This is a genomic window from Micromonospora sp. DT47 (assembly GCF_049844475.1).
Lineage (GTDB): Bacteria > Actinomycetota > Actinomycetes > Mycobacteriales > Micromonosporaceae > Micromonospora.
Window position 1 is genome coordinate 1 of sequence record NZ_JBNCLC010000024.1, and the last position, 53827, is coordinate 53827.

Annotated in this window: 56 protein-coding genes, 2 pseudogenes and 1 riboswitch; of the genes and pseudogenes, 18 read left to right on the forward strand and 40 right to left on the reverse strand. The window is 73.4% G+C overall.

Features of this window, described 5'->3' with window-relative positions:
• Positions 1-6: 6 nt before the first annotated feature.
• The 4 genes from ACLQ2U_RS26630 (at position 7) to ACLQ2U_RS26645 (ending at position 3673) form a co-directional block, all read left to right on the forward strand.
• Positions 7-435: a zinc ribbon domain-containing protein gene (locus ACLQ2U_RS26630; RefSeq protein ID WP_425753741.1), complete on the forward strand. Its 429-nt coding sequence runs from the start codon at positions 7-9 to the stop codon at positions 433-435.
• Between the two features lie 382 nt (positions 436-817).
• Positions 818-1327: an MmpS family transport accessory protein gene (locus tag ACLQ2U_RS26635; protein ID WP_425753667.1), complete on the forward strand. Its 510-nt coding sequence runs from the start codon at positions 818-820 to the stop codon at positions 1325-1327.
• A 40-nt stretch (positions 1328-1367) separates the two neighbouring features.
• Positions 1368-2564: a pyridoxal phosphate-dependent aminotransferase gene (locus ACLQ2U_RS26640; RefSeq protein ID WP_425753668.1), complete on the forward strand. Its 1197-nt coding sequence runs from the start codon at positions 1368-1370 to the stop codon at positions 2562-2564.
• Positions 2561-3673, forward strand: coding sequence for a threonine aldolase family protein (locus ACLQ2U_RS26645; RefSeq protein WP_425753669.1), 1113 nt, complete (start codon positions 2561-2563; stop codon positions 3671-3673). The genes ACLQ2U_RS26640 and ACLQ2U_RS26645 overlap by 4 nt, the downstream gene beginning before the upstream one ends.
• Before the next feature lie 28 nt (positions 3674-3701).
• Here ACLQ2U_RS26645 and ACLQ2U_RS26650 read toward each other — a convergent pair whose 3' ends face one another.
• Positions 3702-4166 (reverse strand): hypothetical protein, encoded by a 465-nt coding sequence (locus ACLQ2U_RS26650; RefSeq protein ID WP_425753670.1) that lies wholly within the window; start codon positions 4164-4166, stop codon positions 3702-3704.
• 14 nt (positions 4167-4180) lie between these two features.
• Here ACLQ2U_RS26650 and ACLQ2U_RS26655 point away from each other — a divergent pair, with 14 nt between their 5' ends.
• Together ACLQ2U_RS26655 and ACLQ2U_RS26660 are read left to right on the forward strand one after the other, a co-directional pair.
• On the forward strand, positions 4181-4516 hold the full coding sequence (locus ACLQ2U_RS26655) for an FtsX-like permease family protein (RefSeq protein ID WP_425753742.1): 336 nt from the start codon (positions 4181-4183) through the stop codon (positions 4514-4516).
• 2 nt (positions 4517-4518) lie between these two features.
• A pseudogene (locus ACLQ2U_RS26660) lies at positions 4519-5265 on the forward strand (ABC transporter ATP-binding protein).
• Here ACLQ2U_RS26660 and ACLQ2U_RS26665 read toward each other — a convergent pair.
• The 3 genes and pseudogenes from ACLQ2U_RS26665 to map (ACLQ2U_RS26675) all read right to left on the reverse strand — a co-directional run bounded on the left by ACLQ2U_RS26665 (position 5262) and on the right by map (ACLQ2U_RS26675) (position 6522).
• A complete protein-coding gene (locus ACLQ2U_RS26665; protein ID WP_425753743.1) occupies positions 5262-5426 on the reverse strand; it encodes an integrase core domain-containing protein in 165 nt (54 codons plus the stop codon). The pseudogene ACLQ2U_RS26660 and the gene ACLQ2U_RS26665 overlap by 4 nt on opposite strands.
• A 2-nt stretch (positions 5427-5428) precedes the next feature.
• Positions 5429-5695 (reverse strand): annotated as a pseudogene (locus ACLQ2U_RS26670) (helix-turn-helix domain-containing protein); the annotation flags it as partial.
• Positions 5696-5739: 44 nt separating this feature from the next.
• Positions 5740-6522 (reverse strand): type I methionyl aminopeptidase, encoded by a 783-nt coding sequence (gene map / locus ACLQ2U_RS26675; RefSeq protein ID WP_425753671.1) that lies wholly within the window; start codon positions 6520-6522, stop codon positions 5740-5742.
• Positions 6523-6588: 66 nt separating this feature from the next.
• Here map (ACLQ2U_RS26675) and ACLQ2U_RS26680 point away from each other — a divergent pair, with 66 nt between their 5' ends.
• The gene (locus tag ACLQ2U_RS26680; RefSeq protein ID WP_425753672.1) at positions 6589-6891 is read left to right on the forward strand and encodes a helix-turn-helix transcriptional regulator; all 303 of its coding nucleotides are present in this window, start codon (positions 6589-6591) and stop codon (positions 6889-6891) included.
• Between the two features lie 210 nt (positions 6892-7101).
• On the opposite strand, the gene glmM is transcribed toward ACLQ2U_RS26680, so the two are convergent.
• From glmM to ACLQ2U_RS26715, 7 genes are all read right to left on the reverse strand, one after another.
• A complete protein-coding gene (gene glmM, locus ACLQ2U_RS26685; RefSeq protein WP_425753673.1) occupies positions 7102-8457 on the reverse strand; it encodes a phosphoglucosamine mutase in 1356 nt (451 codons plus the stop codon).
• A 109-nt stretch (positions 8458-8566) separates the two neighbouring features.
• On the reverse strand, positions 8567-9031 hold the full coding sequence (gene rpsI / locus ACLQ2U_RS26690; RefSeq protein ID WP_425753674.1) for a 30S ribosomal protein S9: 465 nt from the start codon (positions 9029-9031) through the stop codon (positions 8567-8569).
• A 20-nt stretch (positions 9032-9051) separates the two neighbouring features.
• The gene (rplM, locus tag ACLQ2U_RS26695) at positions 9052-9495 is read right to left on the reverse strand and encodes a 50S ribosomal protein L13 (protein ID WP_425753675.1); all 444 of its coding nucleotides are present in this window, start codon (positions 9493-9495) and stop codon (positions 9052-9054) included.
• 191 nt (positions 9496-9686) lie between these two features.
• Positions 9687-11066 carry an MFS transporter gene (locus ACLQ2U_RS26700; RefSeq protein ID WP_425753676.1) on the reverse strand — a complete coding sequence of 460 codons (1380 nt, stop codon included), beginning with the start codon at positions 11064-11066 and terminating at the stop codon, positions 9687-9689.
• A gap of 126 nt (positions 11067-11192) precedes the next feature.
• Positions 11193-11498, reverse strand: a complete 306-nt coding sequence (locus tag ACLQ2U_RS26705) for a type II toxin-antitoxin system PemK/MazF family toxin (protein ID WP_425753677.1) — start codon at positions 11496-11498, stop codon at positions 11193-11195.
• The gene (locus ACLQ2U_RS26710) at positions 11476-11733 is read right to left on the reverse strand and encodes a DUF6364 family protein (protein ID WP_425753678.1); all 258 of its coding nucleotides are present in this window, start codon (positions 11731-11733) and stop codon (positions 11476-11478) included. Before ACLQ2U_RS26710 ends, ACLQ2U_RS26705 begins: the two co-directional genes overlap by 23 nt.
• A gap of 207 nt (positions 11734-11940) precedes the next feature.
• Complete coding sequence (locus tag ACLQ2U_RS26715) at positions 11941-12642, reverse strand: class I SAM-dependent methyltransferase (RefSeq protein WP_425753679.1); 702 nt, start codon at positions 12640-12642, stop codon at positions 11941-11943.
• Between the two features lie 147 nt (positions 12643-12789).
• Here ACLQ2U_RS26715 and ACLQ2U_RS26720 point away from each other — a divergent pair, with 147 nt between their 5' ends.
• From ACLQ2U_RS26720 to ACLQ2U_RS26740, 5 genes are read left to right on the forward strand one after another with little or no spacing between them, the layout of a single operon-like run.
• On the forward strand, positions 12790-15042 hold the full coding sequence (locus ACLQ2U_RS26720) for a molybdopterin oxidoreductase family protein (RefSeq protein ID WP_425753680.1): 2253 nt from the start codon (positions 12790-12792) through the stop codon (positions 15040-15042).
• The gene (locus ACLQ2U_RS26725) at positions 15039-16469 is read left to right on the forward strand and encodes an FAD-dependent oxidoreductase (RefSeq protein ID WP_425753681.1); all 1431 of its coding nucleotides are present in this window, start codon (positions 15039-15041) and stop codon (positions 16467-16469) included. Before ACLQ2U_RS26720 ends, ACLQ2U_RS26725 begins: the two co-directional genes overlap by 4 nt.
• 25 nt (positions 16470-16494) lie before the next feature.
• Positions 16495-19065, forward strand: a complete 2571-nt coding sequence (gene nirB / locus ACLQ2U_RS26730; protein WP_425753682.1) for a nitrite reductase large subunit NirB — start codon at positions 16495-16497, stop codon at positions 19063-19065.
• Positions 19062-19409, forward strand: coding sequence for a nitrite reductase small subunit NirD (nirD, locus tag ACLQ2U_RS26735; protein ID WP_425753683.1), 348 nt, complete (start codon positions 19062-19064; stop codon positions 19407-19409). The genes nirB and nirD overlap by 4 nt, the downstream gene beginning before the upstream one ends.
• Positions 19409-20497: a uroporphyrinogen-III synthase gene (locus ACLQ2U_RS26740; RefSeq protein WP_425753684.1), complete on the forward strand. Its 1089-nt coding sequence runs from the start codon at positions 19409-19411 to the stop codon at positions 20495-20497. The genes nirD and ACLQ2U_RS26740 overlap by 1 nt, the downstream gene beginning before the upstream one ends.
• Before the next feature lie 31 nt (positions 20498-20528).
• Here the strand turns inward: ACLQ2U_RS26740 and ACLQ2U_RS26745 are convergent, their stop codons facing one another.
• The 4 genes from ACLQ2U_RS26745 to ACLQ2U_RS26760 all read right to left on the reverse strand — a co-directional run bounded on the left by ACLQ2U_RS26745 (position 20529) and on the right by ACLQ2U_RS26760 (position 25231).
• Positions 20529-21152: a GTP-binding protein gene (locus ACLQ2U_RS26745; RefSeq protein ID WP_425753685.1), complete on the reverse strand. Its 624-nt coding sequence runs from the start codon at positions 21150-21152 to the stop codon at positions 20529-20531.
• Positions 21133-21495, reverse strand: a complete 363-nt coding sequence (locus ACLQ2U_RS26750; protein ID WP_425753686.1) for a DUF742 domain-containing protein — start codon at positions 21493-21495, stop codon at positions 21133-21135. Before ACLQ2U_RS26750 ends, ACLQ2U_RS26745 begins: the two co-directional genes overlap by 20 nt.
• Before the next feature lie 92 nt (positions 21496-21587).
• Positions 21588-21995 (reverse strand): roadblock/LC7 domain-containing protein, encoded by a 408-nt coding sequence (locus ACLQ2U_RS26755; protein ID WP_067313320.1) that lies wholly within the window; start codon positions 21993-21995, stop codon positions 21588-21590.
• Complete coding sequence (locus ACLQ2U_RS26760; protein WP_425753687.1) at positions 21992-25231, reverse strand: nitrate- and nitrite sensing domain-containing protein; 3240 nt, start codon at positions 25229-25231, stop codon at positions 21992-21994. The genes ACLQ2U_RS26755 and ACLQ2U_RS26760 overlap by 4 nt, the downstream gene beginning before the upstream one ends.
• Before the next feature lie 439 nt (positions 25232-25670).
• On the opposite strand from ACLQ2U_RS26760, the gene ACLQ2U_RS26765 reads away from it, so the two are divergent.
• Positions 25671-26852 carry an ABC transporter substrate-binding protein gene (locus ACLQ2U_RS26765; RefSeq protein ID WP_425753688.1) on the forward strand — a complete coding sequence of 394 codons (1182 nt, stop codon included), beginning with the start codon at positions 25671-25673 and terminating at the stop codon, positions 26850-26852.
• Between the two features lie 122 nt (positions 26853-26974).
• Here ACLQ2U_RS26765 and ACLQ2U_RS26770 read toward each other — a convergent pair whose 3' ends face one another.
• Together ACLQ2U_RS26770 and ACLQ2U_RS26775 are read right to left on the reverse strand one after the other, a co-directional pair.
• On the reverse strand, positions 26975-27865 hold the full coding sequence (locus ACLQ2U_RS26770; protein WP_425753689.1) for an ABC transporter permease: 891 nt from the start codon (positions 27863-27865) through the stop codon (positions 26975-26977).
• Between the two features lie 101 nt (positions 27866-27966).
• Positions 27967-28998, reverse strand: coding sequence for an ABC transporter substrate-binding protein (locus ACLQ2U_RS26775; protein ID WP_425753690.1), 1032 nt, complete (start codon positions 28996-28998; stop codon positions 27967-27969).
• A 266-nt stretch (positions 28999-29264) separates the two neighbouring features.
• On the opposite strand from ACLQ2U_RS26775, the gene ACLQ2U_RS26780 reads away from it, so the two are divergent.
• From ACLQ2U_RS26780 to ACLQ2U_RS26795, 4 genes are all read left to right on the forward strand, one after another.
• Complete coding sequence (locus tag ACLQ2U_RS26780) at positions 29265-30050, forward strand: ABC transporter ATP-binding protein (protein WP_425753691.1); 786 nt, start codon at positions 29265-29267, stop codon at positions 30048-30050.
• A gap of 2 nt (positions 30051-30052) precedes the next feature.
• On the forward strand, positions 30053-31003 hold the full coding sequence (locus tag ACLQ2U_RS26785) for an LLM class F420-dependent oxidoreductase (protein ID WP_425753744.1): 951 nt from the start codon (positions 30053-30055) through the stop codon (positions 31001-31003).
• Positions 31000-31308 carry a cupin gene (locus tag ACLQ2U_RS26790; RefSeq protein ID WP_425753692.1) on the forward strand — a complete coding sequence of 103 codons (309 nt, stop codon included), beginning with the start codon at positions 31000-31002 and terminating at the stop codon, positions 31306-31308. The genes ACLQ2U_RS26785 and ACLQ2U_RS26790 overlap by 4 nt, the downstream gene beginning before the upstream one ends.
• Before the next feature lie 65 nt (positions 31309-31373).
• Positions 31374-33677, forward strand: a complete 2304-nt coding sequence (locus ACLQ2U_RS26795; RefSeq protein WP_425753693.1) for a hypothetical protein — start codon at positions 31374-31376, stop codon at positions 33675-33677.
• A gap of 95 nt (positions 33678-33772) precedes the next feature.
• Here the strand turns inward: ACLQ2U_RS26795 and thiC are convergent, their stop codons facing one another.
• The 11 genes from thiC to ACLQ2U_RS26850 form a co-directional block, all read right to left on the reverse strand.
• On the reverse strand, positions 33773-35365 hold the full coding sequence (gene thiC / locus ACLQ2U_RS26800) for a phosphomethylpyrimidine synthase ThiC (RefSeq protein ID WP_425753694.1): 1593 nt from the start codon (positions 35363-35365) through the stop codon (positions 33773-33775).
• A 17-nt stretch (positions 35366-35382) separates the two neighbouring features.
• Positions 35383-36171, reverse strand: coding sequence for a bifunctional hydroxymethylpyrimidine kinase/phosphomethylpyrimidine kinase (gene thiD, locus ACLQ2U_RS26805; protein WP_425753695.1), 789 nt, complete (start codon positions 36169-36171; stop codon positions 35383-35385).
• On the reverse strand, positions 36168-36776 hold the full coding sequence (locus ACLQ2U_RS26810) for a thiamine phosphate synthase (protein WP_425753745.1): 609 nt from the start codon (positions 36774-36776) through the stop codon (positions 36168-36170). The genes thiD and ACLQ2U_RS26810 overlap by 4 nt, the downstream gene beginning before the upstream one ends.
• A gap of 83 nt (positions 36777-36859) precedes the next feature.
• Positions 36860-37639 (reverse strand): thiazole synthase, encoded by a 780-nt coding sequence (locus tag ACLQ2U_RS26815; RefSeq protein ID WP_425753696.1) that lies wholly within the window; start codon positions 37637-37639, stop codon positions 36860-36862.
• Positions 37636-37836, reverse strand: coding sequence for a sulfur carrier protein ThiS (thiS, locus tag ACLQ2U_RS26820; RefSeq protein WP_425753697.1), 201 nt, complete (start codon positions 37834-37836; stop codon positions 37636-37638). Before thiS ends, ACLQ2U_RS26815 begins: the two co-directional genes overlap by 4 nt.
• Positions 37827-38921 (reverse strand): glycine oxidase ThiO, encoded by a 1095-nt coding sequence (thiO, locus tag ACLQ2U_RS26825; RefSeq protein WP_425753698.1) that lies wholly within the window; start codon positions 38919-38921, stop codon positions 37827-37829. The genes thiS and thiO overlap by 10 nt, the downstream gene beginning before the upstream one ends.
• Positions 38915-39541, reverse strand: coding sequence for a thiamine phosphate synthase (gene thiE / locus ACLQ2U_RS26830; protein WP_425753699.1), 627 nt, complete (start codon positions 39539-39541; stop codon positions 38915-38917). The genes thiO and thiE overlap by 7 nt, the downstream gene beginning before the upstream one ends.
• A riboswitch (TPP riboswitch) is annotated at positions 39536-39644 on the reverse strand. Its footprint overlaps the gene before it by 6 nt.
• 154 nt (positions 39645-39798) lie before the next feature.
• The gene (locus tag ACLQ2U_RS26835) at positions 39799-40761 is read right to left on the reverse strand and encodes an aldo/keto reductase (protein WP_425753700.1); all 963 of its coding nucleotides are present in this window, start codon (positions 40759-40761) and stop codon (positions 39799-39801) included.
• Between the two features lie 29 nt (positions 40762-40790).
• Positions 40791-40949 carry a hypothetical protein gene (locus ACLQ2U_RS26840; protein ID WP_425753701.1) on the reverse strand — a complete coding sequence of 53 codons (159 nt, stop codon included), beginning with the start codon at positions 40947-40949 and terminating at the stop codon, positions 40791-40793.
• Positions 40931-42613 carry an ATP-binding cassette domain-containing protein gene (locus ACLQ2U_RS26845; protein WP_425753702.1) on the reverse strand — a complete coding sequence of 561 codons (1683 nt, stop codon included), beginning with the start codon at positions 42611-42613 and terminating at the stop codon, positions 40931-40933. The genes ACLQ2U_RS26840 and ACLQ2U_RS26845 overlap by 19 nt, the downstream gene beginning before the upstream one ends.
• A 41-nt stretch (positions 42614-42654) precedes the next feature.
• Positions 42655-43260 (reverse strand): class I SAM-dependent methyltransferase, encoded by a 606-nt coding sequence (locus tag ACLQ2U_RS26850; RefSeq protein ID WP_425753746.1) that lies wholly within the window; start codon positions 43258-43260, stop codon positions 42655-42657.
• A 125-nt stretch (positions 43261-43385) separates the two neighbouring features.
• Between ACLQ2U_RS26850 and ACLQ2U_RS26855 the strand changes: the two genes are divergently transcribed.
• Positions 43386-44504, forward strand: coding sequence for a hypothetical protein (locus ACLQ2U_RS26855; protein WP_425753703.1), 1119 nt, complete (start codon positions 43386-43388; stop codon positions 44502-44504).
• Between the two features lie 62 nt (positions 44505-44566).
• Here ACLQ2U_RS26855 and truA read toward each other — a convergent pair whose 3' ends face one another.
• The 12 genes from truA to secY form a co-directional block, all read right to left on the reverse strand.
• The gene (gene truA / locus ACLQ2U_RS26860) at positions 44567-45397 is read right to left on the reverse strand and encodes a tRNA pseudouridine(38-40) synthase TruA (protein WP_425753704.1); all 831 of its coding nucleotides are present in this window, start codon (positions 45395-45397) and stop codon (positions 44567-44569) included.
• 74 nt (positions 45398-45471) lie between these two features.
• Positions 45472-46029, reverse strand: a complete 558-nt coding sequence (gene rplQ / locus ACLQ2U_RS26865) for a 50S ribosomal protein L17 (protein WP_425753705.1) — start codon at positions 46027-46029, stop codon at positions 45472-45474.
• 34 nt (positions 46030-46063) lie between these two features.
• Positions 46064-47086, reverse strand: a complete 1023-nt coding sequence (locus tag ACLQ2U_RS26870; RefSeq protein WP_117665116.1) for a DNA-directed RNA polymerase subunit alpha — start codon at positions 47084-47086, stop codon at positions 46064-46066.
• A gap of 96 nt (positions 47087-47182) precedes the next feature.
• On the reverse strand, positions 47183-47809 hold the full coding sequence (gene rpsD / locus ACLQ2U_RS26875; protein WP_425753706.1) for a 30S ribosomal protein S4: 627 nt from the start codon (positions 47807-47809) through the stop codon (positions 47183-47185).
• A gap of 13 nt (positions 47810-47822) precedes the next feature.
• Positions 47823-48230, reverse strand: coding sequence for a 30S ribosomal protein S11 (rpsK, locus tag ACLQ2U_RS26880; protein WP_030329919.1), 408 nt, complete (start codon positions 48228-48230; stop codon positions 47823-47825).
• Positions 48231-48248: 18 nt separating this feature from the next.
• Positions 48249-48629 (reverse strand): 30S ribosomal protein S13, encoded by a 381-nt coding sequence (gene rpsM, locus ACLQ2U_RS26885; protein WP_425753707.1) that lies wholly within the window; start codon positions 48627-48629, stop codon positions 48249-48251.
• 263 nt (positions 48630-48892) lie between these two features.
• Positions 48893-49006 carry a 50S ribosomal protein L36 gene (rpmJ, locus tag ACLQ2U_RS26890; RefSeq protein ID WP_334488266.1) on the reverse strand — a complete coding sequence of 38 codons (114 nt, stop codon included), beginning with the start codon at positions 49004-49006 and terminating at the stop codon, positions 48893-48895.
• A 94-nt stretch (positions 49007-49100) separates the two neighbouring features.
• Positions 49101-49322 carry a translation initiation factor IF-1 gene (infA, locus tag ACLQ2U_RS26895; RefSeq protein WP_007073013.1) on the reverse strand — a complete coding sequence of 74 codons (222 nt, stop codon included), beginning with the start codon at positions 49320-49322 and terminating at the stop codon, positions 49101-49103.
• 442 nt (positions 49323-49764) lie between these two features.
• The gene (locus ACLQ2U_RS26900) at positions 49765-50355 is read right to left on the reverse strand and encodes a DUF1707 SHOCT-like domain-containing protein (protein WP_425753708.1); all 591 of its coding nucleotides are present in this window, start codon (positions 50353-50355) and stop codon (positions 49765-49767) included.
• Between the two features lie 358 nt (positions 50356-50713).
• Entirely contained in the window at positions 50714-51565 is an 852-nt protein-coding gene (map, locus tag ACLQ2U_RS26905; RefSeq protein ID WP_425753709.1) for a type I methionyl aminopeptidase, read from the reverse strand.
• Positions 51566-51660: 95 nt separating this feature from the next.
• Complete coding sequence (locus tag ACLQ2U_RS26910) at positions 51661-52314, reverse strand: adenylate kinase (protein ID WP_200206271.1); 654 nt, start codon at positions 52312-52314, stop codon at positions 51661-51663.
• On the reverse strand, positions 52315-53643 hold the full coding sequence (secY, locus tag ACLQ2U_RS26915; protein ID WP_425753710.1) for a preprotein translocase subunit SecY: 1329 nt from the start codon (positions 53641-53643) through the stop codon (positions 52315-52317).
• Positions 53644-53827 lie beyond the last annotated feature (184 nt).

The following is a 53827-nucleotide window of genomic DNA, read 5'->3' on the forward strand; positions in this document are numbered from 1 at the left end:
CGACTCATCCAGGTCCTCACCGACAAGGCCACCCTCGCCGGTATCGGCGTGCGGTTGGTCGACGAACGCGGCACCTCGTCCACCTGCCCCGCCTGCTACCGGCGGGTGCCGAAACCCCGTGGGCGGGCCCTGTCCTGCCCGCACTGTCGGTTCTCCGGTCACCGCGACCTGGTCGCGGCGGCCATCATCGCCACCCGCACACCGGGCGGCGGACCCACCACCGGGACAGCCGCTGTGCTGCCCACGGTGGTCACGCACCGTCGAGCCGGCCGGCACCTACCTGGTGCTGGCCGGTCCCGACGTGACCCCCGCCGCCCACCCCGGACGGCGCGAGGGTCGGTTGGCCCGCGGTGGCCCGCCCCACCACCCGGAGGGGAGTCGCTCGCCCACACGGCGAGGATCCACAACACCCACCGGAAACCCGGTGAACGTTAGTGGACACCGCACTAGGTTCGTCACGCTCCGGGCCTCCCGGGCGCGCCCCCGTCCCCTCCACGCCCGGAGCAGCGCGATGTCCGACCACCCGCCGCCAGCCGCTCCCACCCCACCGGCGGGGCCGCCCGAGGACCCGGCCGGACCGGCCGTGGCGGGGGCCGGGCCGTACCCGGCGTGGACACCGATGGACCCGCTCCCGGGGCCGCAGCCCCCGGTCACGCCCGGCGGGTGGGCCGCGCCCGACACCGCCACCGTGCCCTACCCGGTCGCGACGGGGCCCGGCATGCCCCCGCCCGGAGCGGGTACACCTTTCGGCTGGCCGGCACCCGTCGCCCCACCGAAGCGCCCGACGGGCTCCGGGCGCGGGCTGGGCGATCGCGCCGTGGCCGCCGCCGCCGCGGTGATGGTGCTCGTCCTCTGCGGCGTCATCGGCGCCGTCAGCGTCCTCTACCGGCTACCCGGCGGGTCGGACCGCGCCGACCCCGTGGCGGAGGAGCCGTACGGCCCCGAGCCGGGATCCAGCCCGGGGGTGGTCGACTTCCCCGCGCCGACCTGGACCGCCGTACCCGAGCCGGAGCCGACCCCCACCCGGCACACGGCCGCGCCGACCGCCACCCGGCCCGGGCGGAGCATCGTGGTGTACGAGGTGACCGGCCGAGGATCGGCCGACATCCAGTTCCACGACGAGAACGGTGAGCTGGTCCGTTTCGACGCGGCTCCACTGCCCTGGCGCTCGAGGTTCCGCACCGACCACCCGGAACTCGCCTACGTGCAGGCCACCCGGCGGGAGCAGACGGTGGGCATGCTCAGCTGCTCGCTGACGGTCGACGGCGGGCGGCCGGTCCGGGAGTCGATCGACGGCGGAGGACTGCGGACCAGTTGCGGGGGTTGACCGTGGGCCAACCTCCGACCCGGCCCGTAGGCTGGCTCCCGTGACGACCGCCCCCGATGTCGACCCGCTGGTGGCCCGAATGCGACCGTTCGGGACGACCGTCTTCGCCGAGATGTCCGCGCTCGCCGTCCGGACCGGCGCGGTCAACCTCGGGCAGGGCTTCCCGGACACCGACGGCCCGCCGGAGATGCTGGCTGCGGCGGCCGAGGCGCTGCGCAGCGGGCAGAACCAGTACCCGCCGGGGCCGGGGATCCCCGCGCTCCGCCGGGCCGTCGCCGACCACCAGCGCCGCTTCCACGGTCTGGAGTACGACCCGAACGGCGAGATCGTGGTCACCGCCGGCGCCACCGAGGCGATCGCCGCCAGCATCCTCGCGCTCTGCGAGCCGGGCGACGAGGTGATCTGCTTCGAGCCGTACTACGACTCGTACGCCGCCTCGATCGCGCTGGCCGGCGCGGTCCGGCGGCCGGTGACGCTGCGTCCCGGCGCCGACGGCCGGTACGCCTTCGACCCGGCGGAGCTACGCGCCGCGTTCGGGCCGCGGACCCGGCTGGTGCTGCTCAACTCCCCGCACAACCCGACCGGCAAGGTCTTCACCGCCGACGAGCTGGCCCTGGTCGCCGAGCTCTGCCGGGAGCACGACGCGTACGCGGTCACCGACGAGGTCTACGAGCACCTGGTCTTCACCGACGCCGCCGCGCCGCACGTGCCGTTGGCGACGCTGCCCGGGATGCGGGAGCGGACGCTGCGCATCTCGTCGGCCGGGAAGACCTTCTCCTGCACCGGCTGGAAGGTGGGCTGGGTGAGCGGCCCGGCGGCGCTGGTCTCGGCGGTGCTGCGGGTCAAGCAGTTCCTCACCTTCGTCAACGCGGCCCCGCTGCAACCGGCGGTGGCGGTGGCGCTGGCCCTGCCGGACGCGTACTTCACCGGGTTCCGCGACGACCTGCAGCAGCGTCGTGACCAGCTGGTCGCCGGCCTGACCGACGCCGGGTTCGAGGTGCTGACACCGGAGGGGACGTACTTCGTGACGGCCGACGTGACCGCGCTGGGCGGGCGGGACGGGGTGGAGTTCTGCCGCTCGCTGCCCGAGCGCTGCGGGGTGGTCGCGGTGCCCACCCAGGTCTTCTACGACGACCCGGAGGCCGGCCGGCGGCTGATCCGGTTCGCCTTCTGCAAGCGACCCGAGGTGCTCACCGAGGCGGTCACCCGGTTGCGCCGGATGGCGGCGGTCCGATGACCGACGGGTACGCGGAACGGGCCCGGCAGATCGCGGCGCTGCGCGGCTGCGACCGGATCCTGTCCCGCGCCCGGCCCACCTCGGTCGACGAGCAGCTCGCGGTCATGCGGGCCACCGCCGAGCCGGACGTCCTGCCGGACTTCTACGGTGAGGGTGGCGCGGTCGAGGCGCTGGAGCGTCGGGTGGCCGAGCTGCTCGGCACGCCGGCCGTGGCGTTCTTCCCCACCGGCACGATGGCCCAGCAGGTCGCCATGCGGTACGGCGCGGAGGTGACCGGCCGGACCGCGGTCGGCCTGCACCCGCTGAGCCACCCGCTGATGTACGAGCGGGACGCGTACGCGGTGCTCGGCGGGCTGCGCGCGGTGCTCACCACACAGGCCCCGCGCAACACGGACGCCGAGGAGGTGGCTGCCCTCGCCGAGCCGATCGGCACCCTGCTGCTCGAACTGCCGCTGCGCGACGCCGGTTTCGTGCTGCCGACCTGGGACGAGCTGACCGCCACCGTGGCGGCGGCCCGCGCCCGGGGCGCCCGGGTGCACGTCGACGGGGCCCGGCTGTGGGAGTCCACCAGCTGGCTCGGGCGCTCGCTGCCCGAGATCGTGGGGCTGGTGGACAGCGTCTACGTCTCGTTCTACAAGTCCCTCGACGGCATCTCCGGGGCGGCGCTGGCCGGCGACGAGGAGCTGGTCCGGTACGCCCGGACGTGGCGGCACCGCTACGGCGGCCAGATCTTCCAGCAGTGGCCGGCCGCCCTCTCCGCGCTCGCCGGGCTGACGCACGAGCTGCCCCGGCTCGCCGGCTACGTGGCGCACGCCCGTACGGTCGCCGCCGCGCTGGCGGAGCTGCCCGGCGCCCGGGTGTTCCCCGCGCCCCCGCACACCCACCAGTTCCGGCTCTGGCTGCCGCACCCGGCCCGGGCACTCGACGACGCCAACCTCGCCCTCGCCGAGGAGGAGAAGGCGTGGTTCGTCGGCGGCTGGCGGGACAGCGAGGTGCCGGGGCTGGCCATGGCCGAGGTGACGGCGGCCGGCCCGGCGCTGGAGTTCGACGCCGCCCAGGTCGTGGAGCTGGGCGAACGCTTTCTCCGCCGAGTCTCCGCGGCGACCTGAGCCACTGCCGGCCAATGGCCCGGCCCGGTCAGCCCGCGGCGCGCGCCGCTCCACCGCTCCGGGTCGGCGGCCCGGCCTCGTCCCGGTCGGCGGCCGGCGGGGCGGTCCCGGGCCCGTCGGCGGTGGTCGGGGCGGCCGGCGACCGGTCGGCGGCGAGCGTGGCGAGCAGCGCGCCGCCGTCGGCGAGCAGCACCGACTCGGCGTCGTCGACGAAGGCGAGGTCCGCCTCGACATGCCGGCCGGCGGCGGCGGCGAGCAGGCCGACCACCGGGTCCTCGGCACGGCGCCGCAGCCCGTCGAGGTTGCGCAGCTCGCGCATCAGGTGCCCGCGCTGGTTGCCGAGCACCGTCCGCACCGTCACCGCCTCCCCTGAGCGGGCCGCGGCGGTGACCTTGAGGAAGAAGTCGTCCCGGAAGCCGCCGCTGCGCGGGCTGGGCTCGCCGAGCCAGCGGTCCAGCTCGGCCCGGCCGTCGGCGGTGATCTCGTAGACCACCCGGTCGGGCTTGACTGCTCGGCGCCGCCGCGGTCGCCGATGTGCTCTACCTGAACATCCGGGACCGGGCCGCCGAGCTGGCCACGCTGCGCGCGGTCGGTTGGACCGACGCCGCGCTGGGCCGCCTCGTCGGGTACGAGGGCCTGCTCCTCGGTCTGCTCGGTGCCCTCACCGGAGCGGGACTGGGCCTCGGCGGGGCGGCCTGGCTGGTGGGCGACCTGCCGAGGCAGCTGGTCCTCGTCGCCGCCACGGTAGCGCTGGCCGGGGTGCTGCTCACCTGCCTGGCCGCGCTCGTCCCCGCCGCGCTGCTGCGCCGCCTCCCGACCGCACGACTACTCGCAGAGGAGTGACCATGGACGCGACCACGGGGAGCACGGTCCGGACGGCCGGGCTGGTCCGGCAGTTCCGCACCGGCACCGAGCGGCTCACCGCGATCGACGACGTGTCGCTGGAGATCACCGCGGGCTCGGTGGTGGCGTTGACCGGTCCGAGTGGATCCGGCAAGTCGACGCTGCTGCACATGATCGGCGCGATCGAGCAGGCCGACCGGGGCACCGTGACGGTGGACGACGTGGAGGTCACCGCCCTGCGCCGGGCCACTCTCGCCCGGTACCGCCAGGGCGTCGGCTTCGTCTTCCAGCGCTACCACCTGCTGCCGGCGCTCACCGTGCTGGACAACGTGATCGCCCCGGTGCTGCCCCGACGCGGCCGGTCCGACCACGCGGCGCGGGCCCGGGAACTGCTCGACGCGGTGGGGCTGGCCGGGCGGGAGCGGGCGCTGGCCGCGCAGCTCTCCGGAGGTCAGCAGCAGCGGGTGGCGATCGCCCGGGCGCTGATGGGCGCGCCCCGGCTGCTGCTCGCCGACGAGCCGACCGGCAACCTCGACTAGACCACCGGCGCGCAGATCCTCGACCTGCTGCTGGATCTGCGCGACCGGCACGGCATGACGATCCTGCTGGCCACCCACGAGCGGGCCATCGCCGCCCGGTGCGACCGGCTGGTGCGCCTGGGCGACGGGCGGGTCGTCGAGGACATCGACCTCACCGACGGCGAGGATCCGGCCACCACCTTCGACCGCGCGGCCCGGCTGCGCCTCTAGATGTACTGGCCGGGGACGTTGATCAATCGCGTGAAGGGCGGCTGGTTGGCGCAGGCGGTGTGCGGCCGATGGTGGTTGTAGTGATGGAGCCAGGTAGCGAGCGCCTCTCGACGCTCGTGCTCAGACTGATAGCAGCGGGCGTAGGCCCATCCGTCGGCCATGAGCGGTGCACCGTGGACGGGGCGATGCCGAGTCGCGCGGCGAGCTGAACCGGTCCTTCCCGCAAACGCATTCGCAGGCTGACGCACCGTTTCGTCGTTGACCGGTTGGTCTTGTTCGGCGACGACTTCGGCCGCGACGATCGGTCGTGCATGGGTTCGCCGGCGAGATAGCGGTTGACCCACCGTTTCACGGTGGGCCAGGAAACCTGGAAGCGGGCCGCGACCTTGCTGATCGGCCACCTGTCGTCGACCACGAGACGAGCGACGATGGGTGGTGAACTGCTGGGAGCGGGGAACGCGGATGGCTGTCACCTCACGGTTGCGCCTGCTTCGGCAAGGTGAGAACTTCGGCTCCGTCGTTGGTGATGGCGATCGTGTGCTCACTGTGCGCTGTCCGGCAGCCTGTCGCGCTTCGGAGTGTCCAGCCATCGGCATCGGTGACGAGCTCGGCGGTGTCCGCCATGACCCATGGCTCCAATGCCAGCAGCAGCCCAGGGCGCAGCCTGTATCCGCGACCGGGCCGCCCCGTGTTTGAGACGTGCGGGTCCTGGTGCATCGTCGATCCGACGCCATGACCGCCAAACTCGGTGTTGATCGGATATCCCGCCTCGCTGAGGACCGAGCCGATGGCATGGGAGATGTCACCGATGCGAGCTCCGGGGCCGGCCGCGGCTATCCCTGCGCTCAATGCGCGCTCGGTCGCGTTGATCATCGCAACGCTCTCCGGGGGCTTTACGTCGCCCACAATGAAGCTGATGGCGGAGTCAGCGACAACTCCGCCTTTGGAGACAGCGAGGTCGAGCGTCAGCAGGTCGCCGTTGGCAAGCGTGTAGTCGTACGGCAGTCCGTGGAGCACGGCGTCGTTAACTGACGTGCAGATGTAGTGGCCGAACGGCCCGCGTCCGAAGGACGGCTCATAGTCGACATAGCAGGACTGCGCCCCGGCCTCGGCGATCATGCTGTGGGCCCACAGGTTGATGTCCAAGAGGTTTGTGCCGACCGTGCTGCGGCTCTTCAGTGTCTGCAGCATGCCGGCGACCAGGGCGCCTGCGTCCTTCGCTCGTGGCAGTTCGGTGGGGTTCAGGATCTCGATCATGCGGTGCCTTACTCGTACAGCCAATAAGTATCCCGGCCATATTATCCCGGTATTAGAATCGGAGCCATGGTTAGGTTGCCGCTCACTCCCGCAGAGGTCGAGCGCGGACAGCGCCTCGGCGCCCTCCTGCGTCGAGCCAGGGGGGAGCGTTCGATGCTCGATACCGCGCTGGACGCAGGTGTCTCGCCGGAGACTCTTCGGAAGATCGAGTCCGGTCGCGTAGCCACCCCTGCCTTCCCGACCATCGCTGCGATCGCCGACGTCCTCGGCCTTTCCCTCGATGCAGTGTGGTCGGAGATCAACCAGTCAGACGGCGGGGTCGAACTCGCAAGATCAGGTCGCCACGCAGGTGAGCGGTTGGCCTCGTAAGTCTCGACCCCGCAGCTCCGTTGCAGTTGCCGACGATAGAGAACCGCGCCGCCGGCAGCGGAGCTGACGACCTGGGGGCCGGGGACGGCACGGCCCCAGCCCAGCCAGCTCACCGCCGGGGACGGCACGGCGGAGCCGACCGCGGGCGCGGCCCGCGACGACGACGGCCCGGGCCCGCCAGCGGCGGGCCCGGGCCGAAGGTGACAGATGTCAGGCGGTGGGGCTGGCGGCGCGGACCTGCTCGGCGATCCGCTCGGCGACCTCGCGGGCGGTCGCCTCGGTGGCCGCCTCGACCATCACCCGGACCAGCGGCTCGGTGCCGGACGGGCGCAGCAGCACCCGGCCGGTCTCGCCCAGTTCGGCCTCGGCGCGCTCGACCTCGGCGCGGACGGCGGGGGCGGCGGCGCCGACGGTCCGGTCCCCGACCGGCACGTTGATCAGCACCTGCGGCAGCTTGGTCAGCACCGAGGCCAGCTCGGCCAGCGACTTCCCGGTGGCGGCCATCCGCGACATCAGGTGCAGCCCGGTGAGCGCGCCGTCGCCGGTGGTGGCGTACGCCGGCATCACGATGTGGCCGCTCTGCTCGCCGCCGAGCGCGAGGCCGGAGGCGCGCAGCTCCTCCAGGACGTACCGGTCGCCGACCTTCGTCTCGACCAGCCGGATGCCCTCGGCGGACATCGCCAGGCGCAGGCCGAGGTTGCTCATCACGGTCGCGACCAGGGTGTCCTGGGTCAGCTCGCCGGACTCCCGCATGGCCAGGGCGAGGATCGCCATCAACTGGTCGCCGTCGACCTCCTCGCCGTCGGCGGTCACCGCGACGCAGCGGTCGGCGTCACCGTCGTGGGCGATGCCGAGGTGGGCGCCGTGCTCGACCACGGCGGCGCGCAGCGCGTCGATGTGGTTGGAGCCGCAGTCGTCGTTGATGTTGAGCCCGTCCGGCTCGGCGTAGATCGCGATGACCTCGGCGCCCGCCTCGCGGTAGGCGACCGGGGCGACCTCGGCGGCCGCGCCGTTGGCGCAGTCGACCACGACCTTGATCCCGTCCAGCCGGTGGCCGACGGTGCCGACCAGGTGCTGGACGTAGTGGTCGGCGCCGTCGAGCAGCTCGTGCACCCGGCCGACGCCCGCGCCGACCGGCCGGTCCCACGCGGTGGTGGCATTCGCCTCGACGGCCGCCTCGATCCGCATCTCGATCTCGTCCGGCAGCTTGTGCCCGCCGGCGGCGAAGAGCTTGATGCCGTTGTCCGGCATCGGGTTGTGCGACGCGGAGAGCATCACGCCCAGGTCGGCCTTGGCCTCGGCGGTGAGGAACGCGACCGCCGGGGTGGGCAGCACCCCGACCCGGACCACGTTGGCGCCCGCACTGGTCAACCCGGCCACCACCGCGGCCTCCAGCATCTCGCCGCTGGCCCGGGTGTCCCGGCCGACCACCGCCAGCGGCGGGTGGCTCTTGTCCGACTCGGCCAGCGTGTGCGCGGCGGCCACCGCCACCGCCAGCGCCAACTCCGGGGTGAGATCCGCGTTCGCCCGCCCGCGTACGCCGTCCGTGCCGAACAACCGACCCATACCCGCCAACCTCCGATGAACGGTCCCAGGAAAAGCGAACGGCCGGACCACCTCCCGTCGAGGGGAGGCGGCCCGGCCGTTCGTCAGAAGTACAACGTGCCGCTGAAGGTCAGCGCTTCGAGTACTGAGGAGCCTTGCGGGCCTTCTTGAGGCCGTACTTCTTGCTCTCCTTGACCCGGGGGTCCCGGGTGAGGAAGCCGGCCTTCTTCAGGGCCGGGCGGTCATCCGGCTCGTTGACGATCAGCGCCCGGGCGATGCCCAGCCGGAGCGCACCGGCCTGACCGGTGGTGCCGCCGCCATGCAGGTTGGCGATGACGTCGAACGCCTCGGGCTTCTCGGCGGTGACCAGCGGGTCCTTGATCAGCTGCTGGTGCACCTTGCTCGGGAAGTACTCCTCGAGGTCCCGGCCGTTGCAGGTGATCTTGCCGGTGCCCGGCACGATGCGGACCCGGACGATGGCCTGCTTGCGCCGACCCACGGTCTGGATCGGGCGGTCACCACGCGGCGCGCGGGCAACGGGCGCCGGCGCCTCGGTGGCCTCGGGGGCGACCTCGGTCTCGGTGATGTCGGTCATGCTGCTTCCTTCGCCCGCGCTCACTGCGCGATCTGCTTGATCTCGAACGGCACCGGCTGCTGCGCGCCGTGCGGGTGCTCGGCACCGGCGTAGACCTTCAGCTTCTTGATCAGCTGACGGCCGAGCTTGTTGTGCGGGAGCATGCCCTTCACGGCCAGCTCGACGGCCCGGTCGGGACGCTTGGTCAGCAGCTCGTCGTAGCCGATCTGCTTGAGACCACCCGGGTAACCGGAGTGGCGGTAAGCAACCTTGGTATGACGCTTGTTGCCGGTCAGCGCAACCTTGCCCGCGTTCACGATGACGACGAAGTCGCCCGTGTCGACGTGCGGCGCGAAAGTCGGCTTGTGCTTGCCGCGCAGCAGCGTGGCGGCGTGGGTGGCCAGGCGGCCCAGCACGACATCAGAGGCGTCGATAACGTGCCACTGACGCTCGATCTCACCCGGCTTCGGGCTGTACGTACGCACAGGTCTACCTTGTCTCGTCGTCGGTCTGGGGTTGCGCGCCGAGGTGACCAGGCGCGCACGAACGACCAAGCGTACCTGATGCGGCACGCCTCTGGATGTCGTACAACAGCAGGCAACGATACCCGCCGGCCCGTCCGCAGGTCAAAACGGGGGGCCACCCAGCGTGGCCTGCGGCTTTACGATGTCACAGGTCACACCCCGGGCAGCCGGCGGGGCCCCGGCCGCAGGTACACCGCCCAGGTCACCAGGAAGCAGAGCGCGTACCAGCCGATGAAGGCCAGGTACGCGGCGTCGGCGTTGCCCGAGGTCAGGAACGACTGCCGGAAGGCCACGTTGACCAGCACCCCGCCGGACGCGCCGACCGCGCCGGCGATGCCGATCAGCGCCCCGGACAGCCGCCGGGCCCGGCGCTGCGCCGCCTCCGGGTCGCCGGTCAGCTCGGCCTCCGTCGCCGCCCGGGCGCGGAAGATCGCCGGGATCATCTTGTACGTCGACCCGTTGCCGACCCCGGAGAAGACGAACAGCGACAGGAAGCCGGTCAGGTAGAGCGGGAAGGACCGCTCCCGGGCGGCGTACAGCACCAGCCCGGCGCCGGCGGCCATCGCGACGAAGTTCCAGAAGGTCACCCGGGCGCCGCCGAGCCGGTCGGCGAACTGCCCGCCGAGCGGCCGGATCAGCGACCCGACCAGCGGGCCGAGGAAGGTCAGCCAGGCGGCGTCGACCGGGGTGGGGAACCGGTCGTGGAACTGGAGCTGGAGCACCTGACCGAAGGCGAAGCCGAAGCCGATGAACGAGCCGAAGGTGCCGATGTAGAGCAGCGACATCACCCAGGTGTGCGGGTCCCGGGCGGCCTCGCGCAGCGCGCCGGGCTCGTTGCGGGCGTTGGGGAGGTTGTCCAGCCAGCGCGCCGCGGCCAGCGCGGCCAGCACGATCAGCGGCAGGTAGACCGCCGGCACCAGCCGGGGGTACGCCGCCCCGGCGGTGGCCAGCACAGCCAACCCGACGAGCTGCACCGCCGGTACGCCGAGGTTGCCGCCGCCGGCGTTCAGCCCGAGCGCCCGCCCCTTGAGCCGGTCCGGGAAGAAGAGGTTGATGTTCGCCATCGAGGAGGCGAAGTTGCCGCCGCCGACCCCGGTCAGGCACGCCAGCACCATCAACGTGGTGTACGACACCCCGGGCTCGAGCAGCAGTGTCATCGGCACCGCCGGCACCAGCAGCAACAGGGCGCTCACGATGGTCCAGTTCCGCCCGCCGAAGCGCGCCACCGCCAGGGTGTACGGCAGCCGCAGCACCGCGCCCAGCGCGGCCGGCACGGCGGTGAGCAGGAACTTCCCGGCCGGGTCGATGCCGTACGCGGGCCCGAGGAAGAGCACGGTGACCGACCAGAGGCTCCACACGGAGAACCCGACGTGCTCGGCGAAGATCGACGCCCAGAGGTTGCGGCGGGCGATCCGGGCTCCGGTCGTACGCCAGAACGTCGGGTCCTCGGGGCGCCAGTCCTCGATGCGGTGCCGGTGCCCGGTGGCGGGCGGGTCGGCGGTGACTGCTGTCGTGGGGGCGAGCGTGCTCACGGCGGCTCCTCCTCGTCGTTGTGACCAGGAGGGACGCTAGGAACGGGGGGTTTCGGAGACGGTGCCCGTCGTGGGTCGTTCCGGAAACGGAGATCGCACGTCGGCAGGGCGGCGGTGGTGAGACGCTCAGATCTCCTGGAGGATGCGCAACGCCCGGCCGACCCGCAGCATGGTCTCGGTGTCGGCGACGTCCACGCACTCGGTGAACCACTTCTTCATCGGCGAGGAGAGCCGGTCGGGCATCACCACCCAGCGGCCCATCGGCACCGCGAGCGGCGAGTCCCGCAGCAGCGACTCGTCGACCACCTCGACCACGATCACGATCGGCACGTCGGTGGAGTTGTAGACGTCGGAACTGATCACCAGCCCGAGCCGCTCCCGGGCCCCCTCGATCCGCCAGACCTCTCCCCTACGCAGCACGCGGGCGCCCACCGAACAGCACGTCGTCGACCATGCCGACCTCGGCGGCGTCGGCCAGGGCGGCGGACTCCAGGTCGAGCCCGGCCCGGCCGACCGCGGCCGCGTGGGCGGTGAAGACCTCGCGCAGCGCCTTCTCGCGGGCGGCCTGGTCCATCCACGCGGAGAGCGACAGCCCCTCGCGCTTGGCGAACCGGCGGGCCTCCTCGATCGTCTCGTCCGAGAACGACAGGGTCACCTTGGCAGTCATGCCGACGAGACTACCCACTGGTATGACCGCCAGTCATCCCCCTTCCCACCCGCCGCCGAACCGGTCAAACCGGTACACGTGATCGATCCGCGTCGGCGACGTGGGGGACTTGCGGGCTTGATCGACTCCATGTCGGCGATACGGCGGCATCCGGTGTCGCCGGACCCCGCCGTATCACCGAAATCGCGACGGCCCGGGGCGGGCAGGTCAGGCGGCGGGGCGGCGGCCGCCGAAGACGGCGAACCGCCACGCCTTGAAGAAGCAGTCGACGTCGACCAGGCCGGCCTCGACCAGCCAGCGGCACTGGTCCGGCACCGGCGCCGGCCGGTCGTGCCGCATCCGCTCGCGGGCGGCGGCGATCTCCGCGGCGTCGGAGCCGAGCGCGGTGATCTGCCCGGTCCACACCTCGTCGTAGCGCCGGTCCAGCGCGGGGGTCGGGCCGGCGACCTGCTCGGCGTTGACGAACACCCCGCCGTCAGCGAGCGCGTCGGCCCCCCGCCGGTAGAGCGCCCGCTTGCCGTCGTCGTCCAGGTGGTGGATGGCCAGGGCGGAGACCACGGCGTCGTACCGGCCGGCGGGCAGCGGGTCGGCCAGGTCGGCGACCACCGTCCGGTGCGGCACACCCCGGGCGGCGAGCCGCTCGGCGGCGACCGCGAGCATCCGCGGCGCGCCGTCGACCAGCGTCACCCGGACCCCCGGCACGGCCGCGACCAGCAGCAGCGAGAGCAGCCCGGTGCCCGCGCCCAGGTCCAGCACCTCGGGGGTACGCCCCGAGGCCAGCGCCGCCCGCAGCGGCGGCGCGGCCACCTCGACCGCGGTGCCGTAGAAGCCGTCGAAGCAGGGCACCAGGCGCCGCCTGGCCTCGTCGTACGTGCCCGCCACCGCGTCGAACGCCGCCGCCACATCCATCCCCGGCTCCCATTTTTTGAGACAGTTGTCCCAAATTCTAAACCTTGCCGACCGGCCGGGTGGTCCCGTGCGTAGTGAGCCGCTCTTGACAGGACCGAAACAGAAGGGACCCGGACCGGAAACCGCTCGACGGCACGCTTTCCCGACATGACAGACGGTGCACGCTCCGCGACCGGACCGGGGACCGGCCTCCGGCAGGCGGAGACGCACTGCCCGTACTGCGCCCTGCAGTGCGGCATGGTCCTGCGCGACACCGGCGACCGGGTGGAGGTGCTCCCCCGGCAGTTCCCCACCAACCGGGGCGGCCTCTGCCAGAAGGGCTGGACCGCCGCCGACCTGCTGGACCACCCCGACCGGCTGACCACCCCGCTGCTGCGCGACCGGCCCGGCGGCGAGCTGCGCCCGGCGAGCTGGGGCGAGGCGCTGGACCGGATCGTCACCGGCATCCGCACCGTCCAGACCGGACACGGGCGGGACGCGGTCGCGGTCTTCGGCGGCGGCGGGCTCACCAACGAGAAGGCCTACGCGCTCGGCAAGTTCGCCCGGGTGGCGCTGCGTACCCGGCACATCGACTACAACGGCCGGTGGTGCATGTCCTCGGCGGCGGCGGCCGGGATCCGCGCCTTCGGCGTCGACCGGGGCCTGCCCTTCCCGGTGGCCGACCTGGCCCGGGCGGAGACCCTGCTGCTGGTCGGCGCGAACCCGGCCGAGACCATGCCGCCGCTGATGCGCCACCTGGCCGACCAGCGGCACGCCGGCGGCCGGCTGATCGTCATCGACCCGCGGGCCACCGCCACCGCCCGGCAGGCCGACCTGCACCTGCAACCGCTGCCCGGCACCGATCTGGCGGTGGCGAACGCGCTGCTGCACCTCGCCGTCACCGAGGGACTGGTCGACCGGGAGTACGTGGCCGCCCGCACCACCGGGTTCGAGGAGGTGCGCCGGACGGTCGCCGGGTACTGGCCGGCGGAGGTGGAACGGCTCTCCGGGGTGCCGGTGGCCGACCTGGCGGAGACCGCCCGGGCGCTCGGCACCGCGCGCAGCGCGATCATCCTCACCGCCCGGGGCGCGGAACAGCACGCCAAGGGCGTGGACACGGTCACCGCCTTCGTCAACCTGGCGCTCGCCCTCGGCCTGCCCGGCCGCCCCGGCTCCGGGTACGGCTGCCTGACCGGCCAGGGCAACGGCCAGGGCGGGCGGGAGCACGGCCAGAAGGCCGACCAGCTGCCCGGGTACCGGAAGATCGACGACCCGGCGGCCCGCGCGCACGTCGCCGGGGTGTGGGGCGTCGACCCCGACGAGCTGCCCGGGCCGGGCGTGCCCGCCTACCGGTTGCTGGACTCGCTCGGCACGCCGGGCGGGGCCCGGGCGCTGCTGGTCTTCGGCTCCAACCCGGTGGTCTCCGCGCCCCGGGCGGCCCGGGTCACCGAGCGGCTGCGCGCGCTGGACCTGCTGGTGGTGGCCGACTTCCTGCGCTCCGAGACGGCCGAGCTGGCCGACGTGGTGCTTCCGGTCACCCAGTGGGCCGAGGAGGACGGCACGATGACCAACCTGGAGGGTCGGGTGCTGCGCCGCCGGGCGCTGCGCGAGCCGCCGCCCGGGGTCCGCTCCGACCTGGCGATCCTCGCCGAACTGGCCGCCCGCCTGGACCCGTCCGGACCCGAATCGGCCGAGTCGCGCGCGATCGCGCCCACGGCGGCCGAATCCGCCGCGGCCCGACCCGCAACGGCCGGGCCAGCAGCGGCCGAGCCCGACGCGGCCGGACCCGAAGCGACCAGGCCCGCGACAGCCGGGCCGGCGGACCGCTTCCCGACCGACCCCCGGGAGGTCTTCGCCGAACTGCGCCGAGCCTCGGCGGGCGGCGTGGCCGACTACGCCGGGGTGACCTGGGACCGGATCGACAGGGACGACGGCGTCTTCTGGCCCTGCCCGGACCCGGACGGGCCGGACACCCCCCGGCTCTTCGCCGACGGGTTCCCCACCCCGGACGGCCGGGCCCGGTTCCACCCGGTGAGCCACCGGCCGGCAGCCGAGCAGATCTGCGCGGACTACCCGCTGCACTTCACCACCGGCCGGGTGCTGGCCCAGTACCAGTCCGGCGCGCAGACCCGCCGGGTCGCCGCGCTGCGCCGGGCCGCGCCCGGTGGCTTCGTCGAGCTCCACCCCGACCTGGCCGCCCGCCTCGACGTGGCCGAGGGGGACGAGCTGCGGGTCACCTCGCGCCGGGGCGAGCTGCGCGCACCGGCCCGGCTCAGCCCGGCGATCCGGCCGGACACCGTCTTCGCGCCGTTCCACTGGCCCGGCGCGGCCCGGGCCAACTCGGTCACCAACGACGCGGTCGACCCGGTCTCCGGGATGCCCGAGTTCAAGATCTGCGCCGTCCGGGTGGAAAAAGCATGAACGTCGTGATCGTGGGTTACGGGATGGCCGGGTCGCGGCTCGCCGCCGAGCTGCACGCCCGGGACGGCGACCGGAAGGTGACCGTGCTCGGGGCGGAACCGCACCGGGCGTACAACCGGATCATGCTCGCCACCCTGCTCGCCGGGAAGATCGACGAGCCGGACGTGGAGCTGGCCGAGGTCGCCGGGCAGGGCGTGGACGTACGGACCGGGGTGGGCGTCACCGCGATCGACCGGGCCGCCCGGACGGTACGCACCGACGACGGCGACCGGATCGGCTACGACCACCTGATCCTCGCCACCGGCAGCCGGGCCCTGGTGCCGCCGCTGGCCGGCCTGGACGCCGCCCGGCCACCCGACCGGGTGGTGCCGTTCCGCACCCTGACCGACTGCCGGCGGATCCGCGCCGCGGCCGACGGCGCGCGCACCGCCCTGGTGCTCGGCGGCGGGCTGCTCGGGCTGGAGGCGGCCCGCGGCCTCGCCGCCCGGGGGCTCGACGTGACCGTGGTCCACCCCACCGGGCACCTGATGGAACGGCAGCTCGACCCGGCCGCCGGCACCATGCTCGCCGGCACCCTCGCCGACCTCGGCGTACGCACCGAGCTGGCGGTGCCGGCCACCGGGGTGGCCGCCGGGCCGGACGGCGTCCGCCTGCACCTGGCCGACGGCCGCGCCCTCGCCGCCGACCTGCTGGTGCTCTCCTGCGGGGTACGCCCCGACACCACCCTCGCCGCCGCGGCCGGGCTGGCCGTGGACCGGGGCGTGGTGGTCGACGACCGGCTGCGCACCGACGACCCCCACATCTCCGCGATCGGCGACTGCGCCCAGCACGACGGGACGCTGACCGGGCTGGTCGCGCCGGCCTGGGCGCAGGCCCGGGTGGTGGCGCGGCTACTCACCGGCGAGGACCCGGCGGCCCGGTACCGGCCCCGCCGGGTGGTGACCCGGCTCAAGGCGGCCGGCATCGACCTGGCGGCGATGGGCGACCCGGACGGCGGCCCGGGCGAGGAGCTGACCTTCGCCGACCCGGCCCGCGGCACGTACGCCCGGCTGCGCATCCACGACGAGCGGCTGACCGGCGCGATCCTGCTCGGCGACAACCCGTCGGTCGGCACGGTGGTGCAGCTCTTCGACCGGGGCGGCCCGGTGCCGGCGGACCGGCGGGCGCTGCTGCTCGGCCGGTCCCTCGGCGCGGGCCCGGCGGCGCCGGCGGAGTCCCCGGCGCTGATGCCGGACGCGGCGACCGTCTGCCAGTGCAACGACGTGAGCAAGGGAGCCCTCGTCCGCTGCTGGCGGGCCGGTGCCCGAACGGTGGACGAGGTGGTCGCCGTGACCCGGGCCGGCACCGGCTGCGGCGGCTGCCGGGATGCGGTCGCCGGGATCGTCGGCTGGCTGTCCGAGGTGGACTCCGTGGACGCGACGCGATGAACCGTGACGCAGGGGAGGTGACGCGATGACCGGCGGACGAGTGGTCGTCGTCGGCAACGGAATGGTCGGGCAGCGGTTCGTCGAGGCGCTGCGTGCCCGGGACCACGACGGCCGTTGGCGGGTGACGGTGCTGGCCGAGGAGCGACGACCGGCGTACGACCGGGTGCGACTCTCGGCGTTCTTCGACGGGGTGGGCGCCGACGAGCTGAACCTGCACACCCCCGACGACGGGGTGGAGCTGCGCCTCGGCGAGCCGGCCACCGGGATCGACCGGGCGCGCCGGGTGGTGACGACCGCGACCGGCGAGCACCCGTACGACGTGCTGGTGCTGGCCACCGGGTCGTACCCGTTCGTGCCGCCGGTCGACGGCGCGGACCTGCCCGGGGTCTTCGTCTACCGCACCCTGGACGACCTGGAGGCGATCCGGGAGCACGCCCAGGGCCGGCGCACCGGCGCGGTGATCGGCGGCGGGCTGCTCGGACTGGAGGCGGCGAACGCGCTGCGGCTGCTCCGGCTGGACACCCACGTGGTGGAGTTCGCGCCCCGGCTGATGCCGGTGCAGGTGGACGAGGCGGGCGGCGCGATGCTCCGCCGCTACGTCGAGGAGCTGGGGGTGCGCACCCACCTGGGGGTGGCCACCACCGCGCTGCGCCCCGGCCCGGACGGCACGGTCGCCGCGCTGGCGCTCTCCGACGGCGCGGTGGTCGACGCGGAACTCGTCGTCGTCGCCGCCGGCATCCGGCCCCGCGACGAGCTGGCCCGGGCTTCCGGGCTGCCGCTCGGCCCGCGGGGCGGGGTGCTGGTCGACGCGACCTGCCGTACGGAAGACGAGCGGGTCTGGGCGGTCGGCGAGTGCGCCGCGATGGACGGGACCTGCCATGGCCTGGTCGCCCCCGGGTACGCGATGGCCGAGGTGGTCGCCGACCGGCTGCTCGGCGGCGCGGCCACCTTCCCCGGGGCGGACACCGCCACCAAGCTCAAGCTGCTCGGCGTGGACGTGGCCTCGTTCGGCGACGCGCACGGCACCACCCCGGGCTGCCTGGACGTCACGTTCACCGACCCGGCCACCCGGTCGTACGCGAAGCTGGTCCTCTCCGACGACGCGCGGACGCTGCTCGGCGGCGTGCTGGTCGGGGACGCGGGCGCCTACCCGACGCTGCGGGCCAGCGTGGGCGGCCCGCTGCCCGCTCCCCCGCTGGCGCTGCTCGCGCCGGCCGGCGGGACGGGTGCCGGCGTGACCGCGCTGCCGGGCGCCGCGCAGGTCTGTTCCTGCAACGCGGTGACGAAGGACGACATCGACGCGGCGATCGCCGGGGGCTGCGCGGACGTGCCGGCGCTGAAGGCCCGCACCCGGGCCGGCACCAGCTGCGGTTCCTGCGTGCCGATGGTGAAGCAGCTGCTCGACGCGGCCGGGGTGAAGCAGTCCACCGCGCTCTGCGAGCACTTCGACCTGAGCCGGCAGGAGCTGTTCGACGTGGTCCGGGTGCGCGGCATCCGTACCTTCTCCGCGCTGGTCGCCGAGCACGGGCGCGGGCGCGGCTGCGACATCTGCAAGCCGGTGGTGGCCTCGATCCTCGCCTCGCTCGGCACCGGGCACGTGCTCGACGGCGAGCAGGCGTCGTTGCAGGACACCAACGACCACTTCCTGGCCAACCTGCAACGCGACGGCAGCTACTCGGTGGTGCCCCGGATCCCCGGCGGCGAGATCACCCCGGAGAAGCTGATCGTGATCGGCGAGGTGGCCCGGGACTTCCGGCTCTACACCAAGATCACCGGCGGGCAGCGGATCGACCTGTTCGGCGCGCGCGTCGAGCAGCTGCCGCAGATCTGGCGCCGGCTGGTCGACGCCGGCTTCGAGTCCGGGCACGCGTACGGCAAGGCGCTGCGCACGGTGAAGTCCTGCGTCGGCGAGACCTGGTGCCGGTACGGGGTGCAGGACTCGGTCGGGCTGGCCATCGCCCTGGAGCTGCGCTACCGGGGCCTGCGCGCGCCACACAAGATCAAGTCAGCGGTCTCCGGCTGCGCCCGGGAGTGCGCCGAGGCCCGCAGCAAGGACTTCGGCATCATCGCCACCGAGACCGGCTGGAACCTCCACCTCGGCGGCAACGGCGGCTTCCGGCCCCGGCACGCCGACCTCTTCGCCACCGACCTGAGCACGTCCGAACTCGTCACCCTCATCGACCGGTTCCTGATGTTCTACATCCGCACCGCCGACCGGTTGCAGCGCACCGCCGCCTGGATCGAGGCGATGGAGGGCGGCCTGGACCATCTCCGGTCGGTGATCGTCGAGGACTCGCTCGGGCTCTGCGCGGAACTCGACGTGGCGATGGCCCGGCACGTCACGTCCTACTCGGACGAGTGGCGCGACGTGCTCGACGACCCGGACCGGCTGCGCCGGTTCACCTCCTTCGTCAACGCCCCCGGCGTGCCCGACCCGTCGATCACCTTCGCCGTCGAACGCGGCCAGCCGGTGCCCGCCGGCCGGTCCCGGCCACCCGCCGGGTCCGCACCGCCGGGTGACGCCACGGAGGACGGCACGGCGAACGCCCGCCGGCGGCAGCCGGTCGCGCTGGGCCTGCCGGAGGTACGCCGATGAGCCGCCCGACGACGCTGGACTGGACCGCGGTCTGCCCGCTCGACCGGCTCGACCCGGACCGGGGCGTCGCCGCCCTGGTCGACGGCGTGCAGGTGGCGCTCTTCTCCACCGGGGGAGAGCTGTTCGCGGTCGACAACCTCGACCCGGTCGGCGGGGCGTACGTGATGTCCCGGGGCATCGTGGGCAGCCGCGGCGGGGTGCCGACGCTCGCCTCCCCGCTGCACAAGCAGGTCTACGACCTGCGCAGCGGGCGCTGCCTCGACCTGCCCGTGGTGACGCTGCGCCGGCACGGGGTGCGCTGCCGGGACGGTCTGGTCGAGGTGCGGCTGCGACAGGAGGAGTGATGCGGGACGAACTGGCCGGCTTCACCGTCGGGGTGACCGCCGACCGGCGACGCGACGAGCTGGCCGCGCTGCTGCAGCGGCGCGGTGCCCGGGTGGTGCTCGCCCCGGCCCTGCGGATCGTGCCGCTGGCCGACGACACCGACCTGCGCGAGGCCACCCGGGCCTGCCTGGACCGGCCGCCGGACATCCTGATGGCCAACACCGGCATCGGGATGCGGGGCTGGCTGGAGGCGGCCGAGGGCTGGGGGCTGGCCGAACCGCTGCGCTCGGTGCTCTCCGACGCGTACGTGGTGGCCCGGGGTCCCAAGGCGCGCGGCGCGATCCGGGCCGCCGGCCTGTACGACCAGTGGTCCCCGGACTCGGAGAGCTGCGACGAGGTGGTCGACCACCTGCGTCGGCGCGGGGTGGCCGGGCAGGTGATCGCCATGCAGCTGCACGGCGACCGGCAACCGGAGTGCACCGAGGCGCTGGAGGCGGCCGGGGCGACCGTGATCGAGGTACCGGTCTACCGCTGGGCGCCGCCGGCCGACCCGGCGCCGCTGCACCGGCTCATCGACCTGGTCGCCGGCCGGCTGGTGGACGCGGTCACCTTCACCTCGGCCCCCGCCGCCGAGGCGCTGCTGCGGGCGGCCGGCGACCGTACCGAGACGGTGCTGGAGGCGTTGCGCGGGGACGTGCTGGCCAGCTGCGTCGGCGCGGTCACCGCGGAGCCGCTGGTCCGCCGCGGAGTGCCGGTCAGCTCACCGGGTCGGGCCCGGCTCGGCGCGCTGGTGCGGACGATCGTCGACGAGCTGCCCCGCCGGACGGTCAGCGTCAAGGCCGCCGGGCACGTGCTGACCCTGCGCGGGCACGCGGCGGTGGTCGACGGCGAGCTGCAACCGCTCGCGCCCGCGCCGATGGCGGTGCTGCGGGCGCTCGCCGCCACGCCGGGGCGGGTGCTGTCCCGCACCGAGCTGCTGCGTACCCTGCCGCGGGGCGCGGACGAGCACGCGGTGGAGATGGCGGTCGCCCGGCTCCGGGTGGGGTTGCGGGCCCCCCGGGTGGTGCAGACCGTGGTCAAGCGCGGCTACCGGCTCCGGGTGGACTGACCGCTCGGCGTCCACCCGGGCCGGCCACGGCTCAGCCCACCGGGGCCGGGAAGTCCCGTCCGTACTCGGCCTCGAGGCGGAGCATGGCGTGCTCGACCACGGTCACCAGCACCTGCTTGACCGACTCCCGCTGCCGGGCGTCGCACATCACCAGCGGCACGTCCGGCGGGATGGCCAGTGCCTCGCGGACCTCCTCCGGCTCGTACTGCGGCGCGCCGTCGAACCGGTTCAGCGCCACCACGTACGGCAGGTTGCGGTTCTCGAAGTAGTCCAGCGGCGCGAAGGCGTCGGTGATCCGCCGGGTGTCCACCAGGACGGCGGCGCCCACCGCGCCCCGGATGATCTCGTCCCACATGAACCAGAAGCGGGTCTGGCCCGGCGTGCCGAAGAGGTACAGGATGAGGTCCTGCGCCATGGTGATCCGGCCGAAGTCCATGGCGACCGTGGTGGTCTCCTTGCCGGGCACCTTCGAGGGGTCGTCGATGCCCACGCCAGCGGCGGTCATTAGTGCCTCGGTGGTCAGCGGCGTAATCTCGGAGATCGCCCCGACCATGGTCGTCTTGCCCACGCCGAAGCCACCCGCGATCACGATCTTCGCGGAGATGATCTCCCGGCTGCGGCGCGCCCCGGCGGGGTCATAGTTCGCGAAGTCCACTTAGCACCCTTCCCAGCAGGTTCATCCGCTCCTCGAAGCCTTCGGCGGGAGCGGCAGTGTGTAGCGTCAACAGGTCCTCGGCCACCAGGTCGGCGACCAGCACCCGGGTGACGCCCAGCGGCATCCGGGTGTACGCGGCGATCTCCGCCAGCGACTGTGCCCGGCCCTCGCAGACCGTGGCGATGCGGTACTTGTCGTGCCCGGCGAACCGTGACTCGGCGACCTGGGTGGGGGTGGACGACAGCACCGCCTCCAGGGCGATGTCCCGGCTGGGCTCGGTACGGCCCCGGGTGACCGCGTACGGTCGCACCAGCGCGCCGCGCGGGTCCCGCCGTTGGTCCATCCGCGATCACCTCCTCCCGACCGGAGCCGCCGGCCCCGGATCCCTCGTCCTCCCGGCCGGGCGCGGTCGCGCCCGGCCGTGCACCGTCCGCGTCAGGAACGCACGGCATCCCGCGGCAGCGGGACCAGCGCGGCGCCCACCCGCTCCACGAGCAGCGCCATCTCGTAGCCGACCTGCCCGACGTCGCAGCTGCGCGCGGCGAGCACCGCCATCGAGGAGCCGTCACTGATCGACATCAGGAACAGGTAGCCGCTGTCCATCTCGATCACGGTCTGCAACACCCCGCCGGCACTGAACATCCGGGCGGCGCCCTCGGTCAGGCTCACCACGCCGGAGGTGATCGCGGCGAGCTGGTCGGCCCGGTCGGTGGGGAGGTCCCGCGAGGAGGCGAGCAGCAGCCCGTCCGCGGACACCGCCACCACGTGGGCGATGCCCGCCACGCTGTCGGCGAAGTTGGTGAGCAGCCAACCCATGTCCTGCATGGCAGCTGGCCTGTTCATCGGCTCGTCTCCTTGGTCGAGGTGCTGATCTGGTCCGCCCCGGCCGACCGGCCGCGCTGCACGCCGCGGTGGTAGGCGGAGAGCAGCCCGCGTACTTCGTCGGGGGTACGTCGGCTGCGGTCCCGGCCGCCCTTGGGTTCGATGCCGCCGGGGACGAGCTGGGCCTGCGGGACCCGCTTCGGCAGGCCGGAGCGGGTGATGCCGCCGGTGGCCGGTTCGGCGGCCCGGGTGGCCCGGGTCCAGCCGTCGTCGGCCGCCGTGCGCCACGCCTCCGGCTCGGTCACCGGCTCCGCCACGGGCAGCGGCGCGGCCGGGGACGCCGGCGGCGCGGAGGGCGCCGACGCCGGAACGTACGACGGGGGCGCGCCGGCGGCGGGCGGTTCCGGGGTGGCCGCCGGGGCGACGGTCGGGGTGCCGGCGACCGTCGGGGCGGTCGGCACCCGGGTCGGCAGCGGCGGCCGGGCCGACGTCGGGGCGGCGGCGGTCGGCTGCCCGGCGGCCGGCACGTTGTCGAAGCGCGGCCGAGTGAAGATCGCGGTGGCGTCGTCCCCGTGGGACCGGAACCAGACCGCCTCCATCTCCCGGAAGATCGGCGAGTCGGCCGGCGGGGTCGGTCGGGCGGCCACCGGGGCGCTCGGCACGGCGGCCGGCGGGGTGTACGGCACCGCCGGGGCCACCGGCGTCGGGGCCGGGGTGAACGGCGCCGCCGGCCTGGCCGGAGCCGCCGGGGCGAAAGGCGCCGGCGGCGCCGTCGGCGCGGCGGCGAACGGAGTGGGCGCGTACGGAGCGGCGTACGGCTCGGCCGACGGGGCCGTGGGGCCGCCGGCCACCGGGCCGGCCGGGAGCACCGGCCCGGGCGCCGGGGCGGCCTCGCCCGCCCAGGTCCGCTTCGGCAGCTTCGGCAGCGGGTCGAGGTTCGGGTTCGGGCTCGACCCGATCGGGCTGCCGGCCGGGAAACCACTGAAGTGGGCGGGCTGCGCCGGGGCGGCCGAGACCGGGGCGGCCGGTACCGCGGACGTCGGCGCGACCGGCGGGGACGACACCGGGCCCCCCAGGTGCACCGCCGGGGCGGTGTCCCGCGCGTCGACCGGGAGCTGCCAGGGCGCCGGGGCCGGCGCGGCGGTACGCCACTGGTCGGTCAGCGTGGCCGCGGTCGCCCGCCCGCCGGAAACCGGGTCGCCGAGCCCGACCGGGGTGAGTGGCGTCTGCTCGACCGCCATCGGCTGGCGCGGCCGGGTGATCGCCTGGTCCCGACCCCGGTGGGCGGGCAGCACCACGGTGGAGTTCGGCAGCGTCACCTGGGCGACCGTGCCGCCCTCGACGTTGCGGCGCAGCTCCACCCGGATGCCGTACCGGGAGCCGAGCCGGCTCACCACGGCCAGGCCCATCAGCCGGAACGCGGCCACGTCCACGGTCGGCGGCGCGGCGAGCCGGCTGTTGAGCGAGTCGAGCTGCTCGTCGGTGAGGCCGAGGCCCCGGTCCTCGACCTGGATCAGCACGTAGTCCCGGATCCGCCGGCCGTCGGCGACCACGGTGGTGGTCGGCGGCGAGAAGCGGGTCGCGTTGTCGAGCAGCTCGGCGACCAGGCGGACCACGTCGTTGACCGCGTGGGCGGACACCGAAATGTCGGTGTCGACGGTGCCGAACTCGATCCGGTTGTAGAGCTCGACCTCGGACTGGGCGGCCCGCAGCACGTCCACCAGCAGCGCGTCGTCGCGCCGCGGCACGCCCGAGTCGGCGCCGGCCAGGACCAGCAGGTTCTCGTCGTTGCGGCGCATCCGGGTGGCCAGGTGGTCCAGCTCGAAGAGCTGGGCGAGGCGCTTCGGGTCCTCCTCGCCGCGCTCGATCGCGTCCAGCTCGCCGATCATCCGGTCGACCAGGGTCTGACTGCGCCGGGCCAGGTTGAGGAACATCGCCGAAACGCTCGTACGCAGCGCCGCCTGCTCGGCGGCGACCCGGACCGCCTCCCGGTGCACGACGTTGAAGGCCAGCGCCACCTGCCCGACCTCGTCCCGGTTGGCCAGCCGGATCGGGTCGCGCACCTGACGGACGATCTCCTCCACGCCGCCGTCGCCGACGCTGCCCATGGTCTGCAGCCGCTTCACCGCGTCCGGCAGGTCGTGGTTGGCCACCGAGAGGGCGCCCTCCCGCAGCCGGCGCAGCGAGTGGTTGAGCGAGCGGGCCAGCACCACGGCGAGGGTGATCGCGATGAGCAGGGTGAGCAGCACCAGCACCGACTCGACGACGGCCTGCCGGATCACGTCGCTGCGGGCCTGCTCGGTCCGGGAGAGCAGCCGGTCCTGGAGCTGGATCTCGGACCACCGCATCAGGTCGTTGACCGCGCCGATCGCGGCACTGGCGTCCGCCGCGCCGACCAGCGGGCGCCGCCCGACCGAGCGGGTGATGTCGGTGGCCACCCGGTCGGCGAGCCCGACCGCGTCGCCGGAGACCGCCCCGTTGACCAGGGCCCGCTGCTCCGGGTCGGCGGCCAGCGAGAACGACAGCAGCGCCTCCTGCTGGCTGGTGAGGGTGGCCACGAAGGAGGAGAGCTGTTCCTGGTCGAAGCGGCCGGAGCTCAGCGCGGTGTAGGCGACCGCCTCCTCCTCGGCGACCGCCGCCTTGGCCCGGGCGAACGCGGCCACCGCGCGCCGGGCGTCGGCGAGGCTCTCCTGGCCGGGGAGCTGGGCGAGGGTGTCGCCGTACGAGACCAGGTCGGCGAGGATGATCCCGTACCGGAGGGTGGCCTCGGCGACCGGCATCTGCCGGCGGTCGAGCACCTCCTGCCGGGTGGCGTCGAGCGTCTGGAGGTGCTCGTCGATGACCTTGAGCCGGTCCCGGACGGCCGCCGGGACGTCGCCGACCCTCGTCCGCTCGGCCCGGTACTCGTCGATCCGCGCGCCGGTGGCGCGGACCCGCAGGTTGTAGTCGTCCGGCCGCAGCTGCGGGTTGGCCAGGTAGCTGGCCGCCGCCATCCGCTCCTTGTGCAGGCCCTGGGTGAGGGCGGAGACGTCGACGGAGAGCGCGGTCAGCGACCGGATCCGGCTGGCGTCGTACGCCCCCTCGCCCGTGGAAACCAGTCGGATAGTTGCCAGTGCGATGACGGCGGCGACCGGGACGACCAGGATGAGGGCGAGCTTGGAGCGGATCCGCGCGTCCCGCAGCCGGGGCAGCCGGCGCCCCGGGTAGCGTCCGGCGGCGTCGCCGATCTGGGGCAGGGTCGTCGGTCCGGTGCTCACGACATCGCCTCCGTCGTTTCTTCCACGCCTGACCCACCGACCCGCGCCCGGTGCAACGGACAGCGCCACGCGCGGCACGGCCGCGATTTCATCAGAGAAGATCCTGTTTGGGAAGCCGCGGTGAGGCAGGAAACGGTCAACCAACGAGCCGTTCACGATTTGCCCTCATTGCCGCGCACGCTCTGAACAGGCGATGTCACTCCAGAGTGGTTGCATGCCCTCTCCGGAGTGAGCGTTGGTAAACATCTGATGACCCCACGATGTGGGATACGCGTCCCGAAACCGCCGCCGACATCTGCGCTTGACCGCAGCCGCCCCGCATTGGCAAGGTTTTGCAGGCTTTCGCGCACACCGTACGGCACACAATCCCGTTTCTCTACTGAGGACGGACTAGCGGCGGTGACCGGGCAGCGTCCCGCGCCACACCTGGAGGACTGAGTTGAGCCCCATCCGCTCCGCGACCATCGTGGCGCTCGCATCGGCCGTGCTGGCCACCACGCTCACCGGCTGCTCGTTCGGCGCGGGGCAGGAGGACACGAGCCCCATCGTCATCGCCGCCGACCTCGAACTGTCCGGCGCGGCGGCGCCGGTCGGCAAGGCGTACCAGCAGGCTCTGGACCTGAAGGTCAAGCAGCTGAACTCCTCCGGCGCCCTGGGCGAACGGAAGATCAAGCTGCAGGTGAAGGACAATCGTTCCGACGCGGGCGAGTCACTCCGCAACATCGCCGACTTCAGCAGCGATTCCAAGGTCAACGCGATCATCATGGGCGGCTGCAACGAATGCGCGGTCGGCGCCGTCCGCACCGTCAACGAGAAGAAGATCCCGACCATCGCGCTCGCCGCTTCCAGCGTCGTGTCCAGCCCGGTCGCCGACCGGCGGTACGTCTTCAAGCTGGCCCCGAACGCGGCCGACAGCGCGGGCGCGCTCACCACCGAACTGCGCCGCCGCACCATCCGCAAGGTCGCCGTCCTGCACAGCGACGACGACTACGGCCGCGAGGGACTGGACGCGCTGCGCGGGGAGTTCACCAAGGCCGGCATCCGGCTGCTGGCCGCCGACAAGGTGCGGCGCACCGACACCGACGTCAGCCAGCCGGTCCGCCAGTTGACCGCCCGCAAGCCCGACGCCCTGATCATCTGGACCCCGCCGGAGCAGGCGTCGCTCGCCACCACCAGCGCGGGCCAGGCCGGCTTCGCCGGGTCGCTCTTCCTCGACGCGGCAGCCGCCGGCGACCTCTTCCTCGGCGCCGAGGGCAAATCCGCCGACCGGGCCACGCTGATCTTCACCCAGACCATGGTGATCGACGACGTCATCGCCACCACCCCGGCCAAGGCCGCCCGGCGGCAGTGGTTCCAGGACTACACCGCCCGCTTCGGCAGCTACAACGGCTTCTCCTCGTTCGCCGCCGACGCCGTCCAGCTGATCGCCGACGCCGCGCTGCGATCCGGCGGCCCGAGCGACCGGGTCAACCGGGACGGGATCCGGGACGTGCTCGAGACGTCCCAGCTGGACGGCCTCTCCGGGCCGATCCGGATGACCCCCGACAACCACTCCGGCCTGATGCCCCAGGCCCTGACCACCCTGGTGGCCCGGGGCGGCCGCTGGCGGCTGGCCGGCTGAGCGTCGGGGGGGGCCGCCGCCCGGGGGGCCCCCCCACCCCGGGGGGGGGGGGGGGGGGGGGGGGGGGGGGGGGGGGGGGGGGGGGGGGGGCCCCCGGCGGGGGGCCCCCCCCCCCGACGGCGTCAGCGGGCGGAGGTGGTGGCCCGGACCCACGGCAGGGCGAGCCGCTCGACCAGCGAGAGGGCCGAGTAGAGCACGATGCTCATCACCGCGATCAGCACGATCGCCGCCCAGGCGGTCGGGGTGTCCCCGATCCCGTTGTACTGCAGGATCTGGTAGCCCAGCCCCGGCTTGTCGGAGTAGAACTCGCCGATCACCGCGCCGATCGCGGCCAGCGGCATGGCCACCTTGAGTCCGACGAAGATCTGCGGCAGCGCGGCCGGGAAGCGCACCTTGCGGAACGACTGCCACCATGAGGCGTTCAACGACCGGGCCAGCTCGGCCAGGTCCGCCGGGGTGGTGGTGAGGCCGGTCGCGGTGGAGAGCACGATCGGGAAGAAGCAGAGCAGGAACACCATGGTCAGGATGGGCTTCGCGCCCCAGCCGACCGAGACCACCAGCAGCGGGCCGAGCGCGATCTTCGGCACCGCGTTGACCGCCACCAGCAGCGGCGCGAACATCCGCTCGGCCCGCCGGGAGGCGGCCAGCGCCATCCCGATCAGCACCCCGGCCGCCGACGAGAGCAGGAAGCCGAGCAGCGTCATTCCGGTGGTGATGCCGAGCGCCGGCAGCAGCACGTCCGCTGCGGCGGCCAGCGCCCTCCACACGTCCTGCGGGGGCGGCAGGGACGCCGGGTGCACCAGCTTCAGCCCCGAGGTGACCAGCCACCAGACGCCCAGCGCGATCACCAGGCCGAGCAGCGGCAGGCCGACGGCGCCGGGGCGTACCCCGGAGATCCGGGACCGCCGCGCGACCGGCGGCGTGGTCGGGGCCCCGGCGGCGTCGGCCGCGACGCCGGTGGCCTCCGGCCCGGATCCGGCGACGTCCGATCGGGTAGGGGTGGACTGCCTCATCGTCTCCTCCTCTCCTGCCGGCGCGGGGGCCGGCACGCGACGGGGGTGCGGCCCACCGGTCGTGCCGGTCGGCCGCACCCCCATGGCATGGTCGGCGTCGATCAGGCCTTCGGCGCGAGGCTGAAGTCGATGATCTGATCCGGGGTGATGTTCTGCTTCAGCGCGCCGGCGCCCTGCAGGATCGCGATGCTCTTGGCCACCCGGTCGCTGTCCAGGGTGCCGATGGCGGTGCCAGAGTTGCTGGACCGGACGTACCCGGCCATCAGCCGCAGCTCGGCGGCGGCCGCGGCCGGGTTGGTGGCGTCGACGTTCTTCTTCAGGATGTCGGCCGCCTCCTGCGGGTTGGCCAGGGCGTACTCCAGGCCCTTGAGCAGCGCCGCGGTGAAGCGCTTGACCATCTCCGGCTTCTCCTTGGCGGTCTTGCTGGAGGTGATCAGCGCGTTGCCGTAGAGGTCCTGCATGACCTCGCTGTACGGCAGCACGACCGGCTTCTTCTTGGTCACCGCCTCGACGGTGGGCTGGCCGACCACAAACTGGCCGATGCCGTCGACCGTGCCGGAGGCGAGCGTGCCCATCAGGGTCTGCGCCTCACCGTTGACCCAGGTCACCTTGCTGGCGTCCACGCCGGCCAGCCGGGCGTACGTCGGGAAGAGCTGGCGGACCACGGAGGTCGGGGTGTCGGCGAGCTTCTTGCCCTCCAGGTCCTTCGGCGTGGCGATGCCCTTGCCCTCGACGGTGACCACGGCGGCCATGGTCCGCTGCTGGATGGCGGCCACCGCGACGAAGTCCTTGGCCGCGCCGTTGCCGAGCTGGAGCAGGCCGCCGGTCAGGTCGATCGGGCCGAAGTCGGCCTGGCCGCCGACCACTGTCTGGATCACCGAGCCGGTGCCCTGCCCGGGCTTGATCTCGACGTCGAAGCCGGCCTCCTTGAAGAAGCCCTTGTCCTTCGCCACCCAGGCGTACGAGTCGCGGCCGAAGTTGCCGAACGAAGTGAGGTACGTCACCTTCTCCAGCGCCTTGCCGTCACCACCCTTCGCCTCGTCGGCGGAGTCCGAGCCGCCACTGCAGGCGGAGACCAGGGCGAGGGCGGTGGCCAGGGCGGCCGCGGCGACCGTACGGGTCAGCCTTGTCATCTGTGCACCATGTCCTTTCCGACCGGGTCAATGCCACCCGGAGGGGTTGTCGGTCCGGCGGTGCCGGCGTGAGGGGGAGCCGGCGCTACCGTCGTGAAGGGACTCTTCGCGGGCACAGCGTACGAGACACCGACCGTCACGACACCAGGCGCATCGGGTTGCGGAACGGAAACATCCGGGCTCCACCCCGGACGGTGCGCAAGGGACACACGCCCGATAGCCTGTGTCGGATTCCTGACCCACCACTCAGGGGAGGCCCGGCGGAGATGATCCGACTGTCCGAGGTGTCGCGGACCTTCGACGGCCGGTCCGGTCGGGTCGAGGCGCTGCGCGGCATCGACCTGGAGGTCGCCGAGGGCGAGTTCGTCGCGGTGCTCGGGCGCTCCGGCTGCGGCAAGTCCACCCTGCTCCGCATGATCGCCGGGCTGCTGCCGGTCAGCGCCGGCGAGATCACCGTCGCCGGCACGCCGGTCACCCGGCCCCGCCCGGACATCGCGATGCTCTTCCAGCGGCCCGCCCTGCTCCCCTGGCGGTCGGTGCTGGACAACGTCCTGCTGCCCGCGGAGATCTTCGGCTGGAGCCGGGCGAAGCACCGCGAACGGGCCCGCCAACTGCTCGACATGACCGGTCTCGGCGGCTTCGAGAAGCGGCTGCCGCACGAGCTCTCCGGCGGAATGCAGCAGCGGGTCTCGCTCTGCCGGTCACTGCTCGGCGAGCCCCGGGTGATGCTGATGGACGAGCCGTTCTCCGCCCTGGACGCGCTGACCCGGGAGGAACTCTCCGGCGAGCTGCAGCGGGTGCACATGGAGACCGGGGCGACCGTCGTCTTCGTCACCCACTCGATCGACGAGGCGGTGCTGCTGGCCGACCGGGTGGTCGTGCTCAGCCCGCGCCCGGGTCGGATCCGCAAGGTCGTCGAGGTGGACATCCCCCGCCCGCGCACCCTCGGCCGCAACGCCCACCTGGCGGACGTCGCCCGGGTCAGCGCAGACCTGCACGAACTGCTGATGGAACGCGAGGCGCCGGCGCCGGCCGGGGCGGAGGGACGATGAGCATGCGGGTGGCGGTCTTCACCGAGCCGCACCGGGGGGCCGACTACGACGACCAGCTCCGCTTCGCCCGGCTGGTCGAGGCGGGCGGGTTCGACGGCTTCTTCCGGGCCGACCACTACCAGGCGATGGGCGACGAGCCGGGGCTGCCCGGCCCCACCGACGCCTGGCTCACCCTGGCCGCCCTGGCCCGGGAGACCTCCCGGATCCGGCTCGGCACGCTGGTCACCTCGGCCACCTTCCGGCTTCCCGGGCCGCTGGCCGTGATGGTCGCCCAGGTGGACCGGATGAGCGGCGGCCGGGTCGAGCTGGGCATCGGCGCCGGCTGGTACGAGCGGGAGCACACCTCGTACGGCATCCCGTTCCCCGCCGTCGGCGAACGCTTCGACCGGCTCGCCGAGCAGCTGGAGATCGTCACCGGCCTGTGGCGCACCCCGGTCGGGGAGACCTACAGCTTCACCGGCGACCACTACCGGCTGGCCGACGCCCCCGCGCTGCCCAAGCCGGTGCAGCGCCCCGGCCCACCGGTGATCGTCGGCGGGCGGGGACCGAAGCGCACCCCCGAGCTGGCCGCCCGGTACGCCGACGAGTTCAACATGCCGTTCACGTCGGTGGCGGAGACCGCCACGGCGTACGAGCGGGTCCGCGAGGCGTGCGAACTCACCGGCCGGACCGGGTCGGGGCGGCCGCCGCTGGTGCTCTCCGCCGGGGTGGTGGTGGCGATCGGGCGTACCGACGCCGAGGCCCGCCGCCGGGCCGCCCCGCTGCACGTCAAGAGCGCCCTGCCGCCGGAGGACCCGGTGGTCGGCTCGCCCGCCCAGCTGGTCGACCGGCTCGGCGAGTTCGCCGCGATCGGCGCCACCCGGGTGCACCTGCGCCTGATCGACCTCGACGACCTGGACCACCTGGAGCTGATCGCCGCCGAGGTGCTCCCCCAACTGGACGGAACCCGATGATCCACGTGACGGACGGCACCGAACTCGGCCCGGTGGGTCAGGAGATCGTGTACGAGAACGACCGGGTCCGGGTCTGGCACATCCGCCTGGAGCCGGGCGAGCGGCAGCCGCTGCACCGGCACGACCACCCGTACCTGGTGGTGGCGGTCCAGGGCGCGAAGAACGTGGTGCAGACGGTCGACGGCATTCTGATCGACGCCGACGAACCCACCGGCGGGGTGGTCTACCGCGACCCCGGCGCCGTTCACATGCTCACCAATGTCGGGGACACGACGTACCTGGCCCGTCTGGTCGAACTGAAGTAATCCCAGGCTGACGCCTCGCCGCGCCGCAGTGGCGATCGGGCGCACCGGGCCGTAACGTGCCCGACATGGCCTTTCGGACGTGGGGCAGACTGCTGCTCACCGCACTGGGGGTGAGCGTGCTGGCCGGCGCTGGCCAGCTCGGCATCGCGTACGGGTTCGGCATCGTCCGACTCACCGGCTCCTTCACCGACGTCAACCGGTGGCCGGCCCAGCTGACCTGGGTCGGCTGGTTCGCGGTGACCGCCGCCGTGGTCGGCGCCGTGCTCACCGGGCGCCTCGCCCGACGGGAGGGGCTGCCGGACGGCACCGGGGTGCGGATGGCGGTCTCCGCCGCCGCGGCGCTCGGCGCCGTCGTCGTCGCCCCGCTCTGCATGCAGCCGGCCCGAGCCGCCGAGCTCAACACCGTCGACCCGGTCTGGGCGGTCGGCATCTGCGCGGTCGTCGGCGCGTTGGCCGGCGCGGGCGCCGCGTCGGCCGTCCTGCTCCGGCCGCCGTTCGGCTGGAACGTCGCCGTGCTGGCCGGCGCGGTCTGGCTGATCGCGCTGGTCTCCGCCGCGCCGACGCTGCTGTCGACCGGGTCGCTGCGCACCGTACGCCTCGGCGTGCTGGAGCCGACCTGGCTCGACGGCGACACGGCGCAGCGCCTGGCGATCGTGATCCTGCCCGCGGTGGCCCTGGTCGCCGGCGCGGTGACCGGTGGGCTGGCCCGCCGGCGCGGGCACGTCCCGACGGTCAGCGCCGGCGTCGGGGCAGCCGGCCCGGTGCTGCTCGCCTTCGTCTACCTGACCGCCGGCCCGGGCAACTCGGCCGACCGCTACCAGCTCGCCCCGTACTACGGCGCGGTGATCGCCGTCGCGGCCGGCGCGCTCGGTTCGGCCGCCGCCGCCCTGCTGCGCTGGCCGCTCCGCCCCGCCCACGCGACCTCGGACGACGCCATCGAGCCGACCGACATCCTCGCCCCGCTGCCCGCCGTCCCGACCCCGGCCGGCGCCACCGCGGTGAGTCCCACCACCGTCGACCTGGCCGCGCCCGCCGGTCCGGTCCCGGCCGGCACGCCCACCGCGGGCCGGACCCCGGCCCACTGGGACTGGCCGGACGCCACGCCGGACCGATCGGGTCCGTGGTCCGCGTCGGACCGGCCGGCCGCGCCCGCCCCGACCAGCCCGGCCGCCCCGCCCGCCACGCCCACTCCGGCCGGCAGCGCGGACCCGGTCCACCCGGCCATGTCGGGTGGACCGCTGACCGGCGCGTCGGACGGCGACCCGGCGCGGACGACCGAGGAGCCGCCGAAGGTCGATCCGCCGGTGGCCAGCGCCCGGTCGTCGTCGGTGAAGCCGCTGGTCGACGCCGGCACGCCCCGCCCGCGCGGCCGGCGGGCCACCGCGTCCGCGACACCGGTCACCCCGGACGCCGGCGCGACGCCGGACGCCGCCAGCGCACCGACCGAGCCGGCCGCCGCCAGCACACCGGTCGACGCCACCGCGCCAGTCGACGCCACTGCGCAGGTCGACGCCACTGCGCCGGCCGACCAGATCCCGCCGGCGGACCGGGCCGCAGCCGACTCCACCGCGCCCGCGGGCCGGACGACCGGGGCGGCGGCGACCGCCCGGGGCGCGACGCCGAAGGGCGCCCGACCCGCCCAGCCGGCCGACGCCGGAACGGCCTCCCCGCCGAAGCCCCCGGCGAAGCGGACCCGCAAGCCCCGCTCCACCGCCGCCGTCCCGCCGGTGGCCGAGCACGCGACCCGCTCCACCCCCGGCACTCCGGTCGCCCCCCGCTCCGGGGACGACGACGCGGAAGCCCCGGCCACCACCGACGCCCCGACGCGCCGGCCGGTCATCGCCGAGGCGGCGGCACCGGCCAATGGTCCGGCGGAACCGGGCCCTGGCCTCCGGCACACCGTGCCGGCGGCCGCCGAGGCGACGCCGCGCCCCCGGCACCGGCTGCCGGACCTGACCGGCGCGGGCGGTGGGGACGCCGTCGCCCGTACCAACCCGCCGCGGGCGGCGCTGCCCTTCCCCGACGCGGGTACCGACGACGAGGAGACCCGGGTCGCCCTCCGCTGGGACGCCAACGACGCCCGGCCGGCCACCCAGGTGCCGGTCGACGGCCGGAGCAGCGGCCCGGCCCCGACCGGGATGGTCGAGGAGCCGGCGGCCGGGAAGTCCCGGACCAGGCGGGGCCTGTTCCGCCGCAACCGGGGCGGCGAGCCGGCGGTCGAGACCGAACCGGCCGAGCCGCTGGCGGCACGGGACGAGGAGTACGTCGACTGGGTGGCCGGACTGAGCCGGCCGCTGGCCGACAACGAGCCGGAGACGGAGAGCGCCCGCCGCTCGCTGCGCTCCACCGGCCGCCACCATCGCGACTGACCATCGGGCAAGATCCCCCCGGTTCGGCGATGCGGCGGTGTCAACGGCCCTCCGTCACCGCCGCATCGCCGACCCGGGTTGATCAACAGGCCGAGTCAGGCCATCGGCAGGTAGACCCGGCCACCGGAGGAGAGGAACTCCTCCGACTTGTCCTTCATGCCGCGCGCCGCGTACTCCTTCAGCTCCTGGGTGATCTTCATGGAGCAGAACTTCGGCCCGCACATCGAGCAGAAGTGGGCCGTCTTCGCCGGCTCGGCCGGGAGCGTCGCGTCGTGGTACGACCGCGCGGTCTCCGGGTCCAGCGCCAGGTTGAACTGATCCTCCCAGCGGAACTCGAACCGGGCCTTGGAGAGCGCGTCGTCCCAGGCCTGCGCGCCGGGGTGCCCCTTGGCCAGGTCGGCCGCGTGCGCCGCGATCTTGTACGCGATCACCCCGGCCTTGACGTCGTCCCGGTCGGGCAGCCCGAGGTGCTCCTTCGGGGTGACGTAGCAGAGCATCGCGGTACCGAACATGCCGATCATCGCGGCGCCGATCGCCGAGGTGATGTGGTCGTACGCGGGCGCGATGTCGGTGGCCAGCGGGCCGAGCGTGTAGAACGGCGCCTCGTGGCACCACTCCTGCTGGAGGTCCACGTTCTCCTTGATCTTGTGCATCGGCACGTGCCCCGGACCCTCGATCATCACCTGCACGTCGTACTCCCAGGCGATCTTCGTCAGCTCGCCGAGGGTGCGCAGCTCGGCGAACTGCGCCTCGTCGTTGGCGTCCGCGATCGAGCCGGGCCGCAGCCCGTCGCCGAGGGAGAAGGTCACGTCGTACGTCGCGAGCAGCGCGCACAGCTCGCGGAAGTGGGTGTAGAGGAAGTTCTCCTCGTGGTGCGCCAGGCACCAGGCGGCCATGATCGAGCCGCCCCGGGAGACGATCCCGGTCACCCGGTCGACGGCCAGCGGCACGTACGGCAGCAGCACCCCGGCGTGCACGGTCATGTAGTCGACGCCCTGCTCGGCCTGCTCGACGACGGTCTCCCGGAACACCTCCCAGCTCAGCTTCACCGGGTCGCCGCCGACCTTCTCCAGCGCCTGATAGATCGGCACGGTGCCGATCGGCACCGGCGAGTTGCGGACGATCGCCTCGCGGGTCTCGTGGATCCGCTTGCCGGTGGAGAGGTCCATCACGGTGTCGGCGCCCCACCGGGTGGCCCAGGTCAGCTTCTCCACCTCCTCGGCGACGGACGAGGTGACCGCCGAGGTGCCGATGTTGGCGTTCACCTTGACCAGGAACGCCTTGCCGATGATCGCCGGCTCGCACTCGGGGTGGTTGACGTTGAGCGGCAGCACCGCCCGCCCGGCGGCGATCTCGTCCCGGACCAGCTCCGGCGGCACACCCTCGCGGATCGCCACGAACTCCATCTCCGGCGTGACCGCGCCCGCCCGGGCGTAGGCGAGCTGGGTCGGGCGCTTGCCGTCCGCACCCGCGAGCGGGGTGCCCGAGCCGTGGACCGGCGCCACGTCCCCCCGGGAGGCGATCCACGGCCCGCGCAGCGGCGGCAGCCCGACCTCGGGGTCCGAGCCGGGGCCGGAGGTGTCGTAGAGGCGTACCGGCGGGTTGTCCCCGGCCAGCTCCACCTCGGCGAACGGCACCCGGACGTCCGGCCGGGACCCTTCGACGTAGACCTTGCGACGTGCCTGCATGACAGCCTCCCTGGTGATCAACGGGACCAGCCGAAGTGGTCCAGCGGGCCGCGTCCCGCACCCAGCTCCCAGTCCCGCGCGCCGGTCAGCGCGCGGGTGACGTACTCCTTGGCGGCGGCTACCGCGACCGGCACCGGATCGCCGGCCGCCAGCCGGACGGCGACCGCCGCCGAGAACGAGCAGCCGGTGCCGTGGTGGTGCCGGGTGTCCACCCGGGGCGCGCGGAGCAGCGTGGTGGTGCCGCCGCCGTGCAGCACGTCGACCGACTCGCCGTCCGCGTCGACGTCGCCGCCGGTCACCACCACGTGCGCCGGGCCGCCGGTGGCGAGCGCCTCGGCGGCGGCCACCATCTCCTCGACTGTGGTCACCGGGCGTCCGGTGAGGGCCGCGGCCTCCGCGCAGTTAGGCGTCGCCACCTCGGCGTACGGCAGCAGCCGCTCGACTGCCCCCACCACGCCGAGCCGGTGTCCACTCGTGGCGACCAGCACCGGGTCGACGACGAGGTGCGGCAGTCGCCCCGCCTTCGCCGCCTCGGCGACCACGTCGGCGACCGCCGGGGTGCCGAGCATCCCGGTCTTCACCGCGCGTACGTCGAAGTCGCCGAGCACGCTGTCGAGCTGCTCGGTGACCGTGCGGGGTGGCAGCGGCAGGACGGCGTCCACGCCCCGGGTGTTCTGCGCGGTGACCGCGGTGATGACCGACGTGCCGTACGCGCCGAGGGCGGCGAAGACCTTGAGGTCGGCCTGGATGCCGGCGCCGCCGCCGGAGTCGGAGCCGGCAATGGTGAGCACCGTGGTCGGGGTCATCCTTCTCGCCCTCTCAGAGTTGGCGTCATCAGCGTGGTGACCGCCTCGGTCGGGTCTTCCGCTCGCATGACCGCGCCGAGCACCGCCACTCCCCTGGCTCCCGCCGCCAGGCAGGCATGCACCTGGTCCGGGCTTTCGATGCCACCCAGGGCGAGGACCGGCACGGGGCTGACCTGGATCAGCTCGCTCAGCCCCGGTTGGTGCAATGGTGGGCCGTAGCCCGGCTTCGTCCGGCTGGGGAAGACGGGTGAGAGGGTGGCGTAGTCCTCTGTGGTCAGCCTTCGCAGCTCTGCCTCGTCGTGGCAGGAGCGGCCGACGAGTCCGTGCCTCGGTGGTGGGTAGGGGCCGGCGGCCGGGAGGTGCACGGCGTCGCCGTCGAGGGGGTCGGGACCGGCGACGATCAGGGTGCCGCCGGCCTCGGTGAGGATGGGGCGCAGCTCGGCGGCGAGAGCGGCGCGGTCGGCGCGGGGCAGGTCCTTCTCCCGCAGCACCACCCAGCGCGCTCCCCCGGCCACCGCCGCGGCGACCACCTCCGGCAGCGGCCGCCGCGCCTGCCACCGGTCGGTCAGCACCACCAGCCCAGACGGCGCGGAGGATCCCGCGATCGTGGAACATGCCGGCCCCGCCAGGGGCCGTTTCCTTCCACGATCTCCCTCGGAGGGCAGGGTGGCCGCGCGGGACAGGGCGGTCACAGGTCGGGCCTTCCCTCGTCGGGGGTGGAGGCGAGGGCGTGGAAGCGGCGGGCGATCCGGCCCGCGCCGAAGGCCAGCCGGCCCGCCTCCACCGCGTACCGCATCGCGGTGGCCATCGCCACCGGGTCGGCGGCCCGGGTGACCGCGCTGGCCAGCAGCACCGCGTCGCAGCCCAGTTCCATGGCGAGCGCCGCGTCGGAGGCGGTGCCGATGCCGGCGTCGAGGATCACCGGCACGTCCACGCTCTGCCGGATCAGCCGGATGTGGTGCGGGTTCGAAATGCCCAGCCCGGAGCCGATCGGCGCGCCGGCCGGCATCACCGCGGCGCAACCGACGTCGGCCAACCGGCGGGCCAGGATCGGGTCGTCCGAGGTGTACGGCAGCACGGTGAACCCGTCGGCGACCAGTTCCTCGGCGGCGCGCAGCAGCTCCACCCCGTCGGGCAGCAGCGTCCGCTCGTCGCCGATCACCTCCAGCTTCACCCAGTCCGTGTCGAACGCGTCCCGGGCGAGGTGGGCCACCTTCACCGCCTCGGTGGCCGTGTAGCAGCCGGCGGTGTTCGGCAGCAGCCGCACCCCGCACCGGTCGAGCAGGTCGAGCAGCCCGCCGGCGGTGCCGGGGGCGGTGTCGACCCGGCGCAGGGCCAGGGTGACCAGCTCAGTGCCGGAGGCCCGGACCGCCTGCTCCAGCACGTGCAGGTTGGCCGCGCCGCCGGTGCCGAGGATCAGTCGGGAGCCGAAGGTCACGCCGGCCAGCTCGAAGGTCACCGGGATCACCCGCCCTGGGCGGCGCTGAGCACCTCGACCCGGTCGCCGTCGCGCAGCACGGTCGCCGGCCAGCCGGTACGCGGCACCACCTCGCCGTTGACCGCGACCGCCAGGCCGCGCTGCTGGGCGGTGACCACCCGGACCAGGTCCGCCACCGTCGACCCGCCGGGCAGCCTGCGCCCGGCGCCGTTCACAGTCAGTTCCATCTGCGCTCCTCCTCAGCGGTGAACCGGTCGGGCGTGAAGGAGTCCAGCAGCGGGTCCGCCTCGCCGGTGACGACCAGCTCGGTGATCAGGTCGGCGGTGACCGGGGTGAGCACGATGCCGTGCCGGTGGTGCCCGGTGGCGGCGAGCACGCCGGGTCGCCCGGGCAGCCGCCCGAGGATCGGCGCGTTGTCCGGGGTGCCGGGGCGAAGCCCCGCGGACGCCTCGACCAGGTCGTACTCGGCCAGGTCAGGGACCAGGTCGACGGCGGCGCGGAGCAGCCGCAGCATCGCGCCGGCGGTCACCTCGGTGTCGGTGCGCTCCTCGACGGTCGCCCCGACCACCACCTCGCCGCTGTCCCGGGGCACCAGGTAGACCGACTCGCCGTCGGCGTACCCCCGGATCACGTGCCGGAAGCCCGGCGCGCCGCGACCGGGCGCGCGGAGCCGGAGCACCTGCCCCTTCACCGGCCGGACCGGCAACCCGGTCAGCGCGGCGGCGCCGCAGCCCGCCGCCACCACGGTGACGCCGGCGTCCACGTCCGCGAGCCGGGCGACCGCGTCCGGCACCAGCGTCGCGCCGGCCCGCTCGGCCGCGGTCCGCAGCGCGGCGACCAACCGCCGCGGGTCGACCTGGTGGTCGCCGGGCGCGACCGCGCCTCCGCGCAGCCGCGGCGCCAGCGCGGGCTCGCGGTCCCGCAGCTCCGACGGGCGCAGCGGCGTGATCGGCAGCCCCAACCCCTGCTGGTACGACCACAGTCGCCGCGCCTCAGCCAGGTCGTCACCGGTCAGCCCGACGACGAGCGTGCCCTCGGTCCGGTAGCCGAATTCCTGCCCGGCGGCCTCGGCCAGCTCGGCGGCGAAGCCGGGCCAGCGGGCGGCCGAGTCGGCGAGCAGCCCGGTCAGCTCGTGCTCCCCGAAGTACGCCTCGGCCACCGGGGAGAGCATCCCGGCGGCGACGTGGGAGGCGCCCGAACCCGGCATCGGGTCGTGCACCACCACCCGCAGCCCGCGCGACGCGCAGCGCCACGCGATGGCCAGCCCGACCGGTCCCGCCCCCACCACGGCGACGTCCGGTCGGGTCAGCACGTCAGCGCCCCGAGCAGTCCAGCTGTCGCTCGGGCGGGATCCGCTGCCCCGGAGAGCGCCCCGACCACCGCCACCCCGTACGCCCCGGCGGCCCGCAGCGCCGGCACCGACGCGGCGGTCACCCCGCCGATCGCGATCACCGGCACGGCCACCGCCCCGGCGACGGCGCGTACCCCGTCCGGGCCGATCGGTGCCGGCAGCCCGGCCTTGGTGCTGGTGGCGTGGCACGGGCCGACGCCCAGGTAGCTGGCCCCGGCGGCGACCGCCTCCGCGGCGGTGCCCGGCTCCCGGGCGGTGGCGCCGAGCACGGCCGTGGAGCCGAGCACCCGGCGGGCCGCCCCGACCGGCAGGTCCTCGGCGCCGACGTGCCCGCCGGCGGCGCCCACCGCGAGCGCCACGTGCAGCCGGTCGTTGACCAGGCACGTCGCCCCGTACGGCGCGCAGAGCGCGACCACCCGGCGGGCCAGGTCGTACGCCTCGCGGTCGGTGGCCTCGTCCTCCACCCGAACCTGGACGACCAGCTCCGCGCGGGCCACCGGCAGGGCGGCGCGCAGCACGGCGAGCGGGTCACGCCCCGGCCGGGTGTCGGTGATCAGATGCAGTCGCCCGAGGGACGGCACGGCAACACTCCTCCCTGCGCCGGCATTACCCGGATCAGGTTCAACGGTCGGGGGCTTCAGCCCCCCTCTCAGCCCGGTGCACCGGGCTCCCGTGGGTCACTTGCGGCATACCGTACGACGGATGCGCGGATCCGCCAAGGGCGGGGGTGCGGATTTCCCACTGGCCGTCTCATGTCGACGGCGAGGGCAGCGCGTGACGGACCGCTCACGCCATGCTGTCCGGTTGACCGGCTGCGAAAGCCGGCGGACCGGGTAGGTCAGAGGATGGCGTCGAGGGCGTCCAGGTCCTCGTCGGTGGGCTGCCAGGTGCCGGCGGCGGCATTGGCGCGTACCTGCTCCGGCGTGGTGGCACCGGCGATCACCGAGGTCACCGCCGGCCGGGCGGCCAGCCCGCCGATGGCCACCTGGAGCACGGACAGACCCCGCTCGGCGGCGTACGACTCGATCGCCTCGATGGTGTCCCAGTCCGCGGCGGCCAGGCGCTGGGCGTACCGGCCGCCGCCGGAGAGCCGGCTGCCGGCGGGCGGGGCCTCGTTGCGCTTGTACTTGCCGGTGAGCAGGCCGTTGGCGAGCGGGAAGAACGGCAGCATGCCGAGGCCGAAGCGCTCGCAGGCGGGGATGACCTCGGTCTCGACGGACCGCTCCAGCAGGCTGTAGTGGTTCTGCGCGGAGATGAAGCGGGCCCGCCCGTTCGAGGAGGCGACCCAGTCGGCGTCGGCGATCTGCCAGCCGGCGAAGTTGGAGTTGCCGAGGTAGCGCACCTTGCCGGCGCGCACCAGGTCGTCCAACGCGGCGAGCGTCTCGTCGATCGGGGTGCCCGGGTCGGGCTCGTGCATCTGGTACAGGTCGATGTGGTCGGTGCCGAGCCGGCGCAGCGACGCCTCGACCGCGCGGGCGATGTAGCGCCGGGAACCACGCGCACCGAAATCCGGCCCGTTCATGCCGTGCATGTCCATGCCGAACTTGGTGGCCAGCACCACGTCGTCCCGGCGTCCCTTGAGCGCTTGGCCGAGCAGTTCCTCGGAGCCGCCCTGCGGCTCGCCGTAGATGTCCGCGGTGTCGAAGAAGGTGATGCCGGCGTCGAGCGCGGCGTCGACCACCGCCCGGGTGCCGTCGAGGTCGAGCTTGCGGCCAAAGTTGTTGCAGCCGACGCCAACCACGGACACCACGAGCCCGGAGTTGCCCAACCGGCGGTAGGTCATCTCAGTCACGAGATCCACCCTATGCCCGCCCCTGCCCGGCCGACCGGTCAGCCGAGCACCTCGGCGACCAGACCGCGCGCCGCGGCGATGGTGGCGGCCAGCTCGGCCGGGTGTGCCCGACCGCGCCGAGCAGCGCCTGTGCCCGCCGCGCGGAGTCGGCCGGGGCGCTGGTCGACCAGCTCGTCGCTCAGCGCTTCACGTCCCACACCGGCTCCGGTGTCTCCACCACCTCGCCGTCCCCGCGGAACAGCACGAACCGGTCGAACGACCGGGTGAACCAGCGGTCGTGGGTGACCGCGACCACCGTCCCCTCGAACGCGGCCAGCCCCGCCTCCAGCGCCTCGGCCGAGGCGAGGTCGAGGTTGTCCGTCGGCTCGTCGAGCAGCAGCAGTGTCGCCCCGGACAGCTCCAGCAGCAGCACCAGGAAGCGCGCCTGCTGTCCGCCGGAGAGGGTGCCGAAGCGCTGGTCGCCCTGCGCGGCCAGCTCGTACCGGCTGAGCGCGGCCATCGCCGCGTGCCGGTCCATCCCGGCCCGGTGATCGTCGCCCCGCCAGAGGATGTCGACCAGCGTCTTCTGCATCAGTTCCGGGCGGTCGTGGGTCTGCGAGAAGTGGCCGGGCCGGACCCGCGCGCCGAGCCGGGCCACCCCGGCGTGGGTGACCGGGGCCAGCGCGGCTGCCCCGTCGACCGGCCCGTTGGCCGGGTCGGGGTCGGTGCCGCCGCGGGCCAGCAGCCGCAGGAAGTGCGACTTGCCCGTCCCATTGGCACCGAGCACGGCGACCCGATCGCCGTACCAGAGTTCCATGTCAAAGGGGTAGGTCAGGCCGTCGAGCTCCAGCTGGTCGCAGATGACCGCGCGCTTGCCGGTCCGCCCGCCGGCCAGGCGCATCCGGATGTCCTGGTCCTTCGGGGGTACGGGCGGCGGCCCGGCCTCCTCGAACTTGCGCAACCGGGTCTGCGCGGCCTGGTACCGCGAGGCCATCCCGTCGTTGTACGCGGCCTTCTGCTTGTACATCAGCATCAGCTCGCGCAGCTTCTGGTGCTCCTCGTCCCAGCGGCGGCGCAGCTCGTCGAGGCGGGCGTGCCGGGCGACCCGCGCCTCGTGCCAGCTCGCGAAGCCGCCCGGGTGCACCCAGGCGCTGCCGCCCTCCACGGCGACCACCCGGTCGGCGGTCTGGGCGAGAAGCTCCCGGTCGTGCGAGACGTAGAGCACCGACTTGCCGGACTCGCGGAGCCGCGCCTCCAGCCAGCGTTTGCCGGGCACGTCGAGGAAGTTGTCCGGCTCGTCGAGGAGCAGCACCTCCTCGGTGCCGCGCAGCAGCAGTTCCAGGGCGAAGCGTTTCTGCTGGCCGCCGGAGAGGGTCCGCACCGGACGGTCCCGGGCGGCGTCCCAGGGCAGGTCGAGCACGATGGTGGCGACGGTGTCGAAGAGCACCTCGGCGTCGTACCCGCCGGCCTCGCCCCAGGCGGCGAGCGCGTCCGCGTACGCCAGCTGGGCCTTGCCGGCGGCGGTGCTGTACTTGCCGCGCAGCTCGGCCGCCCGCATGGCCGTCTCGGTGTCGGCGAGCCGGCGGCCGGCGTCGCGCAGCGCTGGCGGGGCCAGCGAGAGCGCCAGGTCGGCGAGCGTGGACTCGTCGCCGATCATGCCGATGAACTGCCGCATCACGCCGAGCCCGCCGGAGCGGGCGACGACGCCGGTCTTCACCGGGAGGTCGCCGGCGACCATCCGCAGCAGCGTCGTCTTCCCGGCGCCGTTCGGGCCGACCAGGGCGACCTTGGCGCCCTCACCGACCCGGAACGACACGTCGGCGAAGAGTTCCCGGCCGTCGGGCAGAATGTGCCCGACTCCTGCCACGTCCACGTATCCCACGCCGGCATCCTGCCGGAGCGGGCGGCACCGGCGACACCCGATTACCGGGTGACCCGCAGCACCCGGTAGCCCTTCTGGCTGGCCTGCCGCTCGACCTGCCAGCCCTCGTCGACGAGCCAGCGGTGCAGCGAGTCGCCGCCCAGGTGCCGGGCCACCACCAGCCAGGCGACGCCGTCCGGGGCGAGCCGGGGCAGCCAGCGGCGCAGCAGCTCGTGCAGCTCCGCCTTGCCGATCCGGATCGGCGGGTTGGACCAGATCTGGGTGAAGGAGACGTCGGCGGGAACCTGGTCCGGGGCGACCGCCCGGACCCGGTCGCCGGCCCCGACCCGCCGGGCGTTGGCGGCGGTCAGGGCGCGGGCCCGTTCGTTGACGTCCACCGCCCAGACGGTGGCCGCGGGCGCGAGGTCGGCCAGCACGCAGCTGATCGGGCCGAAGCCGGAGCCGATGTCGAGCAGGTCGCCGGTGGTGGCGGCGGTCGGCAGCCCGGCCTTGCGCAGCAGCACGGCGGTGCCGGGGTCGAGCCGGTCGGCGGAGAAGACTCCGCCGGCGGAGGCGAGGGTGTAGTCGCGCCCGGCGACGGAGAACTCGACCTCCCGCGGGTGGGCCGCGGCGGTGGGTTCAGCGGTGAAGTAGTGGTCGCCGGTCACGTCGGGCATTCTCCCACCGCCCCGGAGGCGGCTCGCCGTCGCCTCGACCGGAGGGATCGACGCGCACGCACTGCAATTTCCTATAATTACCCCTAAAGGGACAATAGGGCCCTACTCTGGGCAACATGGTGTATCGGTACGAATCCGATGAGGACGCATTCGCGGAGTATCGTCCGCCCGGGTCGGGGCTGGCGGAGCTGCCCGCCGGCTGGAACGCGCCGGCCGGGCCCTCCCCGTCCCGCTTCCCCACCCCGTCGCTGCCGCGGAGCATTCGGCCGGCGCCCCCGACCGCCGATCCCGTCCCGGTCCACGCGACCTTCCAGGTGCCACCGGCACCCACCACCCCGGAGTACGCCCCGGCCGAGCCGCTGGACCTGCTCCGGTCCGGCCGCTCCGGCTCGGACGGCCGCAGTGGTCGGCTCTGGCAGGTGCTCGTCGGCGGCGCGGCCGTGCTGGTGCTCCTCGCGCTCTGCGGGCTCGGCGCCGCCGCCCTGCTCATCGACCGTGGGCAGGAATCCCCCGCCGTGGAGGAGCCCCAACTTGCGGCGCCGGCCGAGCAGCCCAGCGCCGCCGCCCCGTCGATCGGGCCGGCCCGACAGGACCTCGACTCCCGGGACACCGACCAGGCGCCGCTGACCGTCAAGGAGGTGTTCCCCAGCAGCAGGCTGGCGATCGGCACGAGCCAGCCCGCGTACGAGGTGCTGAAGACCCAGTCCGGCGGCAACTGTGCCGTCGCGGCCACCGGCGAGATCGCCGACCTGCTGGTCCGGCTCGGCTGCAACCAGGTGGTCCGGGCCACGCTGCGCTCTCCCGACCAGGATTACCTGATCACCGCCGGCCTGTTCAACCTGACCGACGTGGCCAGCGCCGAACGCGCCCGGGACCGGATCCGGCAGCTGCTCGACCAGCGGCAGGGCCGCTTCCGCGGCATGCCCGCCGACGGCAACACCGAGTCCATCGCCACCGCCGCCGCCCGGGTCGGCTGGCAGGTACGCGGCCACTACATCGCCTACTGCCTGGTCACCCGCGCGGACAGCGGCGCCGTCCCGGCCGGCGACAGGAACGTCCGCGAGATCATCTACGACATGATCGAGCTGCATCTCAACCGGGGCGTGCTCGACCGGCGGGCCGCCGGAGGCAGCGTCGTGCAGCCCCGAGCGACAGCCTCGGAGACCACTGCGAGCCCGCGCCGCACCGACAACCCGGACACGAACTCCAACACCGACCATCTGCCCGGCGACTGACGGCACCGTCCCCACCCGGCGCGAGGCCCGGTCCGGCGATCCGGACCGGGCCTCGTCGACGCTCAGGACTCGGCGGGGACCCGCAGGCGGCGGGTGAGGTCGGCGCGGCGGGCGTACTCTGCCGGATCGTCCGGGTAGCCGACGGCGACCAGGGCCAGCCCGTGCGCCGGCGCCACGGTCACCTCGCTGGAGCGTTCCCGCCGGGTGAGCAGGGTCGCCGGCCACTCGACGGGGCGACGGCCGTCCCCGGCGACCAGCATCGCCCCGACCAGGCTGCGCACCATCGCCTGGCAGAACGCGTCGGCCTGCACGGTGCCGACCAGGATGCCGTCCGGGTCGCGCCGCCAGTCCAGCCGGGTCACCTCGCGCAGCGTGGTGGCGTTCTCCTTGCGCCGGCAGTACGCGGCGAAGTCGTGCTCCCCCACCAGTCCGGCCGCGGCGGCGTTCAGCGCGGCCAGGTCCAGCGGCTTCGGCCAGGCCAGGGTGTCATGCCGACGCAGCGGCTCGGCCCCCCAGGGCGCGTCGGTCACCCGGTACTCATAGCGGCGGAACGTCGCCGAGAAGCGGGCGTCGAAGTCCGCGGGCACCTCGGTCATCGCCCGGACCCGCACGTCGGTGGGGAGCAGCCGGGCCAACCGGCGCAGCAGCCGACCCTCGTGCTCCCGCCAGACCGTGGTGGGCAGGTCGAGGTGGCAGACCTGCCCGCTGGCGTGCACCCCGGCGTCGGTCCGGCCGGCCACGGTCAGCCCGGTCGCGGTGCCCGCGCCGAGCACCAGGTCGAGCGTCTCGACGAGCACCCCGGCGACCGTACGCCGGGTGGGCTGTGCGGCCCAGCCGGAGAAGCCGGTGCCGTCGTACGAGACGTCCAGCCGCAGCCGGGTCCGCTCGTCCACCTCGTACCTCCCGTTCACGGCGTCGGGCCCGGCACCCCCGTGAGGGATGCCGGGCCCGACGATGATGCCTCTACTCAGGCCTTGTTCTCGGTGGCCTCGTCGCTGTCCTCGCGGGCGGCGTCGGTGTCACCGGAGGCCGAGACCGGGGCCTCGGAGTCCTGGTCGGCCGGGGCCGACTCCGGGGTCTCCTCGGCCGGGGCGAGCGCCTCGACCTTGTCCTGCCGCGCCGACTTGCGGGCAGCGGTCTTCTTGTTCGCCTTCGGCTCGGCGACCTGCAGCTCCTCGACCAGCTCGATGATGGCCATCGGAGCGGCGTCACCCTTGCGCGGACCGGTCTTCACGATCCGGGTGTAGCCACCGTTGCGGTTGGCGTACCGGGGCGCGATCTGGTCGAACAGGGCGTAGACCACGTCCTTGTCCTTCACGACGCCCAGCACCCGCCGGCGGGACGCGAGGTCGCCGCGCTTGGCCTTGGTGATGAGCTGCTCGGCGAGCGGACGCAGCCGCCGGGCCTTCGTCTCGGTGGTCTGGATCTTGCCGTGCTGGAACAGCGCAGTGGCCAGGTTGGCCAGCATCAGCCGCTCGTGCGCGGGGCTGCCGCCGAGGCGGGGGCCCTTGGTGGGCGTGGGCATGCTTGGTGCTCCTCAGGTGTGGCGGCAGCGCGGACTAGAGCTGCTCGGTCTCGCGGTAGTCGTCGGTGTCGTAGTCGGCCTCGCCGAAGGCGTCCACGACGTTCGCCGGGTCGAAGTTCGGGGCCGAGTCCTTCAGCCCCAGACCCATCCCGGCGAGCTTCATCTTGACCTCGTCGATCGACTTCTGACCGAAATTCCGGATGTCGAGGAGGTCGGCCTCAGTGCGCCCGATCAGCTCACCAACGGAGTTGATGCCCTCGCGCTTGAGGCAGTTGTAGGAGCGGACGGTGAGGTCCAGCTCCTCGATCGGCAGGGCCAGGTCCGCCGCCAGCTGGGCGTCCTGCGGGGACGGCCCGATGTCGATGCCCTCGGCGGTCTCGTCCAGCTCCCGGGCCAGGCCGAAGAGCTCCACCAGCGTCGAACCGGCCGAGGCCAGCGCGGTACGCGGGCCCATCGACGGCTTGGTCTCGACGTCGATGATCAGCCGGTCGAAGTCGGTCCGCTGCTCGACACGGGTCGCCTCGACGCGGTACGTCACCTTGAGCACCGGCGAGTAGATCGAGTCGACCGGGATCCGGCCGATCTCGGCGCCGGCCTGCTTGTTCTGCGCCGCCGTGACATAGCCGCGACCCCGCTCGACGGTCAGCTCCATGTCGAGCCGGCCCTTGCCGTTGAGGGTGGCGAGCTTCAGGTCCGGGTTGTGCACCGAGACGCCGGCCGGCGGCTGGATGTCACCCGCCGTCACGTCGCCCGGGCCCTGCTTGCGCAGGTACATGCTGACCGGCTCGTCGTGCTCAGAGCTGACGCACAGCTCCTTGATGTTCATGACGAGCTCGACCACGTCCTCCTTGACCCCGGGGATCGTGGTGAACTCGTGCAGCACACCGTCGATCTTGATCGAGGTGACCGCCGCACCCGGGATGGACGACAGCAGCGTACGACGCAGCGAGTTGCCCAGGGTGTAGCCGAAACCGGGCTCCAGCGGCTCGATGGTGAACCGGGACCGGGTCTCGTTGATCGACTCCTCGGAGAGGGAGGGTCGCTGGCTGATGAGCATTTTTTCTCTTCTCTTCCGGGACGCCCGCTATATGACGCCCACGACACAAACTGTTCCGGTGGCCCGCCCCGGAGGGCGGGCCACCGCAACGAGCCCTTACTTGGAGTAGAGCTCGACGATCAGCTGCTCCTGGACCTGCGTGTCAATGACCTGCCGGGCCGGGAGCGAGTGCACCAGGATCTTCATCTGGCTGGGGATGGCCTCGAGCCAGGCCGGCACCGTCCGCGAACCCGCCTGAGCCTGCGCAACGATGAACGGGGTCAGCTCCTTGCTCTTCCCCCGCACCTCGATGATGTCGTGCTCCTTGACGCGGTACGACGGGATGTCGACCTTCTTGCCGTTGACCGTGAAGTGGCCGTGCTTGACCAGCTGGCGGGCCATGTCACGCGAGTGCGCGTAGCCAGCCCGGTAAACGACGTTGTCCAGCCGCGACTCGAGGATCTGCAGGAGGACCTCACCGGTCTTGGCCTGCTTGCCCACGGCCTCCTCGTAGTAACCGCGGAACTGCTTCTCCAGCACGCCGTAGACGCGGCGGGCCTTCTGCTTCTCACGGAGCTGGAGCAGGTACTCCGTCTCCTTCGTGCGGCCGCGGCCGTGCTGCCCGGGCGGGAACGGCCGGGACTCGAACGGGCACTTCGGGCCATCGCACTTGCTGCCCTTGAGGAACAGCTTCATCTTCTCCCGCCGGCAACGGCGGCAGTCAGCACCGGTGTAACGAGCCATCTCTCTCTACCTCTCAGACCCGGCGACGCTTCGGCGGACGGCACCCGTTGTGCGGCTGCGGGGTGACGTCGGCAATCTGGCCGACCTCGAGGCCCACGGCCTGCAGCGAACGGATCGCGGTCTCCCGGCCGGAGCCGGGGCCCTTGACGAACACGTCGACCTTGCGCATGCCGTGCTCCATCGCCCGACGCGCGGCGGCCTCGGCGGCCAGCTGCGCGGCGAACGGGGTCGACTTGCGGGAGCCCTTGAAACCGACCTGGCCGGCGGAGGCCCAGGAGATGACAGCACCGGTCGGGTCCGTGATGGACACGATGGTGTTGTTGAAGGTGCTCTTGATGTGCGCCTGCCCGTGGGCGACGTTCTTGCGTTCCTTGCGCCGGACCTTCTTTACGGCGGCTCCGGCACGAGCCTTCGGTGGCATAAGTCTGTGCGCTCCTAGTTACTTCTTGCCGGGCTTCTTCTTGCCGGCGACGGTCCGCTTCGGGCCCTTCCGGGTCCGCGCGTTGGTCTTGGTCCGCTGGCCACGCACGGGCAGGCCCCGGCGGTGCCGGATGCCGGCGTAGCAGCCGATCTCGACCTTGCGGCGGATGTCAGCGGCGACCTCGCGGCGCAGGTCGCCTTCAACCTTGTAGTTGCCCTCGATGTGGTCGCGGAGCTGGACCAGCTCCTCGTCCGTGAGGTCCCGAGCGCGCCTGTCCGGCGAGATGCCGGTAGCGGCGAGCGTCTCCAGGGCGCGGGTACGACCGACCCCGAAGATGTAGGTGAGCGCGATCTCCATCCGCTTCTCGCGGGGGAGATCCACGCCGACTAGACGTGCCATGTGCGGGCGTACTCCTCGTGGTGTTGTGCGGAGGTGTGGACCCGTCCCACCCCGCTACCGGCCGTCCCGTCCTTCCGACGCTGTCAGCGCCGGCGACCGGGATCGGTCGCTGCCCGAGCGGGCCCCGGCCTCCGACCGGGGGTCAACCACGAGGGAGTACGCGCTGCGTACCGCTCGTGGCTGGGACGAGCTGGTGATGTTGTGTCGGGATCTGCGGCCCGGGCCTGTTCCGCCGTCCGCTCGTCACGGTCGGCGGGAACGGCTCAGCCCTGGCGCTGCTTGTGGCGCGGGTCGGTGCAGATGACCATGACCCGGCCGTGCCGGCGGATAACCCGGCACTTCTGGCAGATCCTCTTGACGCTCGGCTTGACCTTCACGGTTGCCTTACTTCCCATCTGGCCCGGAGGCGCGACAAGGCGCGACGCCGGACGTCGAAGACGGACACGGGGACGTCCCGGCCGCCCGTCAGGCTTACTTGTAGCGGTAGACGATGCGCCCGCGGGTCAGGTCGTACGGCGAGAGTTCGACGACGACCCGGTCCTCCGGCAGGATGCGGATGTAGTGCTGCCGCATCTTGCCGCTGATGTGAGCCAGCACCTTGTGACCGTTCGCGAGCTCCACCCGGAACATGGCGTTCGGCAGGGGCTCGATGACCCGACCCTCGATCTCGATGGCTCCGTCTTTTTTCGGCATGTCCTCCGCTGTCCTGACGTCGGTTCCTCCGGGCGGCCCACAACGTCTTACACGGGTTACCTGATCAAGATCAAAGAACCCGCGCCAGCCGCGGCTCCGACTCCCACCGAAGCGCAGGATGGGCATGCCGGAGTGGACGCTGTGCGCCGATCTGAAAGTGTACGCCCGACCGCGGGCGGTCGCCAAACCGGCCGCCCCACACGTCACCCGCCGGAGGCAAACCGGACACCGGGTACCCGGTCCTGGTCCGGCGGCCCCGGCCCGGTGACGGACCTCGGACCGAAAAGGCTACCGCGCCCCGGCCCAGCCGACCGCCGCGACCCTGGCCCGGCCACCGGACATCACGGCCTGCCGTTTCCGCCGCCTGCGCGGCGGACCACCGACCAGCGGTCCACCGTTCCCCGCTCTCCCGGCCGACGCGGCGGACCACCGACCAGGCGGTCTACCGTTCCCCGTCCCGGCGCTCGCGTCGGGCGCGGCGCCGTTCTTCCCGGGCGGCCCGGTGACGCGCCCGCCGCTCGGCCTCCCGGTGGGGCTCCCCGGTGACCAGCCCGCCCCCGCTGCGCAGGAGCAACAGCGCGCCCCACGGACCGAGCACCCAGAGCGGCCAGAAGAAGGCGGCGTCCCGGCTGCCCAGCGAGGCGAGCAGCCAGATCGCCGTGAGGATGGCGGCCACCCGCAGCCAGGGCGTCCACACCTCGACGAGCCAGCCGGCCGGCTGCCCGGCGGCCGCCCGGCCCGCGACCACCGCCACACCGTCGGCGCCCTCCCCCGCCGCCACCGGCCCGTCGGCGGAGACCCCGCCCGGACCCGGTTGACGCGGGGCCAGACCGGAGCGCTCCGCCGGCGCCGGAGCGGGCAGGTCGGCCAGCACCGCGTCCAACTCGCCGTAGGTCTTCGCGCCGTACGCCAGCCGCAGGCGCTCGTCGTACTCGTGCAGGTCGAGCCGGCCCTCGTCGACCGCGAGCCGGAGCCGTTCCGCGGCCGCCTGCCGATCCGTGTCCGCCGCCCGCATGCCCTCCCGCCCGTCCATGACGGCCAGCATGCCATCCGGCCGCCAGCCCTTCGCCGGGGCACGAACCGGACCATGGGGCAGCATCCTCGCGACAGGGCCGTATCCACCCGTTGTGCCGCGGCACCCGAAGGCAGACGCCTCCACCGGCCACCCGGCAGCGGGCAGCGGGCAGCGGGCAGCGGGCAGCGGCTAGATCATTGCGGGCATGCCGCGGGTCACACCGGTCAGCCCGCCCGCGGAGACGGCCCACCGCCCACCGCACCGGCCACGCCAGCTGGCCCCGGCCGTGGACGGGGCCGCCGCACCCGGCGGGCGTACCAGCCGGCCCGTTCCAGAGCCGGTCCGCCAGGCGCGACGGGGCCAGCCGGGGCTGCGCTCAGACCGCTGGCGAGTCGGCCGGCTGCCGGGAGGTGACCAGGTCGCCGAGGCGTGCCCGGCCGCCGTCGACGGCGGTCAGCACCCAGACGCCGTCCTCGAGTAGGGCCATCGAGTGCTCCACGTGCACCGCCATCGACCGGTCCCGGGTGACCACGGTCCAGCCGTCGGAGAGCTCGACCGTCCGCGGCGAGCCCATGGTGATCATCGGTTCGATCGCCAGCGCCAGGCCGGGCACCAGCCGTGGGCCCTTGCCCGGGCGGCCGTGGTTGAGCACGTGCGGGTCCTGGTGCATCTCGGTGCCGATGCCGTGCCCGCCGTAGCCGTCGACGATGCCGTACCGGCCGCCCTTACGGACCGCGTTCTCCACCGCGTGCGAGATGTCGGTCAGCCGGCCCTTGCCGCTGGCGGCGCCCCGCGCGGCGGCGGCGATCCCGGCCCACATCGCGTCCTCGGCGACCGCGGCCATCTTCAGCAGGGCCGGGTCGACCTCGCCCACGCCGACCGTGATGGCGGCGTCGCCGTGCCAGCCGTTGAGCACCGCGCCGCAGTCGATCGAGATCGCGTCCCCGTCGCGGAGCACCTGGTCGGCCGACGGGATCGCGTGCACCACCTGCTCGTTGACGGACGAGCAGATCGACGCGGGGAAGCCGTGGTAGCCCTTGAACGAAGGGACGGCCCCGGCCTCACGGATCGTCGACTCGGCGATCGCGTCCAGATCGGCGGTGCTCACCCCGGGGGCTACCGCCTCACGCATCCGGCGCAGGGCCTCGGCGACCACCAGACCGGCGGCCCGCATCTTCTCGATCTGATCAGGGGTCTTCAGCTGGATGTCCAGCTGGGGACGGCGCATGGAGCGGTTACCTTTCGTTGCCGGACAGCGAACAGCGGGGCACGTCGCACGTACCCCGCTGTTCGCACTCTATCCGCCGGATCCTCGGCGGGACGTCATCCGCCGTACGAGCGCAGCGCATCGATGGCGCGGACCGTGACGTCCTCCACCGGCCCGGTGGCGTCGATGCCGACCAGCTTGCCCTGGGCGCCGTAGTAGTCGACCAGCGGCGCGGTCTTCTCGGCGTACTCCCGGAGCCGGGCCGCGATGGTCTCCGGCTTGTCGTCGTCGCGCTGGAACAGCTCGGCGCCGCAGCGGTCGCAGATGCCCTCACGCGTCGTCGCGTCGAACTCGACGTGCCAGATCTTGCCGCAACCCCGGCAGGTACGCCGGCCGGAAAGCCGCCGGATCACCTCGTCGTCGTCGACGACCAGCTCCAGCACCAGGTCCAGCGCGGTGCCGAGGTCGGCCAGGAGCTTGTCCAGGGCGGCCGCCTGCGGCGTGGTACGGGGGAAGCCGTCGAGGAGGAAGCCCTCAGCGGCGTCCGGCTCGGCGAGCCGGTCCCGGACCATGTTGATGGTGACCTCGTCCGGGACCAGCTTGCCCGCGTCCATGTACCGCTTCGCCTCAACGCCCAGCGGCGTGCCCTGGGAGACGTTCGCCCGGAAGATGTCCCCGGTCGAGATCTTCGGCACGGAAAGGTGCGCGGCGATGAACTCCGCCTGCGTGCCCTTGCCCGCGCCCGGCGGGCCAACCAGAACGAGTCGCATCTACCGCAGGAACCCTTCGTAGTTCCGCTGCATGAGTTGGCTCTCGATCTGCTTCACGGTCTCCAGACCGACGCCGACCATGATGAGCACAGCGGTGCCGCCGAACGGGAAGTTGAGGAACTGCTCGCTGTTCAGCCAGATGAAGAAGAAGTTCGGCAGGATCGAGACGACGGCCAGGTACAACGCGCCCGGCAGGGTGATCCGGCTGAGGATGAAGTCCAGGTAGTCGGCGGTCGGCTTGCCGGGGCGGATGCCCGGCACGAAGCCGCCGTACTTCTTCATGTTGTCCGCGACCTCGGTCGGGTTGAACGTGATCGACACGTAGAAGTACGTGAAGAAGATGATCAGCAGGAAGTAGAGCGCGATGTGCTCGGGCGCGGTCGCCTTGACGATGTGGTTCTGGATCCAGGCCTGGACCTGGCCGGGGTTGGTCTGGTCGAAGAACTGCAGCGCCAACTGCGGCAGGTAGAGCAGCGAGGAGCCGAAGATGACCGGGATGACACCCGCCTGGTTGACCTTCAGCGGGATGTAGGTCGAGGTGCCGCCGTACATTCGCCGGCCGATCATCCGCTTGGCGTACTGCACCGGGATCCGGCGCTGCGCCTGCTCGATGAAGCAGACCGCGGTGATGACCAGCAGGACCAGGGCGAGCACCAGGGCGAACTTCGCCCAGCCCTCGTTGGTCTTGATCTTCCAGCCCTCGCTGGGGAGGCGGGCCGCGATCGAGGTGAAGATGAGGACGGACATGCCGTTGCCAACGCCCCGGTCGGTGATCAGCTCGCCGAGCCACATCACCATGCCGGTACCGGCGGTCATCGTCATGACCAGGATGCTCAGGGTCAGCCAGTTCGGGATTCCGGTGCCCTCGGGCACGATCGGGAACTGGTCGCACCGGTTCTGGAACAGCTGCCCGGAGCGGGCCAGCGCCACGAAGGCCGACGACTGGAGGATGCCCAGGCCGAGGGTCAGGTAGCGGGTGTACTGGGTGATCTTCGCCTGGCCGGCCTGGCCCTCCTTGCGGAGCTGCTCCAGCCGCGGGATGACCACCGTCAGCAGCTGCAGGATGATCGACGCGGTGATGTAGGGCATGATGCCCAGCGCGAAGACCGAGAGCTGCAGCAGTGCGCCTCCGGAGAAGAGGTCCAGCAGGTTCAGCACCCCGGTGCTCTGCCCCTGCAGGGTGTCGAGGCACTTCTGCACGTTGCCGTACGAGACGCCGGGGCTGGGCAGAGTCGCGCCGAGCCGGTAGACCGCGATGATGCCTACTGTGAACAGCAGCTTGTTGCGCAGGTCAGGCGTACGGAACGCACTGAGAAAGGCGGACAGCAACTTTCTTCCTCCTGCGCGAGGCGGGCCGCCGGTGATCCCTGGCGGTCGGGGGTTGGTGCCGGGCGAGCGCCCGATATCCATAGCTGGGAAGGGACTCTAACAGCCCCGTCCCGGTCCGGGCAGACGTGCCCGGCTACATAAACCGAATCCGATGTTACCCGGCGCACATTCGCCGGGTAGACCA

Excerpts from the sequence above, each read along its gene's own strand:
- ACLQ2U_RS26645 (WP_425753669.1), top strand. The coding sequence starts at position 2,561 with ATGACCGACGGGTACGCGGAACGGGCCCGGCAGATCGCGGCGCTGCGC.
- ACLQ2U_RS26665 (WP_425753743.1), bottom strand. The coding sequence starts at position 5,426 with ATGGCCGACGGATGGGCCTACGCCCGCTGCTATCAGTCTGAGCACGAG.
- map (WP_425753671.1), bottom strand. The coding sequence starts at position 6,522 with ATGATCGAGATCCTGAACCCCACCGAACTGCCACGAGCGAAGGACGCA.
- ACLQ2U_RS26680 (WP_425753672.1), top strand. The coding sequence starts at position 6,589 with ATGGTTAGGTTGCCGCTCACTCCCGCAGAGGTCGAGCGCGGACAGCGC.
- glmM (WP_425753673.1), bottom strand. The coding sequence starts at position 8,457 with ATGGGTCGGTTGTTCGGCACGGACGGCGTACGCGGGCGGGCGAACGCG.
- rpsI (WP_425753674.1), bottom strand. The coding sequence starts at position 9,031 with ATGACCGACATCACCGAGACCGAGGTCGCCCCCGAGGCCACCGAGGCG.
- ACLQ2U_RS26710 (WP_425753678.1), bottom strand. The coding sequence starts at position 11,733 with ATGACTGCCAAGGTGACCCTGTCGTTCTCGGACGAGACGATCGAGGAG.
- ACLQ2U_RS26715 (WP_425753679.1), bottom strand. The coding sequence starts at position 12,642 with ATGGATGTGGCGGCGGCGTTCGACGCGGTGGCGGGCACGTACGACGAG.
- ACLQ2U_RS26720 (WP_425753680.1), top strand. The coding sequence starts at position 12,790 with ATGACAGACGGTGCACGCTCCGCGACCGGACCGGGGACCGGCCTCCGG.
- ACLQ2U_RS26725 (WP_425753681.1), top strand. The coding sequence starts at position 15,039 with ATGAACGTCGTGATCGTGGGTTACGGGATGGCCGGGTCGCGGCTCGCC.
- nirB (WP_425753682.1), top strand. The coding sequence starts at position 16,495 with ATGACCGGCGGACGAGTGGTCGTCGTCGGCAACGGAATGGTCGGGCAG.
- nirD (WP_425753683.1), top strand. The coding sequence starts at position 19,062 with ATGAGCCGCCCGACGACGCTGGACTGGACCGCGGTCTGCCCGCTCGAC.
- ACLQ2U_RS26740 (WP_425753684.1), top strand. The coding sequence starts at position 19,409 with ATGCGGGACGAACTGGCCGGCTTCACCGTCGGGGTGACCGCCGACCGG.
- ACLQ2U_RS26750 (WP_425753686.1), bottom strand. The coding sequence starts at position 21,495 with ATGGACCAACGGCGGGACCCGCGCGGCGCGCTGGTGCGACCGTACGCG.
- ACLQ2U_RS26755 (WP_067313320.1), bottom strand. The coding sequence starts at position 21,995 with ATGAACAGGCCAGCTGCCATGCAGGACATGGGTTGGCTGCTCACCAAC.
- ACLQ2U_RS26770 (WP_425753689.1), bottom strand. The coding sequence starts at position 27,865 with ATGAGGCAGTCCACCCCTACCCGATCGGACGTCGCCGGATCCGGGCCG.
- ACLQ2U_RS26775 (WP_425753690.1), bottom strand. The coding sequence starts at position 28,998 with ATGACAAGGCTGACCCGTACGGTCGCCGCGGCCGCCCTGGCCACCGCC.
- ACLQ2U_RS26780 (WP_425753691.1), top strand. The coding sequence starts at position 29,265 with ATGATCCGACTGTCCGAGGTGTCGCGGACCTTCGACGGCCGGTCCGGT.
- ACLQ2U_RS26785 (WP_425753744.1), top strand. The coding sequence starts at position 30,053 with ATGCGGGTGGCGGTCTTCACCGAGCCGCACCGGGGGGCCGACTACGAC.
- ACLQ2U_RS26790 (WP_425753692.1), top strand. The coding sequence starts at position 31,000 with ATGATCCACGTGACGGACGGCACCGAACTCGGCCCGGTGGGTCAGGAG.
- ACLQ2U_RS26795 (WP_425753693.1), top strand. The coding sequence starts at position 31,374 with ATGGCCTTTCGGACGTGGGGCAGACTGCTGCTCACCGCACTGGGGGTG.
- thiC (WP_425753694.1), bottom strand. The coding sequence starts at position 35,365 with ATGCAGGCACGTCGCAAGGTCTACGTCGAAGGGTCCCGGCCGGACGTC.
- thiD (WP_425753695.1), bottom strand. The coding sequence starts at position 36,171 with ATGACCCCGACCACGGTGCTCACCATTGCCGGCTCCGACTCCGGCGGC.
- thiS (WP_425753697.1), bottom strand. The coding sequence starts at position 37,836 with ATGGAACTGACTGTGAACGGCGCCGGGCGCAGGCTGCCCGGCGGGTCG.
- ACLQ2U_RS26855 (WP_425753703.1), top strand. The coding sequence starts at position 43,386 with ATGGTGTATCGGTACGAATCCGATGAGGACGCATTCGCGGAGTATCGT.
- rplQ (WP_425753705.1), bottom strand. The coding sequence starts at position 46,029 with ATGCCCACGCCCACCAAGGGCCCCCGCCTCGGCGGCAGCCCCGCGCAC.
- ACLQ2U_RS26870 (WP_117665116.1), bottom strand. The coding sequence starts at position 47,086 with ATGCTCATCAGCCAGCGACCCTCCCTCTCCGAGGAGTCGATCAACGAG.
- rpsD (WP_425753706.1), bottom strand. The coding sequence starts at position 47,809 with ATGGCTCGTTACACCGGTGCTGACTGCCGCCGTTGCCGGCGGGAGAAG.
- rpsK (WP_030329919.1), bottom strand. The coding sequence starts at position 48,230 with ATGCCACCGAAGGCTCGTGCCGGAGCCGCCGTAAAGAAGGTCCGGCGC.
- rpsM (WP_425753707.1), bottom strand. The coding sequence starts at position 48,629 with ATGGCACGTCTAGTCGGCGTGGATCTCCCCCGCGAGAAGCGGATGGAG.
- infA (WP_007073013.1), bottom strand. The coding sequence starts at position 49,322 with ATGCCGAAAAAAGACGGAGCCATCGAGATCGAGGGTCGGGTCATCGAG.
- ACLQ2U_RS26900 (WP_425753708.1), bottom strand. The coding sequence starts at position 50,355 with ATGGACGGGCGGGAGGGCATGCGGGCGGCGGACACGGATCGGCAGGCG.
- map (WP_425753709.1), bottom strand. The coding sequence starts at position 51,565 with ATGCGCCGTCCCCAGCTGGACATCCAGCTGAAGACCCCTGATCAGATC.
- ACLQ2U_RS26910 (WP_200206271.1), bottom strand. The coding sequence starts at position 52,314 with ATGCGACTCGTTCTGGTTGGCCCGCCGGGCGCGGGCAAGGGCACGCAG.